Below are 57,671 nucleotides of genomic sequence, written 5' to 3'. Positions count from 1 at the left end.
GGTCCCCATCGATAAACGGACATCCAAGACACATAAAGCCGATAGCTACACCCTAAGCGAACCTTATATCCTTGAAGGATTAGAATTTGGTTGGAATGCGTTTTCCCAAAACCTTGCTTGCAGTGTCTACAAAGTGCAAGAAGAACGATTTAAGAAAACCAAAATTTATACCGCCGTCACCGAAGATAACGTAGATGCAGGGCCCAAATTCGTCTACAATGCTGTCGTTATCAATGGACACCCCTGGGTTACCCTTACGCCGAAAGGTGAAAATGCGAACGACTATAGAAGTCTCAGCACAAAAGCAGCTATTGGGTGGTTTATTTTGTTTGAAACACCTTATACCAATGACATGGTGAATCATTTGATTGGTCAGGTTATAAATCCTGAAGAAGGTTGGTTCGCAGGAATTTACGAAAAAGACCAAAAGATAAACACAGCGCTTTCCTTGAACACCAATTGCGTTATCTTAGAAGCCCTGTATGTCAAATGTTTTGGCCCCTTAATTACATCAGCCTATCAAAAATAAGAAATCCTTTTACTTTTTCGAAGTCTTGGTGGCCGGTATAGTTGGTGGGGCTGTTTTTGTCTTTGGGGATATTTCAGCTTTCTTTGGTTCTTCTTTTTTCGGCTCTTCTTTTTTAGCTGGTGCAGGGGCAGGAGGCGGGGCAGCACAGGAAGGTTGTTGGGGAGGAGAAACCACACAAAGACATTCCGCCTTATTTGGATATCCTGGCCAACATTTCTTGTTGTCATCAATATCCAATTTTTTCATTCCTTTTATGGTGTGTTCCCATTTTGTGGGTAAAAGGGGTTTAATGCCTAATAGCGGGCCCTTAACGCGGAATAAAAGTGACTCTAATATGATTCCATTTGTGTTACATGTACAAATCTTAACTGGCCCCGTTCCATTTTCGTACCATCCCTCATAAAATCCTTTCTTGGGGTCAACAAGTGTCGTTGCTTTTTGCCACATCAGATCACTGTAAGAATCATCCCAAAGTGCCCACAACCCTACCCCGGCTTTTGTGCAAAAAGAAGCCATCTCTGGAACAAACTTACCTTTAGAGGTAATCACATTCCAGTTGTAGCCGTCAGAATATATCGTGTCATATACGAAATAAGGATCTTTGTCTAATTGGTGTTCTGATCGTGCCGTTATAATACCTGTTTTCAAATAGCGCCTTTTTTGAACCTCAAAAATATTTGAGGCTGCAGAAAGATTCCAAAGATTGATAGGACCTAGGTTTTCATCTTCGATGCTGTGCCAGCCCATCTCGATGCCATCTAAGAAAAAGCTTTCAGAAACAACATAGTTGTGTGCGTTTAGAACTCTTGGATCTCGCATATCATAGGGTATGGGAATATTGTAGATAACTGAGTAATGAACATTATCTTCTTTAAGCGCTTTTTTTACATTAAACCCCCATAGCTCAAAGCCTTTTGCGGCATATTCCTCATATCCTAAACGCCCTTCTTGCAGGTATCGCAATTCATATTTATCATTAAGGGCTGCTCCATAAAGCTCACCAAGACCGTCTACAATATGGCAAAAATCCCATTGCTCAACGATTTGATCAATATCTGCGCTGTATTCCGGATACAAGCTTTTTATAATTTTAAACCATATAAGCAGACGGCCCACATCAAGGGGTGAGAACCCGATTTCCCCAGGTTCATTTTTGTAATTAACCGGCTCTTTTGTGATGGTGTTGTAAACTTTATTGGGTAACATCCCGCGAAATAATTTAATATTTCTGAAGGTTTCAATGAACTTGGTAAGTTTTTGGTCAAATTCAAGCCTTTCGATAATTTCAAGTTGGTGTGCTGAAACAAGCCCTGCAAGATAAGAGGCACTATCCCATAGAGTTGTTGAGGGATAGTTATCTACAGCATTGACCAGTCCAGTGTTTTCCTTATAATTGTTTTTAAAATATACCCACGCTGTTTCAGCTGCTTTTCTTTCGGCGTCTGTAAGCCTGAGTTCTTTCGATTTTTGTTTAATACGCAATGAGTTGTTTAGGTTTGAGAAAAAGGGGAAATGAGATAATTTTGGGACCATATTGATGGGCAGGAAGATTTGTAAGATTAGAATTCCACCTAGGAATAGGACAATTGCGTAAGTCGTTTGTTGGGCTGTTTTAGGGAAAACTTCAGCGGTTCCCCGTCTGCCCCATAGTGACTCGCGCAGTAAATTTAGTATGCGTTTTGCCCAATTTGCCATTTATTAAAATCCAAAAAATCAATTTATGCCAATTTCCCTTTGTCATGGAATGCCCCTGAAAAAGGTTCTATCCCGAACATACCCTCCCATAATTATGGTAATTGTAAAAAATTAAGAAATATTTAAGATTGAAAAAGAGAAAAAGAGAATCTGTTTAAATTGAGAATGTTGATATATAACGTTTGTTGAATTTGGTTGGTATTCAACGGCTATAGAAAAATGTGTCAAAAATTCAAAATGGGTGTAGAATATACAGATAGGATATAAAATTTTAGATTATATTATGAATCTTTTGTCGAAAAATGCTGTACGTTTTTTTAAGATTGCTTCAATTGCTATTTCCTTGTTGGCCTTGTTTTTTGCCAGCCAGTATTTTTTTCAAAATAAAAAAACTATGACCACCCTTTTTGGTTTCGACAAAACCCAGACTGAGATTTTTAAAAGGTTATCTCAAGAACTTGGTAAAACAGCAAATTCCAAAGACAATACAAAATTAATACAATCGTTTATAGAAAAAGACAAAGCCGACCCTTACAAATTATGCATGATATGGTTCTCTGGGTATTATAAGGCGTTGGATAAACCAATTGTCATAGGCGGTAGCAGAATCAATGCGGCATTTTACTATAACCTTCTGACAGCCTTGGAAGGAATGAAAAATCTTACCCCCCATTCTTTCATTTCTTTTTTCATAGATAAGCCAACATATAACGACAATATGGCTCAACTAACCTGGATAAAAGAAAATTATCCCCAGTTCAAACTTTATTTCTTAGAAGATCAAATTGATATATTAGATGCTGCAAATCAGGGAAAATCCCTACAATACAATTCAAAAAAGCATGATCAAGCCATTATTAATTATGTAAACTATTTGCTGGATAACAACAGAAGGGAAGACGTCAACGTCATAAAACTGCTACTCGAACATGGTATTAATGGAAATCCGGCCATAGCAAGCGATGTGTTAAGGATGCTGCAATTAGTCCCGCAACAATTTTCTTTTTATATGGATGTAGATGAGCTTTGTCTTTGGGATACAAAAGAAGCTTCATCCCTTTGGGAAACGATTTCAAGAATTTCTGAAAAGGGTATGAACGATGACAATTTCTTTGATTCTATAAAAAACCTTAGCCATTTATTCACGGTTATCAATCGTGTACGTACATACGAGAAAAAAGTTTTTACATTTCCGTTTCATGAACAAAATCAGGAAACGACAAACAATAAAGTTATCGCCTACCACTTAAATGAAAATCAGCTTTTAGATATTAAAGATACTTATATAGATCATGTAAAAAAACACATAACAGACTTGGAATTTTATAAGAATTTTTCTAAAGACTATAATGACACGCATGCCGATATGGAAAAAATCACCTTAACACCTATGTTTGCTGTCATGTATTCAACAGGACCTAGTTTTTTTTGCACGCCACATACGTGGTGCAAAACGTTGACAGCAAGCCGATTCCCTTATGCGAAGGCAGACCCCTTCCTGACAATAGATCCAGATATTCCAGGCACCCAAGCGTGGGGCAGCAAGCCGATTTATTTTTTGTCGAAACATGTAGAAGATTATGCCGGAAAATTTAAATTCAAGCCTTTTAAGAAAATTGTGTATTTGTTAAGTGTTTATGATTTTCAAAAATTGAACAAACCCAGGTTTTCTGAAAGTTTAGAAAATCTAAAAAAAGCCTTGGTCCACTGGCTTGGCGTGTATCAAAAATCAAACCCGACGGAGACAAAGATTTTTATGGATTGGATAAAATCATCTTATAAAAACTCTTATTATGATGAGTTGGAACCTGTTTTGGGTTCTATTTCACCTATTGAAGATACGCACTAAAACAGTCGTTTTCCTAGGAGTAAGGTCACGGCTATAGCTTAGAAATGAAGTACGCTGCCCAAGGAACAGGGTATCAGCGATAGAAAGAATATGTTTTCTAAAATTGAATAGGAAATAAGGTTGGATTTGTATAAAATTAGACTAAATTTCAACATCACCTAAAAGGATAATTCGTGGGCAATAATACAGGCAATCGGTTGGTTTTTGCAGATTTATGCCGAGTCTTAGCTTGTTTCGGGGTGATTGTTGGCCATTGTAGCGACGGCTTTGTTAGGAACTATATTGATTTGCCATTGAATGATTGGTTGTGCTCTCATTTTTGGGGTTCGGTGTCACGCATTTCGTCGCCTTTATGCATTTTGCTTTCTGGATCATTACTGCTTAAGCCCAATGGAACCATCACTTTTCAAGATATGAAGCGACGTGTGCTGCGTATTTTAATTCCCTTAGGTGTATGGAGCTGCGTGTATCTTTGCCTTGTGGCTTGGAGAGAAAAAGTGTCCCCTTTTGGTTTAAATTTTAACCAACCTGAAATGGGGCATCTTTGGTTTATTTATATGATGATGGGTTTGTATCTTTTTCTACCTATCTTCAAAGCTCTTTTTGATGGATTTTCGAACCAACGCACGTTTATATATTATTTTTGTTTTATCTGGATGGCGATTACCTGTATCCCCATCCATTACCCTATAGAAATTTTTGGATGGATTAAGCAACCTTACTTTCTTGGGTATGGCGGGTACTTTCTTATTGGTGCTTTTATTGCACACGTTGTGAAAGATTTTGGATCTTCTAGGGTTTGGACAGCGCTGTACATCATCGGTCTGTCTTTTACTTTTTTCTCTGTTTGGTACGCGTCGTTTAAAGCCCACACCACAGTCCATGACAATTATTCATTATTCAGTTTAAGTACGACTATTGCTGCGATTTCCGCCTTTGTATTACTTTCGCGTGTGCGCTCTGTTCCTAAGATTTTAGCGAACCTTTTAGCATTCATCAGTGATAAGGCGTTTATTATTTACTTCCTTCATGGCTTCGTTTTAAGTTTTCTCCATCCTATTATTATCGGGAACAGAACATCTATTATTCTTTTATTACCCTGTTGGATTTTGGCAACGTTTGTGACGTGTTTAGGATGCGGAACTATTCTTCGCTACTTCCCTAAAAGTAAGCTTTTATTTGGGTGATGATTGTTTGGTGCTTTTAAAAAGCTCGTTGATTTTACAGGACCAAGACAGCGTAATGCTTCCGTCTTCAGGAACAAGCAGCGTTTTCCCCTCCCGTGGATTCCAAGGGTATCGTGTCGGCCCATAATTTGCATAGCTTATATTCAATTGGCCCCGAGGTACGGGAATATTATAGCTCAGTTGGTAGGTAAAATCAGAATCCCAAGGTTGTTTACAATGCCCAAGATACATTCCAAACCCTATTCCAAAACTTAAAGGAGGCGTGATTTGATAGGAAAAAGAGAAACTAATTTTTTGTTTAAATTCTTTATTTTTATTTGATTCTGAATCAAAGTATTTTTTTACGATAGACCCGCCGATTGAAAAACCCAAAGGGTTATCAGCTTTAAATTTTAAGGCTTTTTGAAGGCCGTCTGGAATCCTCACATGATAATTAAGAGACCATCCCCCTGCATCCAAATCGGAAACTTTTTCTGTTGGCTTGGGATTAAAGCGATTGCCACCGTCATTGCGATATTCAAAACATATGCCACCAGGTCCCCAATCGTAATACCCAAACGAATAAGAGAAATCAGGATTCCAAGGGTATCGATACTGATAACCGCTGACGTTGAAACATGCCCCAAACCACTCATAGCCATATCCCAACCCCACTGACTCGGAATGGTTATAAAAAACCCTGTCCTTTTTGCTTGTTTCATCTGTTCTAACGGAATTTTTAAGAGGGAAGTTTTTTGCAACCGAAATAGTCCAATTATGTTTTGAAGGTTGCTCTGAACTGTCTTTTTCTTTGGAAGTTTGATCCTTTTTAAAACTAGCCTCTTTCAATGTGCGTAAAAAAACGTCTACAGATTTCTTCGTGTTTGACTGATCTTGGGTAGATGCAAAACTGGGAAAAACAAAACAACAGGCCAACAAAATACGAAAACAAAACATTATAATGCTAAAAATAAAAAAATTTAAAATATATTAACATAAAAATATCATAAAATGAGCTTCTTAATAGGCTTGTTAGGTGATTTTTCTGTGAATATACGGACAACCCCTCATTTTGGTTAACAACAATGTGGCTCCCGTCATCAGGATTTATAGATTTCATAGGGGCAGGAACCCAGTTGGTCTTACTTTTAAAAAGATTTTTTAATCGAAGCCCCTTTGATTCTTTCCGTTTTAATTGCGACATCAATCCCTTCCCAACGACCTCTTACATTCTCGATTCCAAAAAAGTCAGTGGCTAAGCGCTTCAATTATAAAATTTGAGGGAATACCAATAAATTTTGGAACAAATATTTTGTATCGATTATTTGGATTCTGTTGATTGAATTGTTCACACTCGCTTCTTAGCGCTTCAAGCTTAACGGTTTTTCATCCAAGTCCCCCAAACTTTTATTCAGCAATCGGTTTTTCCATCATTTGGATTGCCAACCAGGCGATATTTTAGAATTTAAGGAAGATGCGGAATAGCTTTTAGGGATGGAGCATGCTACAGCTTCACTAATTTAGCTGTTTTGGTCATATTCAAATGATAAATAAAAAATCCTTGTCCTTCTTTGGCGTTTTTGTCTTTCTATTTCTTGCGATCGGCGGATGTCTTGACAAAGGGTGTCACGCTTCAAGCCAGGCCCCTTTACAAGAGCTCGTTCCGGTTTTTGACAAAGCCTTCCCGTCCCTGCCTGAAAATTGGGACACCGATGGGATCTGCATTTTCCCCGATGCACAACGCAAACCTTGGCTTGACGCTATGGCTAATGCAAAAAACACAATCAGATTGGCGGCTTATCGCTTGGCGGATCCAGAGATTTTAAAGGCCCTATGCGATGCAGCTGACCGCGGCATTCACATCAAACTTTTCGTTGATCCGCAGCCTATTGGGCATGAAAAAACTGAAAACACATCTTTTAGTATGGACCATGTGAAAGGTCGAAAGACCATTTCGGCTTATTATCCTGTTGCGCCCTTAAAGCAGACTCATCACAAATTAATCATCGTTGATGACAGATGGGCCATGGTGAGCACGGGCAACCTTGATAAGGAATCGTTCGACGGCATTATCGACGCTGAAGGAAAAATCCAAGAAGTGGCCCCCAGAGATTTTGCAATTACCATCACAAATCCCGATATGGTGAAAGAGCTGATCACGGTTTTTGATGCTGACATAGAAGGCAAGCCAGCGACACCCCAGCACCCTCAGCTTATATGGGGACCGTCACCAACTCAAAAGCAATTCTTTTTGGATATGATTGCAAGTGCTAAACAATCCATTCACGTTTATCAACAAAGTATCCAGGATGAAGACGTTGCCAAAGCGCTGGCCGCGGCAGCCAAAAAAGGGACTAAAGTTGAAATCATGATGGTGCCCTTTCCGTTTAGTAAAAAGAATGATCCGAATATCCCTAATCAAGACTTAATACGAAAAGCAGGCGGAATCATTCACCTGAAGGCCCTGTATATTCACGCTAAGATTGTTGTGATTGATGCAAATGATAAAAATCACAGAGTAATGTATCTGGGATCGCTGAATTTTTACGAACCGTCTTTCAAAGAGAGTCGGGAACTTGGGGTCATCACAAATGACCCGGCTCAAATTGAAAAGATTATGTCTGTATTTAAAAAAGATGTTAAAGGACCTTCCCATGATTGATCCCATTTCCCTTTGTCAGGAACTGATTCGGTGTGAAAGCGTTACACCGAAAGACGCTGGCTGTCTTGATATCATCGAAGGGTATTTGAAGCCCCTGGGCTTTGTCTGCCATCGTTTGCCTTTCGGTCAAAATGATCCTTTGGCCACCGATAATCTTTATGCACGATGGGGGAACAGCGGCCCCAATTTCTGTTTTGCCGGTCATACGGATGTTGTCCCCGTTGGGGATCTTGCTCGCTGGACGGTGGATCCGTTTGGGGCTGACATAAAAGACGGGCGGCTTTATGGGCGCGGTACCGTTGATATGAAGGGTGCGATTGCGGCCTTTATTTCAGCCGTCGCCGATGTCATTCAAAATCACCAGCCCGGTTGTTCATTCAGTCTGTTGTTAACCAGCGATGAAGAAGGGCCAGCCACCTTTGGTACCAAAAAGGTGATTGAATGGTTAAAAGGCCGAGGCGAGATTATCGATGCCTGTTTGGTTGGCGAGCCCACCAACCCACAAATTTTCGGCGAGATGGTCAAAATCGGCCGTCGGGGCAGTTTGAACACAAAAGTCACCGTGACGGGGAAACAAGGTCACGTCGCCTACCCGCACTTTGCCGTGAACCCCATTCCCGCTTTACTAGGGTATTTAATGCAATTGTTGCAGAAGCCATTGGATGAAGGAACGGACCATTTCATGGCGTCTAATTTAGAGGTGACCAGCGTTGATGTGGGCAATCCTGTCACGAATGTTATCCCTAATCAAGCCAGCGCCCGTTTCAATATTCGATTCAATTCATTGCACACGGGGCAGAGGCTGGTCGATTATTTGCAGGCTGTTAAAGAAATGGTCAGCAAAACCTTTTCGCCCCAGCTGCAATGGACGTTGGAACCCGTTATCAGTGGTGAATCTTTCATGAGCAACCACCAGGGCCTTCAACAGGCGGTCGTTAAGGCCATAGAAACGGTTACTGGTTTAACGCCCAAGCTTGATACCTCGGGCGGCACATCTGATGCGCGGTTCTTGAAAGATATTTGCCCAGTGATCGAATTTGGACTGATTAGTGATCAGGCCCACCAGATAGACGAGTATCTGGTGATTGAAGATTTGACGTCCCTAACGGGGGTTTATAAGAACATCTTGTGCCAAAGTTTTCTGGAGCCTGAGGATTCTAATTTACGAGAAATAATTGCAGAATAACTTGACTTTTTAATTACAATAATATATTATACATGAAATAAAAACTCTGCAAAATTAGATCATGAATATTGTATATAATGGAAAAGTTAGTAGTCACCTTGGAATAAGCTTTAAAAATTTGGTGCTAACGATACTAACACTTGGAATCTATCGTTTTTGGGGAAAAACGAACCTGCGATCATATATATGGTCGCATTTTGAAATATTTAACTACCCCCTTATTTATCACGGTACTGCAAGTGAACTTTTAAAAGCTTTTCTGCGGGTGATACCGTTTTATGTTCTTTTTATTATTGTCCAGAATTTAGTGGGTTGGCTCATTACGTATTTGGGGGCAGAACAAAAAATTGTGATTGATGTTCTGTTTGGATTTTTCTATTTTCTACAATTTCTTGGACTGATTTGGATCATTGAATTTGCGATCTACTCTAAACATCAATATTTGTATTCACGCACAACTTGGCAGGGTATTCGTTTTTCGTTAAAAGGGGCACGCACAGCCTATGCCAATCTGGCTTTCAGCCTTTTTATTAAGTCCATAATAACCCTTGGTTTTAAGGACCACATCTATTTTATCAAGAAAAGTCAATTTATGTATGAGAATACTTCTTGGGGGGATGTTCCTTTAAATTTTACCGGAAATTCGCAAGATTTAAAAAGGATGAACTATTTAACATTGCTTCTTGCTATACCAACTTTTTTTATGTCGCGACTATATTTCGCGATTTACTGTATCCGGTATGCTGCGAACCATTTGTCTATGCAAAATGTAAGGCTTAAAGCAAATTATACAGTGTTTCAACTTTTAAGATATATGTTGGCTAATTTATTAATCACTATTTTCAGCCTTGGCATGGCATTGCCTTATGTTTCCTATCGCAATTTAAAGTTTATGCAGAAATATTATGATCTCGAAGGTGATCAAGCTGATTTGTCAGCTAAGCAGTCGACTGATGAAACAAGTGGGCGGGATGGCTTAGCAGCATTATTCGATATTGCTGACTTTTAAAGAGAAGCCAGGAGTTGGTAAATGTATTTTAAAGTAGAATTTTTTGATGGAGAATGCTCGGTAAGTCAGAATTGTACTCTGCTATGTGATGAAAATTCGAAATTTTGCATTAAATACAATGATAAACATATCAATCTTGAAAAAATTGCTTGGAGAAAAACTAAAACCAAGCTTTTTCTAACCAGCGAATCCCTTCAAAAGCACGCTTACATTGCCGTTGAAGCCGCTGACGATCAGCGCCTGATACTCAAGGTATTAACAAATCTAAAAAAAGTAAAATCGGCCTGGGTCTCGCGTTCTTTTTTTATATATTATGGAATAATTGGTCTTTTTGCAGCCTTATGGCTGTTTATGGATTCGTTGGTCTTTTTGCTTCCAAACAGTATTGAACCATGGTTGGAGAAAGAAGCTAGACTTATCCATTTTCGTAATCTTACATCTATAGCCAACGATTCTAACGAGCCAACTTTAAAGAAAATTAAAGACGCTTTCACGGCAATTGACCCAGATTTGCAAGGGATAGAAATTGAAATTTTGCAAAACGAACAGATAAATGCCGTAACTCTGCCGAACAAAAAAGTTATCATCTATTCCAAGCTTATTGAGAATGCTGATTCTATTGAAGAACTTATCGGAATTTTAGCCCATGAGATGACTCATGTGAAATATCGCCACTGTATAGCATCGTACATAAAACTATCATTTTTAAGTCTGTTGGATACAATCGTTGCTGGGGGAACTTTATCGGAATCAGGTATTGTTCTTTATTTTCTGCAGTTCTCAAGAGCCAACGAAATGGAGGCAGATGAAGGTGCAATAAAATATTTAGAACAACTTCGGCTTTCTACAAAAGGTATGGAAAAGTTCTTTAAAAAAATTACCGAGCAAAAAACATCAAAGTCTTGGGTGCCTGAATTTTTTAATACTCATCCAGGTTCGCCTGATCGAAGAAAATTATTTACTGCCCACAGGAAAACATATAAAGAATCTGTTTTTAGTGACAATGATCTAAAGAACCTTAAGAAAATTGTTGATACTAAATCTGGCGGGTAAGTCTGTGTTCTTAATTGACCCCGTTGCCTCAATCTAACGGATGGCACCACCAACCAAGTGTTTCTCGATTAAATTGGCAGCTGCTTTATTTTCCCAAGTGACCATGCCTGTGATTCTGCCAATTTCTTGACCTTGGGCATTAATAAAAATGCTTGTTGGTAGGGCTTTGGCGCCGAATCGATTGGCCAAGATGCTATTTTGATCAACGGCAACCTTCAAATTATCAATCCCCTTAGACTTGCAAAATAGACGCACCTGGGATGGGGGTGTTTTATCAACACAAACAGCAATATTCACAATATTAGACGTTTTGCCAAATTGATTGTAGCTGGGCAGTTCAGCCACACAGGGGCCGCACCATGTGGCCCAGAAATGAAGGATAACGGGCTGACCCTTGAAGCTTGAAAACTTTGTGGTCACCGGCTGTTCATTGTCGTCCCCCTGCACTTTAATAAGTAACAAATCAAAGTCTTCTAACGGGATGATTGGCTTGGTGGGGACATAATTCAAATCCCACAGGGTTAAATTTTCTTGTGGCGAAATTTCTGCCGGCTTCTTATTGAATTGCGTTACCTTATAAAGCACCATCACTGCCAGCGCAATCACAATGCCAACCCAAAAGTTCTTATTTTTAAACATGAATGTGATGATACCAAACGAGTTTTTTGTATCTTAAAGGGAAACGCGAAAAAAAATCAATAAAAGCCGATAGAGGGATCAACCTCTTTCCCCCAGGCATCAATTCCCCCCGTCAGATTAAAAACCTCTTTGAAGCCAGCCTTTATCAACTGTAAGGCCCCTTGTTGACTTCGAATGCCGTGATGGCAAATAACCACAATTGTATGTGATGGTGGAATTTCTTCAAGACGATCATCCAATTCCATAAGGGGGATGTGCAAGCTGTCGGGAAGGGCGCAAAGTTTATATTCCCAATCTTGCCTTACATCCACAACGCAAATATTCTTGAGATCGGTAATCTTTTCTTGCAACTGTTTGGGAGTTAGAGAGCGAATCATATTAAAAACAAAACGAAGGTTTATCGGTGAATTCTTGATTCAAAGGTGCCCAGGCGTCAAATAAAATCGATGCTGGCCCTGTATGAGGGACCAGCATTCCATAACACAAACACAATTCGTTTGTAGTTGATGGGTGTTTTGACTGCAAAGCCAATAAAAATCCACTGGGTCTAAGCCGAACGATCAAGAATTGCGGGATAGTTTGAACCGCTCCCCCATCAATAAAAATTATATCGAAAAGCTGCTCGTCCAAAAGCTCATTGATCAAATGCGAGGGAGAAGATTCTACGATAACCCTTGTGTAGGATTGCAGGTTTTCTCTGGCCTGATCTGCCAAGTCATTGTTCGTTTCAACCATAAGACAATCAGCTTCCATTTGACCAAACAAGGCAGCGCTGTAACCTGTCCCTCCAGATAAAATTAACACCTTCTTATGGGCAATCATTTCCAGGTCCGCGTGGACAAGCAATTTACTAAGCAAAAGGGGGGACAGCAAGAAACGTTGATGGGGTCCTTTCTCTGTTAAAGGGATATGATCATCGTGATAACAGCATTCCTGGTGAGACGGTGGCACAAAGAGGGGCCTCGGTACTTTTGCAAAAGCATGCTTTAAGGGTTTGGGCAAAATAATATGGGGACGCAGTTGACCCCAAATCATTTTTTCCGGTGCAGTGTTTGAAGATTCAAAGCGATTTTTTTGTTCGGGTGCCGAGAAAACGGGCAAAATTTACCTTTAAAACCAACAAGAGACTTGACCAACAGTTTATATCTTTATACCGTCAAAATGAAGTTCTAAAAATCGAGCTTCTAGGGACGCCCCTAGAAAATCTGGCCGGGTGGCAGAGTGGTCATGCAGAGGATTGCAAATCCTTGTACGTCGGTTCGACTCCGGTCCCGGCCTCCAGACGATTTAGAATTCTTAATTTTATTGAGGTTCCCTTTACCATGAAGCGTATTTTGTGTCTGTTTTTATGCGGTTTTCTTTTGACTGCTTGTGGAGAAGAAAAACCTGCTAGTCAGCTTGTGGTGGGAACATCAGCAGACTATCCTCCGTTTGAATTTTATCAAGATGGTCAAATTGTTGGGTTAGAAGTGGACTTGATTCGCGAAATTGCAAAAGAACTTGATAAGGAATGTGTTTTTAAGGATTTGCCTTTTGAAAGTTTAATTGGTGCTTTGCAAACAAAAAACATTGACCTTGCTATTTCCAATATAACGGCCACACCAGAACGATTGGAAAAATCTGACTTTAGTATTCCTTATTACCGTTCTTACGCCGTTATGATTGCGGCCAAAGATTCGGCCATAAATTCAGTGGCTGATTTGACTGGGAAAACGATTGGTGTTCAATCAGGAACGATCTATGAAGCAACAGTTAAAAAAGACTGGGCTTTAAAAACAAAGGATCTGAAAGTGATGTCTTTGGCGAAGGTGCCAGATTTACTTCAAGCCTTTAAGGCAGGACGCATCGATGTCCTTGTTATGGGAATTAGCGAGGCGGATAGAATCGTCAAAACGGTCTTAGATTTAAAAATTATTCCTCTTAAAGAAACAGAAGTCGTATTTGTCATCGCTTTCCCTAAAGGGTCGCCTTTAGTAGAGCCCGTTAATAAAATATTGAAAAAGTGGACGGATAACGGAATATTGAAAAAATGGCAAGATAAATCCTTGTCAGAATAGCGTTACTGAGAATGTTTGATAAATTCTATGTTGCATTTTGAGACTATTTACACCTCTTTTCCTTATATAGCCGGTGGCATAACCGTTACCTTGAAGTTTGCGGTTGTTTCGCTATTATGTGGGTTGCCTTTAGGTGTTATTTTGGCGATTGGGAAACTTTCTAATATATTGGTTCTTGAAAAATTATCAGCCGCCTATACAGCTGTTTTTCGGGGAACCCCTTTGTTGGTACAGTTGGGGATTATATTTCATGCAATGCCTCAGGTGATTGGATGCTCCATTTCGGCGTTTCAAGCTGGTATTTTGGCCTTTTCCTTAAACTCAGCCGCCTACAGTTCTGAAATTATTCGCGCAGGCATTCAAGGTATTGATCCCGGCCAATGGGATGCGGCAAAAGTTTTAGGCATTTCAACTTTGCAGACCTGGATCAAAGTCATTCTCCCCCAAGCTGTTCGCAATATTCTGCCGGCCCTTGTGAATGAAATGGTTAACTTGCTAAAAGAGTCGGCTCTTGTTGCCACCATCGGTGAAGCTGATTTATTAAAACGAGCACAAAATGTTGCGGGTGAAAAATTCTCATATTTTGAACCCCTTATGATCGCAGCAAGTTGTTATTTTGTCATGGTGATGATCATCAGTTTTATGGCCAACAGACTAGAAAAGCGTTGGGCCCATGCTTAAGTGTTGCAATCTTATCAAAACCTCGGGCGAGCTTACGGTTTTAAATAACTTAAGTTTTTCCTCGAAACTAGGCAAAATCACGGCGGTTATTGGCCCCTCTGGCAGTGGCAAGACCACGTTGTTGCGGTGTTTGGCTCAACTGGATAAACCCGATTCTGGCAGCGTTGACTTCGCTGGGCGGGATTTATCTCATTTGGCTGCAGGAGAAATTGGTTTTGTTTTTCAAGCTTTTCATTTGTTTCCCCACATAACTGTCTTAGAAAATTTGACGCTGGCCCCTTTAAGCCAGGGATTTGATCGCGCTGGGGTCGAGCAACAAGCGTATGCCTTGTTGCAACAGTTTGGTTTGCAAACAAAGGATAAGGCCTATCCGGTTAACCTTTCAGGAGGGCAGAAACAGCGTGTTGCTATTGCCCGGGCCCTGATGAAAGATCCGGCCATTATGTTGTTTGATGAACCAACAAGTGCGCTTGATCCCGAAATGGTGAAAGATGTGGGTGACATTATTTTGTCGGTGAGGAATCCAAAACGCGTTATCGTCCTGGTTACCCACGAAATGCGGTTGGCCCAGGCAGTGGCGGATCATATTTTATTCTTGGATCACGGGGTCATACTGGATGATTTGCCAGCCAGCCAATTTTTCGCTAAAGATGGTGGTGATTTACTATCAAAACGCGCCCAAAAATTCTTATCGAACTTAACTTAAAGGATAAAAAATATGCATTGTTTCCTTGCTTTTGTGGCTTTTTTTGCCAGTTCGTCGGTCTTGTATGCGACCGAGCAATCGGCCCCTTTACCGACCTCAACGGAAATAAATGCTGATGGCGGGCCCCAATTGCCAGAAGATATCGAACGTCATAATGTATTGCTTGAAAAATTACATGAATTGAATGAACGCGTCAAAATTCTGGAGTCGGCTTTAAGGAATGCAACACCTGCTGCCATCTCTTCGACCTTAGAGGGGGCTCGAACTCAGGCTGAAGCTGATGCCACCAAAAAGGCTTCTGAGAATGCACCCACCCTAATTAACTCGCCTGCAACAGCCCAATATAATCAGGCATCTGGTTTGTTAAACAAAGGCGAATTTGGTAAAGCAAAAGAAGCGTTCTTATGTATTACAAGGGAGTACCCTGAAGATATTTATGCCTATAAAGCTTGGTTGCACATTGGCGATATTAACCTGAAGATGAAAAATTTTGGCGACGCTGAGGAGGCTTTCTCTCAGGCGTTGACAGGTAAATTAGAAACCCCTTTGATGATCGATGCAAGGCTAGGCTTGGCTGAAGCTAAGATGAAGAAAGAAGACATGAAGGGTTGTTGTGAACAGTTGGCTATTCTTCAAAAAGAACAATTAAGTAATGAGCAAAAAAAGCGTCTTGAAACAACCTTAAAGAATGCTTCTTGTCAATCAGCAGGGAAACCAAAATGACAAAGAAGTTTTGGTTTATATTTCTTGGATTGTTAGTTATTGGAGTGGGGATTTTTGGGGTTTTAAGAAAGCCTGCCCGGACCTCTCTTTCCCCTGAGCAACCATTAAAAGTGGGCGTTACGGCGGGGCCCCATGCACGTATTATGGAACACGTGAAAAGTGAAGCGAAAAAGCAAGGCCTAGACATCGAAATTATTGAATTTAATGACTTTATGTTGCCGAATGAAGCTTTGAACCAAGGTGAGATTGATGTTAACTGTTACCAACATCAGCCCTTTCTTGATGAACAAGTCAAAGCCCGTGGGTATAAAATTCACAGTATCGCTAAGACGGTTCTTATGCCTATGGGACTTTATTCTCAATCTGTGAAATCTGCTAAAGATCTGCCAGAGGGTTCTGTTATTGGAATCCCAAACGACCCCACCAATGCTGGGCGTGCGCTGCAGTTTTTAGAACAGATTGGATTAATCCGCTTGAATTCAGTTAAAAACCCAACGGTTCTGGATATTATGGCGAACCCCAAGCAGCTTAAGATTAAGGAACTTGACGCGCCTACCCTGGCGATGACATTGCCTGACGTAACTGCTGCAGTTATTAATACCGATTGGGTTGTCTCGGCTAGATTAGACCCGAAAAGCTCCTTAGCAATAGAGTCCCCCGATACGCCTTACACCAATGTTCTTACTGTTCGAATTGGACAAGAAAAAGACAGCCGCATTCAAAAACTTGTCGCTATTTATCAAAGCGATGAAACGAAAAGCTTTATCATAAAAACATTTCAAGGCGTCGTTATCCCCGGATGGGGTTGGTAGGATAGTTTATGCATACAACTTTTGAGATTGCTGTAACACCTTAACCAATTTTTAACGTCCCTCATGATAGCCTGGTTGTGGTTGGAGATCGAGTAGGAGGGGCCTCACGACCCCGTCCTCTCACACCACCGTACGTGCGATGTCGCATACGGCGGTTTCAGTTAAGCTTTTACCACAGCTTTCATGGATCTTAGATTTATAAGCCCTATTTCTTTGAACCAATTGTTATCCATAGCATGATGAACCGGGATACTCAGAGATAACCGCCACCATCCTTTCCCCGATTTTGCTACAGGCCATGCACTGCAAGCAGGCACACCCAAGCTCATGAGGAATTTAGCGATGGACAAGGGTCTCTTTCGCTGTTTAAGTCGATAACACCGTACTTTGTGATGTATCCACCCATCCAAGCTTTTCCTCTGTGAAGGCCATTCTGTTAGTCGAAAATAGTTTCCCCATCCTCTTAGGGCTTGATTTAGGTCAGATACTACTGTTTCTAAGCTAACCCCCCTATTTCGACGGGTAATCCACCGCACCTTGTCTTGAATACGACTCAAACTGTGCTCGGCAACTATAACCTTCCCTTCCTTCAGAAGTCGATACCCAAGAAACTGGCGCTCTTCAACAGAAGCACAAGCACTCTTGGTTTCGTTAACCTTCAGCTTCAGACGTTTTGCAAGAAAATCTTTCACCGATTGCAACACACGTTCCCCCGCTCGCAAACTCTTGACGTAAATATTACAGTCATCTGCGTATCGGCAAAATTTGTGTCCTCGGTGCTCTAACTCCTTGTCCAGCTCATCTAGCACAAGATTTGACATTAATGGTGAGAGAGGTCCCCCTTGGGCCAGCCCTTCTATCCGTTCAATGCAAATCCCCTGTCTCAGCATCTCCGCCTCTAAGAAGCGTCGGATGATCTTTAACAGTCTTTTGTCACCTACCCGCTTTGAAAGCCTAAACATGAGCTTATCGTGGTTAACCCGGTCGAAAAATTTTTCAACGTCAATATCAACCACGATGTCATATCCTGCCTGTACGTACTCTCGCGCCTTTAACAGCGCTTGATGCGCACTTCGGCCAGGTCTAAATCCGTAGCTTGACCCTGAAAATGTTGGATCAAACATGGGCTCTAATACCTGAAGAATAGCCTGTTGGACAAGCCTGTCAACCACACAAGGAATCCCTAACAACCGGGTTTCCTTGCTTTTCCCTGGCTTCGGAATTTCAACCCCCAATACAGGAGATGGTTGGTAGGTTCCTGTCCTTAACGATTCTATAAGTGACTCTTTGTGTTTCGCAATCCAGCCAAACAGATCATCAACTGTCATCCCGTCAACCCCTGCGGCTCCTTTGTTTGCTTTAACACGTTTGTACGCTCGGTTCAAATTTGATGGGTCACAAACCTTTTCCATCAAATACTCTGTCAGAGGCTCATCCATTGTTGACGCCTTCAAGATTTGCTGTACCTCGCTCCCTTCAGGTCTCATACGCTGAAATCTGTCCGGACGTTGGTGATGTTTCCTCATCTTCCTACCTCTCCATCTTAAAGAGTCTTCAACGACTTTCTCTGGCTTAACTGATTCAGGCCTTCAGCTGATTAACTCAGCCTAATACGCCTTCTGCTGACTTCTCTTATCCCCTCTTGATTAATCACTTAACCAATAGTTTGCGTTCAACAAACAGGATAAGAGATCTCCCAAGGTAAGATGCAGGTCTTTCCCAAGGTCAGTGCTGGATCTACTGCTATACGCTTGCGGTCAGTTATTGGGCATCTCCGTCTAAGGCCGTGTTACCCAGCTATAGCAGCCTTTTATCCAGTTCCTGTTCGTCACTTCCTTGTTGCGTCGTCGGCTTCCTTCAGATTCTCCCTCGCGGAAGACACCCTTGCCTAGACTCGCACTTCCGACTTCCACGGCGTGCAGTGGACTCTCACCACCTAAACTATAGCGTCCTTATTCTTCAATAAGGACCTCTGCACCATGCTTGGCGCACCAAAAAAAAACTCGGCCAAATGACCGAGTTCTAAAAACAATCTGAAAAACGACAGTATTAACGCTTCGAGAATTGGAAACGACGACGCGCTTTGGCTTGACCATATTTCTTACGTTCAACAATACGGCTGTCACGTGTTAAGAATCCACCCTGCTTTAAGGCTGGACGGAGATCCGGCTCGAAAAAGGTCAACGCCTTGCTGATACCGTGACGCACAGCGCCGGCCTGGCCTGATAATCCACCCCCAACAACGGTGCACCAAACATCGTACTGGGTGATCCGATTAGCCGCCTTGAAAGGCTGATTGATAATCATTTGCAAAACAGGGCGTGCAAAGTAATGTTCAAAGGTTTTGCCATTGACCAAAATCTTACCCATCCCCGGTTTAATCCACACACGGGCGATTGCATTTTTACGTTTTCCAGTGGCATAAGAACGCCCTTGAGCATCAATCTTAGGTGTCCGTACCTCTGCCGATGATTCACTAACCGTCGTGGTTTCTTTGTCAACAGAAGCTGCTTTTTTAACGGCAACTTTTAAATCTTCTAGACCAACTCTTTCAGTCGTCATGGTTAAATACTCCGTACGTTCTTGCGGTTCATCGCAGCTATGTCTAATAATGTTGGTTGTTGGGCAGCATGGGGGTGTTCAGAACCCTTGTAAACTTTTAGGTTACTCATAATTTTGCGTCCCAAAGGACCCCTAGGGACCATACGCTCAACAGCTTTAATTAAAACTCTTTCAGGATATTTCCCACCCAAAATTTGGCCAATTGCGCGTTCTTTAATTCCGCCAGCATAGCCTGTGTGCCAATAAAATTTCTTATCAGCCAATTTGTTGCCTGTCAGTTTAACTTTTTCGGCATTGATAATCACGACATAGTCGCCATCATCCGCATGGGGGGTGTAACTGGGTTTATGTTTGCCACGAAGGCGCATCGCGACCAAGCTTGCCAAACGACCCAAAATCAGGTCTTGTGCATCGATTAGCAGCCATTTCTTGTCCACATCTTGTGTGCGTGTAGAAGGTGTATACATTTTTCTTTAAAACGTTAAATTTCTCTGTGTCATTTATAGGTGGAAAAAATCTATTTGGCAACAAAAAAACCTCTGTAAGGCTTTGTTTATATGGAATTTCAGGATGTGGTATTATTATACCGCACTCTCGCTGGCAAAAATTTCCCGAATTAAAGGGATCGTGATTGACCGCCCTTTGGTCGCGGCCACCCTGTCCAATTCAAGGACCCACCGATTCGTTTGTGCAAACGATCGTTCAGACAGTTTCAACAAATAATCAACGACTTCGGGCTTCACGATCAGGCCGCGATCCCGAAATTGCTTAATCATGATGGCCTTTAAGGCGTGCTCGTCCGGGCGCAGAATTTCAACGCTGATTATGGTTTGAAGGCGCGAGGATAAATCTGGCAAAGTGACACCCCAACGACTGGGGGGGGTGGTGGCCAACAACAGTGCCGACCCCCCAGTATCTTGAATGAAGTTGTAAAAGTGAAATAACCATTCTTGATCGGCCACAGCCTCAACATCATCAAGGGCGATGGGTTGTTTGGTCGTAAAGGTCTCATAGGGGCTTTTTTCGGCTGCCTGGGTGGCGTCCATGTGTACGCCCTTAGCTTGATCTGCCCATAAGTGAGCCAGATGGGTCTTCCCACTCCCCTCCTCTCCATGCACGCAAACGATGCGGGGCGCGGGCCAGTCAGGCCACTGGTTGACCCAGGCGGCGGCCTGTTGGTTGCTGGCATCTTGAATCCACGCCTGGCGGCTGAAATTGGTGGACGGCGCCAAGGGCAGAATAAGCTGGTTGGTAGGTGTCATTAATCAAGTTTACAAGACGGCAAGATCGGCCGAGTGTACTATGGTTCGTTTCCTGAATCCATCCATAGAATTTTTGCTTTCTTGTCTAAACCTGTCCACTTTGTTTTTTGTGTCGAACTTAGGGTCCTTGAGAATTCAATCAGTCTTGTTGGTATGTTAGCCCCCTGCAGTGCTCCCAAAAGTTTTGTTCTATCTGGCGCAGAAGAGCTACTTGTGGCAGGAACCACAGTTCCAGATGAACTTGATGAGGAGAGATCAGAGGCAGATGGTGGCGGCCCAGGCGGGGGTGGTGGGGGTGGTGCATCAAAAGATGGTGCAGGTGGGGCTGCTGGTGGAGTTGTGGGTGGGCTATTTGACCTTGATGAAGTTAACGAGGATATAGGAGAAGGCGACGGTGACGGCCTTATTACTATTGTTGGAGCAACATAATTGGGGTCTCTCCTCTTTAAAAAGGCTGTAAAATTGGTTTTAAAACGCTCTCCATTCGCTTCAACCGCTGCTTTCAGATCCGAAAATTGTTGTGTCAGAACCTTTAGTTCGTCGTTGTTTATCCTACTAAGATCTAATATTGAAAATTGTTTTTGAAAACCAATGATTTGATCAATAAGAGCCCTTCTTATCTGTTGCTCAGCGGCTGTTTCTTCTATGGGGCCTTTTGCCCCTCTTTGAGAAAGAATCTCCAGTTTAAATTCCTCCAAGTCAGTCTGACGACAAGATCTAATGTAATCGCTCAATGGCAAATAAACTTCGCCAAACCTTCTTTGAATTGTATCCCGATATGTTTTTCCTGATACAAAATCCTCAGTTTTTTTCAGAAATGCCGATATGCTTTCTTTTTTGCTACTGGAAACTTTGTAGGGATCAGGTTGATATTTTCCCTCCTTCTCTGCTTGGTGAACTCTTGTCTTTACGATACTCAAAAGCTGTTGAATGTCAGGCTCTTTAACCTTGGTTGGTGTATGTGATCGTTGGGAAAAGATTTGCAGAACCCCTCCGAAGTCATCAGCTAACCCAAAAAGATAGGCAAATAAAGCCTTTAGCTGATCTACTGTAAGAGTTGGTAAATCTTCCTTTAAATCGTCAAGGCTAGGGTTGGTGTTAACCAAAAGAAATCCAGCGGGCTCGGAACAGGTTAACAAAACCACCAAGGGAATTTCGTTTAGTTTTCTTTCAGAAGGAAGTTTCTCAATTTTTTTCGCTTCACTGATTAATAAAGGATTGAATTGCTCATAGAGGGTTCTGTTGCGTTTTATAATCTCGTCTTGAATTCTCTTATTAGAATCGATAATCTTCTGAGATATAGGATTGACTAAATCCGGCTTATAGGCTCCCACATCAACTAAACCGGTAAGAAGCTGCTCGAATTTAGCATTAGCATCAAGAGACATTTGCAAACTATCTTTTCCATCAAGACGTTCCAATGCATCAAACATAGGCGTCAAAAGGGTAGTCGTCATATAATTGTCAAAGCTGTTGCTAGGGGGTTTTATTTGTCTTAAAGCAAGTTCCCTGAATTTTTCGAAAGATTCTGGCAATGTTTCCTTATATTGTCTAGCCGATTTATAAATTGTATTTATGGCTTCGATGGCGACCTCAACTTTTGTATCATCATCAAGCAAAATAGCAGTACCTGCAAATACTGCCCTTGAAGCGGTTCCGCAATCTTTTTTTATTTGTTCAGCCGCATTTTCATTTTTTTTAATCTCTTTCAACAACTCGATATACCATTTCATAAGATGAGGAAGCGAAGAAGACTTTTGTCCAACCCCCTTCAATTCTTCTTCTAAATCGTCAGTTGCAGGTAAAACAGCATCCAAAATCGAAGGATCAATTCCATATTCTTGTGCTTTTTTTACGAGTGCGTTGAACTTTTGCTCGCTTAACTTAACTTTTTCTTGAGTTTGACGATGAGCTTCTTGCTCTGCTTTGTGTTTAAGCTCTTCTTGCTTGCGCCTTACTTCAGCGGCCCTCGCATCTTCTTCAAATTTCTTTTGTTTTTCTATAGCTTGACGATGGGCTTCTTGTTCTGCCTTATGTTTAAGTTCTAACGCTTGTTTTTCCGCAGCTATTTCTCTTTCCCTTTTCTCATGTTCTGCTCGGGCTCTCTCTGCCTCTTGGCGTGCACTTTCTTCTACACTGTGTCTACGTTTTGCAGTTTCTAATTGTTGCAGAAGTTGAGCTTTTTCGGCTTCAGCTTGTTGGGTCGCAACTCTTGCAGCGGTATTATTTTGTAAAACTTGAGAGGAATAGCCTTTCAGAAAGTTTTGAACATCAAGAAGGCTGATTCCAGTGTAATTAATCGCACAAGAATCCCCTTCTTGGCGTTTAGAGTTAAGCCACGGAGTGAATGTATTCCGGAGCCATTGCACCTTGGTTCCAACTGGGGCGCTGTCAGGGAAAATAGGTTGGTCTGATCTATTGGACCCCTGTGAAGTTTCTATATTAAACAAACTCACAAGTAATACTAAATAAGAAATTTTTAGGAATTTTGGGAAAACCATTGTGTTCTTCTATCCAGACTTTTTAAAATGTTAATGAAAATTTAATATTGACACCTGTTATAAACGGTTTAACAGTGGCATTGTAAGTTGGCTCAGGTGCGAAATTTGGGTCATTCAATTGAAAATAAAATTGTTGAGATTTTATTTTTCTTATGTAACCTTCGATGCCAATTCTCCATTGGTTGATTTGGTACTGTACGCCAACCCCATAATCAAAGCCGTAAGCTAATTTTCTTTTGGTTTCCGTGACAAATCTTCCAGATCCAATACTACTTTGTTCAATCATGGAGGCTACGGTACTGTAGCGAAGTTGAGTAGCGCTTAGACCAAGAAGACCATAAACAAAGAAGCGATCTTTGACAATTCCTCCTACATTAACCCTAAATCCAAAACAACTTCTCTTTTCCAAAACAGCTGAATAATAACCTTTTGTATTCGTAACGGAGATAGTCTCAAACCAATCTCTTATGATTTTGTCTTCAGTTTTTCCCATCTCGAAGAAAGCTTCCCCTGCTACGGCAAAGTTATTGCAGCGATACAACCCCCCCCCAAAGACATTAACAAGAGGGCCATGCTTCTTCATGTCCTTGTTCTGAGTAAAAGTCTGAGAAGAATAAATGCTGGAGTCAGCCGAATCCATCCGCTCGCTCCGCTGGCCATTCATGCGTTCCATGCCCGCACCCATCCCAACATAAAACCCTGATGAGATTGTGGACGCGTTTGCAGAACCCCCAAGAGAAAGGGCAACGGTGAGTACGCTTAAATTTCTTAAGATCATCATAAACTAAACTAAAATTTTAAATACATTTGTTAATATAGTGTATTTTTTACAATAAAACTCTTTGTATCGCAAGGAATTATTGGTATTGACGGTATTGAGCAAAACGAATGCCATTAATATTCGTCTTACAGCACGAAAAACCTACTTGGCAAAAAACGTGTTTAGGGAAAAGCCTAACCATCACTTATTATAGAAAGAGAAAGATTAACAAAATATTAACTAAAGATTAATTAAACGTTCTAAATCTCACGCCTAATTCAACAACGCGGTTGTATGGGATTTTGAAATAACGTGTCGCACTCATGGCGTTGTTCATCAAGAAGATGAACAAATGTTCCCGCCAATGCTTTAAGTAGGATCCTTTGATAAACACCGGCACGTTACGGGTCAGGAAAAATGTGGTTTGTTCTATGTCAAACGTTGGGATTTGTTCGTAAACTTTGGCCAATATCTGCCTTAGATTGGGTGACTCAATAAACCCGTAAAATGCAATCACCTGATAGACACCGTCTGCCAAGGGGATGATTTTCAGTCGTTCGGCTGAATGCACCCTTGGGATTGTCCTGGTGACAATCGATAAAAAGAACACAGTTTGATGCAAAACAGGTGTGTGTTTGAAATGAACATGAAAAGCCATGGGGACTTTTTCGGGGTCATCCCCCATAAAAACAGCAACCCCTGGGGCCCGTGCTGGTGATGTGTTTCGAGCAAAATGAATAAATTCCGCCAAGGAAAGCTCGTGATGATGATCATACGCCAACATGTGGCGCCCCCTTCGCCAACTGTCAACGATCGTGTAAATAACTAGCGCAATCAAAATGGAGAACCATCCACCTTCTATAATTTTAAGTAAGTTAGCGCCCACTAAGATTGTGTCTGTAAGTAAAAGCCCCCCAAAGATGGCCGTTATCTTGATCCAAGACCATCCCCAATCGGTAAAGGCTAAACTAATCGTTAACAGCGTTGTAATCACCATAACGCCAGCCACTGACAATCCATAGGCCGTGGCTAAATGGGTTGATTCTTGAAAGAATAAAACCGCAGCCACTGTTAAAAATAACATGATGTAATTAGCGAACGGCACATAAACCCGCCCGCGTTGGTTTGTTGATGTGTGAATTACGCGCATTCGGGGCAAGTAACCCAACTGAATGGCTTGCCATGTAATGGAAAAAACACCCGATATAACCGATTGTGACGCGATAATGGTGGCAGAGGTTGCCAGCAGCACCATGGGATAAATCCCCCACGTTGGAACCAACAAATAGAAAGGATTGCTAATGGCAGCGGGGGTTTCCAATAGCAAGGCCCCTTGACCAAAATAATTCAAGACAAGACTTGGCCATACCAACGCAAACCAGCTGATGCGAATAGATTTTTTCGTAAAATGCCCAATGTCAGCATATAAAGCTTCAGCACCAGCAACGATCAAAACAATGAAGCCAAGGACAACCAAGCTAAATTTGAGATAAGAACCGAAAAATTTAAAGGCATACAGGGGGTTGAGGGCATAAAGAACTGAAGGTTCTTTCATGATTTGAACCAACCCTAACAGACCAATCACCAGGAACCAAACAATCATAAGGGGTCCAAACCATTCCCCAATACGACCAGTTCCCCATCGTTGTAATACAAACAACAGAACAAGAAGGATAACGGACATCGGGACAATCAAGTGGTTCAGATAAGGCGTAGCAACGTTAACACCCTCCAGGGCGTTTAAGACCGATATGGCGGGCGTAATAACACCGTCGCCATAGAATAAAGCCATCCCTAGAATCCCCAGGGCAACGATAAAAGCTTTATGTTTTGCTTTTGCTGTTCGATGGGCCAGGGTCGACAGGGCCAAAATCCCCCCCTCTCCATTATTGTCAGCGCGGAAAATAACCGACATATATTTCAGACAAACAACAACAATCAACAGCCAGAAAATTAACGACATAACCCCCAATATAGCTTGAGGTGCCGCTGGCAGACAACCAGGTTGGAAACATTCCTTAATGGTGAAAAGTGGGTTGGTTCCAATATCTCCATAAACAACGCCGATGGCGCCAATGACTAATGGAGTTAGTTTATGATCAGGAAAAAATTTCAACGCTATTTAAATAAAATAAATTGAGGATAATTTATGATAAAAGCAAATCACAGGCAAAGGGAAGCTTAAAAAGCTTGTTTAATATTCTGAATCTGCGTGAGATTTACCTCTGAAAACGTAATAGGAATAGGCTGTGTATCCCAACACACATGGCAAAAACAAAACAACCCCTACTAATAGCAAGGATAACGATTCAGGTGCGGCTGCAGCTTGTCGAAGGGATACTTGGTAAGGCACGACCCAGGGCCACAGGCTGACCGCCAAGCCTGCATAGCCTAGGGCGAACAAAAGAATTGACATTAAAAAAGGCTTCGCTTCATCTTGACGAGCCAAAGATTGAAAAAGGGTCGAAGCCGTCCAAATTGTTAAAAGGGGAATCGGCGCTAGGTACACCAAATTGGGCATTGAAAACCATCGATGGCAAATCTGGTGGTTTAAAGATGGCACCCACACACAAACCAATCCCATAAACCCTATTACATAAATCGCTACATACTTGGCGCAACTACGTGCCCATTTTTGGGTTTGGTCATCTGTTTTCATGACCAACCAAGTGGCTCCCAATAAGGCATAGCCAAAAACCAAAGCTGCCCCCGTCATTAAGGCAAAAGGGGAAAACCAATCAAAACCGGCGCCTGAAAAGACTCGCCCCTGGACAGACACCCCTTGAACGAAGGTTCCCAACATAACGCCTTGGCAAAAAGATGCAATTAAGGAGCCAAAATGAAAGGCATAATCCCATAATTTCCGTCCCCTGGCAGTTGCCTTAAAACGAAATTCGAAAGCAACGCCCCGAAATATAAGCCCTAGTAACATTACCATAATAGGCATGTAAAAAGCCGGCATTAAGATAGCATATGCCAAGGGAAATGCCGCAAACAGCCCCCCTCCCCCTAGAACTAACCAGGTTTCGTTGCCATCCCAAAAAGGTGCGATGGAGTTCATCAGTTTATTGCGACAGGCTTCGCTGGGGGCAAAAGGGAACAAGATCCCCACACCCAAATCAAACCCATCCAGCAAAACATATAAGAAAATGGCTGTGGCGATTAAACCACCCCAAATTAAAGGTAAATTTAAAAAAGACTCAAAACTAAACATTAATTTTCATCACGTTCACCATTAAGGCAAGCTTCTAGAAAACCCTGAAAAATCAACTTATCTGCTTCGCCAACATGAAATTCCGGGTGCCATTGCACGCCCAAACAAAATTTATAATCCAAACATTCTATCCCCTCAATAACGCCATCTGGCGCCACGGCATTAACACAAAAACCTTTTGCAACCTTCTTAATACTTTGATGGTGGACGCTATTAACAGAGAATGATGTTTCTTTGGTAAGATTAGCGAGTAACGTTTCAGATTCAACAATAACAGTGTGCTGTGGTAAATGCCTGTCGTGTGTTTGCGAATGATTAATGTCAGAACTAATTTCGGATGGCAAATCTTGATAAAGGGTTCCCTGGTGCAAAACATTCAGCACTTGCATCCCCCCACAAATGCCTAACACGGGTTTGTTTAGGTCCAGCATGCGACGGGCTATCGCCATTTCAAATTCAGTCCGTTTGGGTTTTAGTTTAACCGTTGGGTGAACGTTTTCATCCCCATATAATTTAGGATCAATGTCGAAGCCCCCCCCTGTCAAAACCAAACCATCCAAAATTTCAGCATATTCATTGATACAGTCCAGATAATATGGCAAAGCCAAAGGGACGCCCCCCGCTAACGCCACAGCTTCGCTATAACGATACCGCAGCGCATACCATGGGAATTCCGAATACCACAGGGCTGCTTTGTTATCCGCTGGATCAAAATGGTCTAAAGTAATGCCGATCAATGGTTTTTTATGTTTCATGACAAAGCCTTATCGGTTCAAAGGTTGACAAATAGTCAGCTGAGATAGCTTCTCGAATTAAATAGGGTCGTTTATTGTCAATTAACACCTCAGCGATCAAGGGGCGACTGTTATAGGTGGACGATAAAGATGCACCATAGGCACCCGTACAGGTGACAGCCAAATAATCCCCTTGCTTTAAATCCAAAGGCAAATCAATATCTTTGGCAAAATAGTCACTTGATTCACAAACTGGTCCTACAACGTCAACACGTTGCGTCTGGGAATCTTGGCTCGGATTCACCGGCACGATTGCATGTTGTACGCCATAAAGCGCTGTGCGCATCATATCATTCATACCAGCATCAACAATAATGAAAGTTTTTTCAGAGGTCTTTTTAATATACAAAATTTTGGTCAGCAAAACCCCAGCATTAGCAACCAAAAAACGACCAGGCTCAATGACCAGCTCGCCCTGAAAGTCACCCAGTTCTTCTAAAATAGCCTCAGCATAAGCCTTCCAATCAAAAGGTTTCTCATGATCATGATAAGGGACAAAAAAACCACCCCCTAGGTCAAGGCGTTTGACCTCCAGCCCGCCTGGCATATCCCTTAACAGTTTAGCCAGAATTTTAAAGGTTTCGCGAAAGGGTTCAGTGGATTGAATTTGCGAGCCAATATGGACGGAAAAGCCCAGAAAATTAAGCTGGGGATTGGCTTTAAGGACGGAATAAGCATCTGGCAGTTGATCAAGGGCGATTCCAAATTTATCGCAAGATCGACCAGTTGTAATTTTGTCGTGGGTGAGTGCTGTTATATTTGGACATAGCCGTAAGCACAAGTTGGCCTTTTTTGATAAACTAGCCAAAAGAGTCAATTCTTCTATTGATTCAACGCTGATTTGTTCTATTTGCTCATTGGTTGCAAACTCAAGTTCCTCCCTTGTTTTTCCAACACCAGAGAAAACTATACGATTAGTTGGTATGGATGCCCGCAGGGCGCGTCGAAGTTCACCACCCGATACAACCTCCACCCCTGCCCCATGCTGAGCGACCAATTTCAAAATACTGTTGTTGCTGTTAGCCTTAACAGCGTATCTAATGAGGAGTTTTTGTTTAATAAGGGAAGATAAAGTGGCGGTTAAAAAATTTAGATTATTAATTACCGCGTGAGCATTATAGACGTATACAGGTGTTTCAATTGATTGGATGACTTTGGCCAGTCGGAAGGAGTCGATATTAAAAAAATCTTCTAGCACCACTGATAACCTAGGGATAAGAACGTGGGTATGTGTCTGGCTCTAAGGCTTCGAGGGCTGACTTTTTGCCACATCCTGAGACTATCAGACAAAGAAGAAGAATCCCCACTATGACAAATATCTTGGAATGCATTTGATACCTTAATGGTGGGCAGTGACGGGATTGAACCGCCGACCCTCTCGGTGTAAACGAGACGCTCTACCGCTGAGCTAACTGCCCTAAAGAACTTGCTACTACTGGCAAATTCTTAAAGTATATAAATTAGACGGCTTCTTTCAGTTCTTTACCTGGACGGAACTTAGGCAAGCGCTTTGCTGCAATCTGCAGTTTTTCGCCTGTTCTTGGATTGCGGCCTTCAGTAGCAGGTCTTTCAGTTACGACAAAAGTTCCAAACCCTATCAAACGGACCTCTTCATTATTTTTCAATGCTCCCGTAATAGAATCAAAGACCGCATCTATCGCTCGTTTCGCCTCTGCTTGTTTGATGCCAGCCATATTTGCAACGCTAACAATAAGGTCACTTTTATTCACGAGGTTTGCCTTTCATAATTGTGAAAACTTGTATCCCATACTAAGCGGGCTTTTCCCTTAGGGTCAATATGGTTTATCAAACTTTCTTGGTTTAAATCAATGTTTTTTTTCTTGACAGCAAAAAGTGTGTCCCAAAATCAATTATTCAAGTTATTTTAAAGGGCGAAATTTCTTTTAACACTTGAAAAACGTCCTGAATTTCCACCTGTCCTCCCAATTTAGCCATGGATATGACACCAAACTCAGCTAATCCACAAGGAACAATCCCACCGAAATGAGACAAATTTGGCGAAACATTGATGGCCATTCCATGCCAGGTTATCCCTTTTGTTACCCTGACACCAATAGCAGCTATTTTTTCGTCTTGACCTCTTGGGTTTTGAACCCAAATACCAATCCTGCCCTCTCGACGCTCCGCATGAATATCAAGATGTTTCAGGCAATCAATAATCCAATTTTCTAAAGTCGCCACATATTGACGGATATCAAGGCCGTGTTTGTTTAAATCAATCATCACATAAACAACCAACTGGCCAGGGCCGTGGTATGTAAACTTCCCCCCCCTGCCCGTTTGATAAACAGGAAAACCAAAAGTATCTAATAAATCACTCTCATGAGAACTGGTTCCGGCCGTAAATAACGGGGGGTGCTGCAATCCCCAAATCAATTCCCGGCGGTCTTGAATTTGAATCGATACAACTCGATCTTGCATGACCTTTTCAGCGACCTCGTACGTCACAAGGTCCTTTGAATAAAGCCATTCCATCAGCTGGGCTTTGTATCTTTAACCCGAAGAGCACGCGCCTTGCTGAGGATGATATTTTCCAAATCGGTTGCGACTTGCATGGACGTGTTGGACTGAACCCACTGACCATTGACTCCACGCACCTGCTTGTGAACAATAACCTTTAAGGCATCGGCCCGAAGAACCGACCCATGAATATATACGGACACCTTGAATCGTTCGTTAGGGGCAGCTGCTGTGCTGTGCCAATCTGTCAAAATGACTCCACCCACAGAATCGGCCGAGACAAGTGGCATAAATTCCAAAGTTTCCAGGCTAGCTTTCCACAAATACTGATTGACGTTGAGAGTCGGCCCAGAGCCTGTATTTTTTTTTGGGCCGCCAAAGGTTAATAAGTCCTCACCAGCAATTGACCCGAAGCCCAACTTACGTTTGTCTGCCTTATCTTCAGGGGGTTTGCTTTGTGGATTCATATCCGAGCATGCCGTTACCAGAAAAGACATCGCCATAGCTGGCCAAATTCTTTGCCAAATGTTTCGATAGTGTTTAGTCAAGATTATCTCTCTTTATTCACAAAGTGAAGTTGCCTCTTTTTATACACCGCACGGCTTTAAACAGCAATAAATAACAAAAAAGCAGGCCGATTAAATCGCCTGCTTTTAATATTTAATTTTAGAGAAGTTTTGTTAAAAACTAACTTTACTTCCAACCAAAAAGACGGTTGCTGAGTTATTGCCAACAGCCTTCTGGTCCTTCTTTGCAGTGTTAAGGTAATTCTGTTGAACGGTAACGGCATTATTATTGGTGCGTGTTTTGACGAAGTCAACTTCACCAAAAAACTTCAACCCCTGTAAGGCGCTCAAATCAACAGTCGTTACAAGAATATCGCTTGTGGCGCTATTGGTGGCGTCTGTTTTGCGGTCCGTCCTGTGATAGGCAGCTGCGAATTGGTATGCACCAACTGTATAGCTAGCACCCGCGTTCCAAGCCTTACCTGCATTTCCTAGGTATGTATCAGCAAGATATGCGCCAGGACCCGTTTTTGAGTTGTTATTTTTGACGATTCTAGATTTACCATTATCAATCCAACCGGCAGCAACTCTCCACTTGTCATAGCCGACTGCGGCTGTTAATTGATAAGACCGCGCGTTGTTAACAGGAATCTGACCTTGTGAGCCTGTATAGACCAAATGGCTTTGTTCCGTCACACCAACTACGGCCATATCCCATGACCAAAGATCCGCTGACCCAGTATAACTTAAACCCAAAACGATATTTCGTGTTCCATAGGGGCTGTTAGCCTTGTCTGGATAGATGGCCGAAGACGTTCCCACACCTGGGGCTATGCTATTAGCCGCATTGTTTCGTCCTTCCTTACCCATGTGCGACGTATTCGGTGTATAGGCAAATCCAAGTTGGAAACCCATAACCGTCGGGCTGTAAAAGACAAACTTTGTTGTCTTATTGGTGTATCCAGCAAAGTAAACCCCATCAATAACACCGGCAGAGTTGTTGTAAACAGAACCCAAGGTTCCATCAATACCGCCAGCGCCCCCAACTAAATTCATACCACTTTCAGGCATAGCATCTTCAGGACCCTTTAAGTTACCGGCTTGAATGGTTCCGAAGTTACCATTAAATTCTATATAATTTCGGGCCACATAAGAGCTGGACCCGGAATAGGTTTCGAAGTTAATTCGATACTTATACTCCAAGCTATTACTGGATTTCCCCACAATCGTAAAGTACAAGTCTGACGGACCAACCGCCATGAAAGGATCGCTTCCACCCTTACCATTATCGGTTCGTTGTTGGTTGGCCATGGCTGCCGTGACGATTGTATAACCATTTATTTTAAAGGTAGGTGCCTGTGCCCCCGACGCAGGAGCAGGGTCCGCCTGAACGGAAGTCAAAAACACACCTGAGAGAAGCAAAGTTGTTGATAGCGTTTTAAATTTTTTTGTCATTTTAAGACAGAACTCCATCATGATATTTTAAGATGAAAGTGCCTCATTCACGCCTTCAAATCAACCCCACAATCTACGTTATATTTTGTTAAAATTTTTCATGTGATTGTTTTATCACAATTTGCTTTTCAAAATATCATTGACCAATCCGGGGTTGGCCTTTCCCTTTAAAGCCTTCATGATCAACCCTATAAAAAAACCAAACAGCTGGACTTTTCCAGATTTATAGTCATCAACTTTGTCAGCGTTATCTTTCAACACCTGATCAATCGCTGCTTCAATTACAGACGTATCTGATATTTGTTGTAATCCCAAGTCAGCAACCAGGTCAGCCGGGGACTTAGCAGTTGTCCACATTTTTACAAAAACATCTTTGGCGATCTTTCCAGAAATTGTTCCATCCATAATCAAATCCACCAATTCAGCCAAATGACTTGATGGGAAAGGAAGTTGATGGATCGACAGCGATTCGCGATTCATAGCGCCGAAAACCTCGCCAATTAACCAGTTGGCAATCAATTTGGCAGCTTGCTTCGTGTCTTGACTTTTTGCCGCCTTAACAACCGTCTCGTAATAATCGGCGATCTCTTTCTCTGCCACCAAAACATTGGCGTCATAGTCACTCAGGCCATAGTCAATTTGAAATCGATTCCTTTTATCATCAGGAAGCTCTGTCATGGTGGCACGTATGGCTTCAATGCGTTCTTGCGTCACGACCAGCGGTTTTAAATCAGGATCGGGGAAATAACGATAATCATGGGCATTTTCTTTGCCCCGCATGGATCGTGTTTCGCCCTTGACTGGGTCAAATAAGCGTGTTTCTTGAACAACCGCCCCACCCTCTTCCAAAATTTCCAATTGTCGATAAATTTCATAATCAAGGGCTTGTCCCAAAAAGCGAATTGAATTCACGTTTTTGATCTCAGCACGGGTTCCAAAAGGCTCACCAGGGCGGCAAAGGGAAATATTGGCATCAACGCGCATGCTCCCCTGCTCCATGTTACCATCGCATGTTCCCAAATAGCGCACTAAGGAGCGCAGCTTTTTCACATATGCCATTGCCTGGGCTGGGGAACGCATTTCGGGCTCTGACACTATTTCCATCAGGGCCATACCCGCCCGGTTCAAATCGATGTAGGAAAAATCAGGATGCAGGTCATGAATGCTTTTGCCGGCGTCTTGTTCCAAATGCAAACGGGTTATCGCAATACGTTTACTCGGCTTTCCCTCAAGCTCAATGTCAATATAGCCCCCTGTAACGATGGGATAATGAAACTGCGAAATTTGATATCCCGTCGGCAAATCAGCATAAAAATAGTTCTTACGGTCAAAAACCGAAATTTCATTGATATGCCCGTGAAAACCTAAGCCCGTTTTAATGGCCTGATCAACACAGACTTTATTGATAATGGGCAGCATGCCTGGCATGCCAGCGTCTAGAAAACTGACTTGAGTGTTGGGGTCAGATCCAAAGTCGGTCGAGCTACCGCTAAAGAGTTTTGCCTTTGCGGCAATTTGGGCATGTATTTCTAACCCTATAATAACTTCCCATTGACCGGTTCGCCCTTGAACCAAATTTTCATTTTCAACCATTCTGTCCATCTTAGAATTTATCCTTATGAGATTTAGAAAGAGTGTTTTTAGATACTGTGAACACAATCACCACCGTATTAAAGCGGAGCCCCAGGTTAGCCCACCGCCCATGGCTTCAATCAGCACAAGGTGGCCCTTTTGGATGCGACCATCACTGACAGCCTTTTCAAGGGCTAGTGGTATAGAAGCCGCGGATGTATTTGCGTGTTCTGCAATGGTCACAACCATCTTTTCTTGCGGGATAGAAAATCGTTCACAAACACCCTTGATGATGCGGACATTGGCTTGGTGGGGGACAAACCAATCGATATCAGATGCCTTCAGGTTGTTATGATCCAAGGCTTTTTCCACAGCCTGGCCAATTTTATCAACGGCACTTTTAAAAATTTCACGCCCCTGCATGTGAATGGTCCCTCGGGTTTGAGGGCCACCAAAAGAATGATCGGTGTATAGCCAATCATAATGACGCCCATCTGAAAACAAATGAGTCGACAAAATCCCTTGTTTGTCACCTGAATCAGGTTGAGCTTGCAGTACGACAGCTCCGGCCCCATCACCAAAAAGAAAACAAGTTCCGCGGTCTTGCCAGTCCAAAAGCCGTGACATGGTTTCAGCCCCAATCACCAAAGCATTTTTTACCTGTCCCAATCGGATGAAATTATCAGCCACAGTCAAGGCATAAACAAACCCCGAACACACTGCCTGGACATCAAACGCAAAGGCCTTAGTGGCGCCAAGGTTTGCTTGAACACGGGTCGCTGTGGCGGGAAAAGAATTATCAGGGGTGGTGGTGGCAACAACAATGCAATCAAGTTGATCACCTGTTAAGCCGGCCCGCTCCAAAGCTTGACGCGCCGCCTGGGTGGCCAGATCAGAGGTTTTCTCATCGTCAGCTGCAATATGGCGCTGTGAAATTCCAGACCGTTCCCGAATCCATTCATCAGTCGTATCAAGGCGCGCCGCCAACTCATGATTGGTCACAATTCGCTTTGGCAAGCAAGATCCGGTGCCGATAATTGTAGAGATATTAAGCATTCTCGGGGCCAACAGATTGTAAACTTGCCCCTAAGTTAAGGCGCTGCTCAATTTTGTCAACAAGATTACTTTGTACCATCTGAATCGCAACACCAATCGCGTTTGCAAAACCAATAGTGTCGGTTCCACCATGACTTTTGACCGCAATATGCCTGAGTCCGAGGAAGACTGCCCCATTATAAAGGCGCGGGTCAATGCGGCCTTTAAATTGTTTAAAGGAAGACCTGGCAATAAGGTACCCCAATTTTCCAAGCCATGACGAAGACAAGGCTTGTTCTAAAAGGTGTTTAATAAGATGGGCAGCCCCTTCAATGGATTTCAAAGCGACATTGCCAGAGAAACCATCAGTGACAACAACATCCGTTGTGCCGGCCGTAATGTCATTTCCCTCTACAAAACCGGAAAAATTAAAATCTTCGATATCTTTTAAAAGCTGCGCGGCCTTTTGAACCGTTGCATTTCCTTTTAAATCTTCTGAACCTATGTTTAAAAGCCCAACTGTGGGGTGAGCAAGCTTTAGAATTTCTCTTGAAAATGCTTCGCCCATTAAAGCAAATTGAACCAAACTCTCGGCACTGCAGTCAATATTGGCGCCCAGGTCAAGAACAACTGTCTTCCCCTTTATCGTGGGCAGAACGGCTGGGATGGCGGGTCGGTCAATGCCCTTTAATGTCTTTAATAAAATTTTCGACAGTGCCATGTAGGCACCTGTGTTGCCCGCTGATACGACAGCATGAGCTTGTCCTTTGGCAACGGCATCAACTGCCATGCCTAAGTTTGACTTACGCCCCATGCGAACAGCAGTAGATGGCTTTGTATCATTGGTAATCAAAACATCTGTATGTACAATGGTCGAGTATTTGCGCAAACCAGGGAACTTATCAAGCTGCGCCTCAATTAGAGGCCCATCACCAAACAACAAAAAAGAAAGAGGACCCTGCGATTGAGAGAGAGCTATTGCTGCACCCTCTACAACCACCTTTGGCCCAACATCCCCCCCCATAGCATCAAGGGCTAGAATAGTTGTCATTTATGTCAATCAGTAGGAGCTTCTTTTTTTGTCTTCAACACCTGACGGCCATTATAATGACCGCAAGACTGACAGATATGGTGAGGAAGCTTTGGAAGCCCACAGTTTGAACACTCTGCGGTACCAATGGATGCTAAATGATCATGAGAACGACGCATGTTACGACGTGATTTCGAAGTTTTTTTCTTTGGAACGGCCATTTTAGAACCTGACTTTAATATAAGAATCTACACACAGTTTTTTACTAAAAACGGCAAAAAAACATAATATTTTTTACATGAAAATGATCTGATTAGCAACTGTTTTGTTGACGGCCCCTTGGTTTTGTTAAACAGCAGCCAGATATAAAAAATATTTGATAATTTTTATATATGTCCTACAATTGTCCTAGCAGAAACTTAAATTTGGCTTCACATCATGGCAAAACTGACGGCTTTGTTGACCTTGATTGCTCTGATGGCTTCATGCCCGCCAGAAACTGCAGCCGAGCCTGCTAACAACTCCATGATGCAGAAAACTCAAAATGATACCCGGCAGTCAAATTCCTATTTCAGTAAGCTGTTTGAGGTTGGCAATTATATTGCCAGTTCTTTTCAAGCTGTGAAGGTTTTTGTGGAATCTGCTGGACCCTTTAAACCAGATGTCTCCCAACACTCTCCCAAAGAATCTTTGGTTGTCCCCCTTGCACCTCAAATTGCAAAAAAACCTCAAGGTGCCCAGATTTTGGAAATGGGAATGAACGTGCCTGTAGGACAAAAATTTTCTTTAGGAGCAGAAATTGGCATCAGTAAGTACAAAAACAACATAGCCCAAGAGGTTCCTCAAAAACGACCTTCTGCAGGTTTGCGCTTAAAACCTGATCTTTACACGGTAAAAGTTGGTTTAAAATACAAGATTTGATTCTTAACTGCTTTGTTGTTAGATTGAGTCATGGCTGTTTTGGTTTGGTTTCGATGCGACTTACGATTGGATGATCACCCTGCTTTATTGCAGGCGGTGGCAATGGGTTTGCCTATCATTCCCCTGTATATATATGACCCTGAAAATCCGCGTCCTTTGGGTGGAGCGTCCCGGTGGTGGTTACACAACAGTTTAAAAAACCTTGACCAAAATCTGCAAAAGCTTGGAGGCAAGCTGATTTTGAAAAAAGGTAATGCCGTCAACGTCTTGGGTCAGCTTGTTCAAGATCTGCCCATTACCCATGTTTTTTGGAATCGACGGTATGACCAAACCAGTATTGACCAAGATACAACCATGAAAGCTCAGCTAAAAGACCAAGGCCTGATTTGTCAGTCGTTTAAGGGGTCCATTCTGTTTGAGCCTCACACCATTAAAAATAATCAGGGCGAACCTTTCAAGGTTTTCACACCCTTTTGGAAACATTGCTTGAAACATACGCAGATTGAGGAACCAAATCCAGGGCCCACGACTCTGAACTTCTATCAACCCTCTGCAATCCAATCAGAATTCTTGGATGATTGGCAGCTGTTACCAACTCATCCTGATTGGGCTGGCGGACTTCGTCATTGTTGGCAACCTGGGGAACAAGGGGCCGAACATAGGCTGAAATCCTTCATAGACCAGGGATTGCCAAACTATAAAACCGGGCGCGATTACCCAGGCCAACCATCCACGTCTTCATTGTCCCCCCACCTTCGATTTGGGGAAATTAGCTTGCGAAGAATTTGGTGGACCCTTCAAAATCAACGCCTGATGAAACCTGAACTTGAAAATGATGTAGAGCATTTTTTACGAGAGATCGGTTGGCGTGAATTTTCATACTATTTACTGTATTATTTTCCTGATTTGCCCACTGTTGCCTGGCGGGAAAATTTTAGAAATTTTCCATGGGATCAGGACGAGACCCTTTTAAAGGCGTGGCAGCAGGGACAAACTGGTTATCCAATTGTGGATGCGGGCATGCGCCAACTTTACCAAACGGGGTGGATGCACAACCGAGTACGCATGATTACGGCATCTTTTCTTATTAAACACCTGCTGCAACCCTGGCAAAGGGGCGAGGAATGGTTTTGGGATACTTTGGTGGATGCTGACCTTGCCAGTAACGCTAGTGGATGGCAGTGGGTTGCCGGATCAGGCGCTGATGCATCACCCTATTTTCGAATCTTTAATCCTATTATTCAGGGCGAAAAGTTTGATCTTCAGGGTGTCTATGTCAGGCAGTGGGTTCCTGAATTAAAAAATCTTGGAAATGAATTTCTCCATAAACCTTGGGAAGCTGATCAAAATACCCTAAAACAGGCGGGTATTAAGCTAGGGCAGACATACCCTTTTCCTGTTGTGAATCACGAAAAAGCCCGTCAACGTGCACTTCAAGCGTTAGAGTCGATAAAAGTTTGAGTAGATTAACCATTTATTAACCTTTCTTGATTATTTCACTTTTTACCACTTCATTTTTTGAGAGGTATTAAAAGTGAAAAGCATAACTTACCTATTTTTATTCGTTATTACTTTCATATGGTCCGCTGATTTAAAGGCCATTCAAGAAGAAGCTAGTCCCGAAAGTTATGTTGCCTGGACCATCAAACAGAACTTGGATAGCCTAAATGATCAAGCTGCCTACAATCTAGTTAAAGATCATTTCATACAACTGAAGCTTTTGAACTTTGATGGGAAGTGGGCAGCACCCCAGTTAGAGGCAATTGGTGATGAACTTTTGCCGCGGGGCATTAGCACAGCAGACTTTAACAATATGGTTGACTTGATGGCAACGAATGCTGAAAAAAATCCTTACTTACATCAGTTCATGTTAGAGGCAAATAAGGCTGATCTAACTGAATTTTATGATAAAGTGAAAAGGGATGGACCAAAAGTTTTCCCTGAGCTTATTGCTTATGCTATGACCTTGAATGCTTTAACAAAATCTATGCGTGATGATGTAACTGTTTTAAAAGCCACCATGCAGGTTTGGGGCAAGGCATCCGCTTCAATTAATATTTTTAATACGGGTGGTTTTATGTATTGGGTCAAATACCAATCCGTTAAATCACCTTTAAAGAAAGCTATTCAGGCCATCGAGACTGGTAAGGTCGATCCTGACTATTGTCGAAACTATCTTCCTCTTAATATTTTAGAAGCTACCTTAATAGATTGGCTTATGGGTAATAATGGAAATGCTAAGGCCGGGTGGGTTTTAGCCAATAGTCGACCAGGCGGGCCGGAAAATAAAGTGATTGGTTCAGGTCCCGCCTCTCTTTCACCAGATGGTCAAGCGGTACTCCTGCACATGCCTTTTCCTAAAGAATGGGCCGACCTTTATAGCGTATGGAATTTAGGATTTGTTTCGCACTTAGAAGACTTCCCGTACTGGATGGTAAAACTTTTGATTCCTCAGGTAAGTGGGTATCAAAGTGTCCCCGAGGAATACATGCACAACAGGGTATTAGCTCTTTATTCACAATTGCAATTTGAATTGTTTAGACGTTCAGAAGGGGATACGGTGATCGCTGATTGGAAGCATGAAAATCTAACTAAATGTTTTAACGATTCAAATGCAAAAAGTGCCAAGCAGTACAAAGATTTATTAACATCTGCCCGCACCATCTGATGTTGCTTTCTGAAAGGTTTATCGAAGCAAGCCAGATAACACTTCTTTAATGATTTTTTCAGGCTTGATTGCTTTATCAGAACTGCCCTGGGCAGACTCTTTTCCTTTGGCTAAGGCTCCTTGAGCTTTCTTTCTAACCTGATCCATCACCGCATCGACTCCTTTTTGGGTCAGGTTTTTTGCAATCACAGAACTCATCTGTTCTTGGTCAATTCCATAGGTGGGGGCATTCCAATTCCCTGTGATCCTAAAGGGGATAACCATTTTACCCAAATCTTTGGCGTAAACGTTCAACGCCAAGTTAAGCAGGCTTTGCGGGATATCAATACTCCCCTGCCCCTTAACGTCAACCATATTAGCTGTCATCTGCATGTTTTGGGTTGTTGCAATGCCATTGCTGATATTAAAGTCCGCCCTCAGTGTCTTAATGTCTAAAATCTTTTTCTGTTGCCCAGTTTCAAAGCTTTGGACGAGACTTTGAATGTCTTTTATTTTCTTAACTTGCTGCGTCAGCGCCTCTATATCAATGGTTTCAATGGCACATCCTGTTATATTCATGGTCAAGGTGCCTGACAATGTTTCAAGCCATTTCTCAAAATTATTTAAATCCAGGGACAGTTTCGTGAACGCCTCCAGGCGTCCTTTTTTAACAGGCGAGTCGTGCAGCTTTGGAATTTTCGTTAAATTCAACTGATGCAGATGACCTTGTACAGTTAGTTTCTTATTGGCTTGAAAATGACCACTGATATCCAGTTTGCCCTCAAAGATCTCCCCTGCAATTTTTTTAAATACCAGGTCGTCGCTTTTAATCGTAAGTAGCGCCTGCAGATTCAGTAGGTGGTGATTTTGATAATCGATCTTTTTACTGGTGATAGCGATTTCTGTCTGATCTTTCTCAAAATCTGTCGAACTGTCCAAAATCAATGTATTCCCTTCATAAGTAATCGTCATATGATTTTTCAAAACTTTTTTATCTTGCATATCTATAAAGCCATCAAATGATAGGGGACCATAGGTTTGACCTTTATGCCCAAAAGAAACAGAACCTTGAACAGGTATGGTTTCGCTAGATTTCAATACAAATATATGAAGGTCTAATTTGACATCGTTATATGTCAAGCTTCCCGTGACTTCGGCTGGCCCATTTATTCCTTCGATAAAACCTGACGCTGCAATGTTATCAATGCGCTTTTGTTTGGGGGTGTCGGCATCAATTACAATTTTTCCTGATTTAGTAACAAAACGATGCAATGAAAAAGTTGAAGGTTTAGAGGGTGTTTTTGAAGGCGACGAGGACTGTATGGTCTGCGCCTTAGGCCCAGCCTTCACGCTCTTCAAAATGACAACGGGTGTATCAAGCTCAAAATGTTGAATATCTAGTTTACCTCGTAACAAAGGGGCCCAAGACCAACCCAACCGAATTTCCTTGGCCCTGGCTGATACAAGCTGCAAAGAGTCGGTGCCAATCTTCTTATTTGTTGGCCGTAACGAAGCGTCGTTCAAAACAATTTTTGGTATGGGGAAAAATTGAATTTTAACAGGGCCTTTTATATCAATTTCATATCCTGTTATCGATTGTAACTGGTTGAGAATGGGTTGTTTCAGACTTTGCCAGTCAATAAAGGGAATGCTGACAAGAGCCAAAGCTATAAAAATCAAGAAACCGTAAAAAATCTTTCGCATATTTCTCTCCTTTCCAATTTCAAAGTACGTTCTTTCGTACATTATTAACTATTTTATGACAATAATAGTAGAAAGATAGAAGAAGGTTAAGGATTTAAGATTGTGGGACACAAAATCAAAACCTTGATTATTGCCTTTGGTGTTATTTTGGCGGTGATATGGCATCACCAGGCTACCATTTTCCAAAGACAAGTGCGTGAAAATTTAAGTTACTGGCGCTCCTATGCAGGGCCCACACTGCAGCTGGGTGACGTCATCATTTCTAAATACCTGTTCAAGGTCGAATTTAAAAAACCTCAACTGGACATCAGTAACCAAACCCTTGAAAAAATAAAGGAGAATTTACAAAAAAATGACGGATCTATTTCCAAATTCATCCACAATCAATTGGATACCCTCTCGCCCATTTTCCGCCTGACCTATCGTTTAGCGGACCGGTTGGTTGCCAGTTATAACCCTTTTTGGCATGAATTGACTTTAACATCCGTCGGAGATGCAGAGTTAAATCTTCAAACAGCAACTGAAAATACCGTTTTTATTGCACCTGACCAAAATGGTCTTAACCAAGGGAAAATTAAAATAACTCTTCCAGCACCTGGGTGGCTTCAGAAAATAAGACGGGGGATTTTTAAAGATCCTGTCGTCATGAGTTTCAATTCCAGTTGCAGAAATCTAAAAATTGTCACGGCCAACGATCACGAAGCCATTTACACACAAGATTATAACCTCACTAAATTTAGCCTCAATGAGGATTGGGTTGAAAATAAAAAATATTATACCGCTTCAGTTGATTTGCAGGTTGATAATGCGTATCTAAGTCCAACCTTGGCTAAAATCTGGACTTTGTTGGAATGCTATGTTGTAGCTAATAAAACAAACAAACATGATATTTATAAAATTCACTTTGAAGCAGATGAAGGCATAGCTTTTGTGAATACCCTTATTGGGCAATTTAAACCGAATCAGGATACCGATTGGAGCGCTGTCGTAAAAACAATACCCACCTTTAAGGTCGAGGGAAAAAGCAATCATCAAAATCATGCCCTTGCATTTTCTACTGATTGTCAGCTGGACTACCAGCCTAGTAAAAACTATTTAAAAGCAACTTATGATTCAACTTTTCAGGCCCACACAATTTGGCCCGACTATCTTCAAAAGCTTTGCGATTTTTATGACGAAGTCATATGTGCGTTCGGCCAAATAAATACAGCCTTCAAACCAGATTCTAGACCTTTTTGGTATTCATTACTGGCGAATTTAAAAGATAAAGGAGAGATAAATACTGGTTTCGTCCTTGAACTTCAAGACATTCATTCTAATACCTGTCAAGGGCAGGGTTCTTTGAAAATAGGCTTGAAAAACTCTGGTATTATGATCAAGGGGAACTACACGCCCCCCTCCTTGCTAAATGTTGAAGTCGACTTTGAAGACCCAGAGTTATTTTTGAATAAAGGTTACTCGCACCTTCTTAACAGTTTGGAAGGAGCAAGTCATAAAGTTGCGGAAATTATACTTCTTGGTGTTAAAAATAATTTAATCGAAAATATTCACAAATTGGGAGTAGTCAAAAACGAGGACAAACCCCACGTACGCACCGTACCGATTCAGTTCAACGGAGACACACAATCGTTAGAGATTGCCAACCAACCGGTTCATCACGAATTTTTGGATGTTATCAAGATGGCGATTAGTTTGCTGGGACACCATGATATCTTCCAAGATCTTAAAAAATTACTTCCCATCAACCCCAAAATGAAACCCGCAGGCATTCCTCCTCAATAATACATTTTCCCTTTGTAATTGTTTGAGGCATTAACTATAAGAAGCTGTTGTCGTGAAACTTTTTGTACGGAGGAATGTAATTTTTATGAAGCAAGCGTTTATTTTGGCTTCTTTTATCACGGTTCTACTGACCGCTAACCCAGATTTTGGAATAGCCCACACGGATATAACATCTTGCAGGGAATGCCTAGAGAAGGAATATGATGAAAAAACTTGGTATATTAAAAAGACAGTCCAAAATAGACAAAGAAGTGACTCGTTGACACAAGCCGTGGAGTTAGAGAGCCAAGGACGCCCATTTTCCTTATGGGCGGTTAAATCAGCACCCAATGAAAGATCAACAATTTTAAAAGCAAACGAAACCCTTAAACTGTTCTGCAAATGCTCCCACGTGTACGATGAACCGGCCATTAGAGACCTGTTCTTTTGGGCAACCGATGCAAACCTAAAAATACAGGGAACCATTGGCGCGTTTTTAGAAATAGAGTGTGATAAGTCAGTTGTTATTTCCTACAACATGCATTTTCCCCAAAATTTGAAAGAAAGTGCGCGCCAGTTGCTCGTTGATTATGTAAACGAAGCTTACAAGATTCAAACTAAAGATTAATCTGACATAAGGCTTGTTTATTACAAATAAAATATCCTGTTAGAAAAAGAAGGAAATATTTTTGAAACTTGCGCGTGATGTAAAAAATCATATGGTATGTCCTTATGATTTTTGCTAAAATCCCTCATCGATGCTAAACCAAAGATAGCAAACCTCAGTGATACTTATAAAAAATTGCTTAACGTGCGGTTAATTTTATTCAATGAGCTGCAAGACCGAGTCGGGATTGCTGTTAATTTAAAGGTGTTAACGTGGAATATTTAGCAGACGATTTAAAAGAGTTGGATGTGTTCATAGGAAGGCGTTTGCGAGAAAAACGACACAAGCTGGGTTTCACCCTGGCCCAGGTTGGGGAAAATCTGGGCATATCACATCAGCAAATTCAAAAGTATGAACAAGCACAAAGTCGTGTGTCGGCAGGCGTGTTGTATCAGATAAGTCAATTTTATGGGGTTTCTCCTCACTATTTCTATCAGGGATTTACCCCCCCTAATCAGCGGAACGAAAAGAAAAAAAGTGACGTTGTCTTCCATAACCCTTCCAAGGAATTGCATATTTTGTTGGTTGAGGATGATCCTGCGGACGAGTTGATCATGAGGAGGGCATTGGATGCTACTAATCACAAAATCAATCTTTTTTGTGTTCATGATGGCGCTCAAACGATTGATTTTCTGCGATATAAACAAGATCTGAACGTCGACTTTCCTCGTCCTGACCTTATTTTATTGGATATCAATATACCAAAGCGTGATGGATTTAATGTTTTAAAAGAAATCAAGCGAGACCGTCTACTCCAAGATATTCCCGTAATTGTTTTGACTAATGGTATAAGCGTGGAAGAGATGCTGAGCGTCTATCAAAACTATGCAGCTGGATATATTTGCAAAACGTTCGACTATGCAAATTTCGCAGCCAACATTGCAACGCTGATCAATTATTGGTCCTCAGTCGTTGTACTACCTGGCACATCCCAAGATCAAGATGAGAATATCGAAACGGAGGATGATTTATGCTCAGGCATAAATGACTCTTCACAGAATTTATTTATTCCAGCCTTACCAGGCTACCAAAGGGTTTAATTGGGGGTCGAATCGCATCTTGACCGTCCGACTTTAGGTTTTATAGCACTATTGTTAAAATCTATGTTAAATTTCTTTTTTTTGTTTATAATTTTTCAACTTTCAAAAACAAGGGAAGAATAAATGCCAGATCCTGTAATTAGCTTATTGAGCGAAGAAAATTTACCAGAATGGAACTTAAACAGTCTCTACAGTTCGTTAAATGACCCAAAAATTCAAATTGCCATAGCTGCCTGTAATCAAAATACAAAACAATTTGTAGAGACCTATAAAGGTTTGTTTGTAAGTTCTGGTTGGAACAGCGAGCAGCTGCTTTCAGCGATTCATGATTTTGACGCTATACAAGAAGACATAGGACGATTAGTTAGCTTTTCCAGTTTGCTTTATTATAAAAATCTTAATGACACAGAAGTTGGCCAGTTCTACCAACATATTCAAGAAGAGGTGACAGCTTTAAGTGGGCACTTAATTTTCTTTACCTTGGAACTAAATCAGATCGAAGATGACCTTTTGGAAATCGCCTTCAACAAAACACCAAGTTTGCGTCGTTACAGGCCATGGTTAGAAAAAGTTCGTTTGTTCCGGCCTCATCAACTGTCAGGCGACTTGGAAAAACTATTCCTTGAGAAGTCACTGACATCAAGCCAGGCTTGGAGCCGCCTTTATGAAGAAACACTGGCTAGCATGACCTTCTCGATGAACGGAGATGACCTTAATCTGTCCCAGGTGACTGATTTGACCAATCATCCTGATCGTCAAATACGCCAGCACGCTGCCTTGGCTTTATCCAAAGGTTTAAATGCGCACCTTCCCCTTTTCACTTTTATCACCAACACCTTGGCAAAAGATAAAGAAACAGAAGACACATGGCGTCACTATGCAAGCCCAGTTCACGAACGTCATCTCATTAACCAAATTGAACCGCAAGTTGTTGAAGCCCTGGTGGAGGCTGTTAAATCCCAATATGGTCGCCTTTCTCATCGGTATTATGCTCTAAAGGCTAAATTGCTAAAACTTGAGCATTTGGATTATTGGGATAGAAATGCCCCCCTTTCACAAGTCCCAGAACAGGCAATTTCTTGGTTGAAAGCGCGTGACATCGTCTTAAGCGCTTATGAACAATTTAGCCCCCTTATGGCACAGATTGGGCGCCAGTTTTTTGATAACAATTGGATCGATGTCCCTGTGAAAAAAGGAAAAACGTCGGGTGCATTTTCCCATGGAACGATCCCCTCAGCGAACCCCTTTATATTATTAAACTATCAAGGAAAAACGCGGGACGTTATGACTCTCGCGCATGAATTAGGTCACGGCATTCATCAGATACTAGCCAGCAAACAAGGGCTCTTATTGGCTTCCACCCCTTTAACGTTGGCAGAGACGGCTTCTGTTTTTGGAGAAATGCTGACGTTTCAATCCTTATTAAAAAGCCAAAACGATCCTGCAGTACGGCGACAACTGTTGGCCGGAAAAATTGACGATATGCTCAATACCGTTGTACGGCAAATTGCGTTTTACGACTTCGAACAACAGGTGCACACCCTCCGTCGATCAAAGGAATTATCGGCGGAAAATATTGGCAACCTTTGGTTGGAAACGCAAAGACAAGCCTTAGGCCCCGCTGTTCATGTTGATGATATATGTCGCCCATACTGGACGTATATTTCACATTTCATCCATTCTCCTTTTTACGTGTATGCTTATGCTTTTGGTGATTGTTTGGTTAATTCCTTGTATGCTGTTTATCAGAATCAACCAGAGGGATTTGCTGAGAAGTATATTGATTTACTGTCAGCGGGCGGCACCAAGAAATATGCAGATCTTCTTCAGTCTTTTGGTTTGAAAGCAGACGATCCTGAGTTTTGGAATCATGGTTTAAGCATGATTGCTGATTTTATTAACCAGTTGGAATTGTTGGTGGATTAATTTATACCCAATTCAGATGGTTACAAAAAAGTGTGGACGCTGGATAAGATGAAAAAGGTAAGATTATCAGACCATGATCTGAAAGCATTGGAAAATTTGTTCCTTAAGCATTTTTTGCTTGAGGATGAACTATGGCTTTTCGGTTCTAGAACAGACTTGACCAAAAAAGGTGGGGACATAGACTTATGCATCGAAACACATGCAAAAACTGTCGATGAGGCAATCAAAAGAAAAACTGATTTTGTGTAGGATTTGGAACAAGAAATTGGTGAACAAAAAATCGATATTGTTCTGAATCTGCTCAATTTTCCATATCCCCCGCCAATACACGAAATCGCAAAGACTGAAGGGGTTAGAATCGTATGAGTTTACATGATCTATTTAAAGAAGTTGACGTCATAAATTAAACTAACAATGAAGTGAATAGAAAATTGATAGACGATGCGACTCTATCCACAAAAATAAAGCGATACTTTGAAGTGGGCAGCGCTGTAGGTGGGTTGGCCGCGCGTTTGGTCGGCCAGGAATATTTAGGCCGGCCCATTGACGACGAAGCCTATGCAAAAAATTTAAAAGCCACATTAGGGTCCATGAAAGGACCGTTGATGAAGGTGGCTCAGTTTTTGGCAACTATTCCGGACGCTATTCCGGCCGACTATGCTCAGGAATTAAGAGAATTACAATCGTGTGCGCCTGCCATGGGTGTGCCTTTTGTTCGTCGCCGAATGGTGGCTGAATTGGGGGTCAACTGGCAACACCACTTTCAACATTTTGATTTAACAGCAAAGGCCGCAGCTTCTTTGGGGCAAATGCATCAGGCAAGCACGATCTCAGGCGAACTTGTCGCCTGCAAGCTACAATACCCGCAAATGCAAAGCCTTGTGGAAACTGATTTAGCCAACTTAAGGGCTTTACTGGGTGTTTATCATCTTTGGAATAAAGCCCTGGATACCAGTGAGGTTCAAGACGAGATTAAAACGCGTCTGTTGGAAGAGTTGGACTATCACCACGAAGCCAAGCAAATTCACCTTTATCAAACAATCTTTCAAGGGGCTGATTGGGTAAAGGTACCAACCGTTCATCCAGATCTTTCAACGGATCGTCTGTTAACGATGTCGTGGATGGATGGCAAGCCCATTTATGATTTTATCGAGGCTGATGAGGACTTTCGCAACCAATTGGCCGATCGTTTATTCCAAGCCTGGTATCACCCCCTTTATCATCACGGGGTCATTCATGGCGATCCTCACCCGGGTAACTATTTGGTTGGCGAGGGTGGGACGATCCAGCTGTTGGACTTTGGCTGCGTCAGACACTTCCCTGCCCAGTTCGTTCAAGGCATTCTTCACCTTTATGATGCCCTGTTGAATAATCGACCTGATGAGGCTGTTTATGCCTATGAATGTTTAGGGTTCAAAAATTTAAGTAAAGCCGTAATCGAGGTGATAGGCCAATGGGCCAGACTTTTGTATGACCCGTTATTGGATGATAGAGTTCGCCCCATTCAAGATGACTTCAGCGGAACCAAAGGGTGGCAAACAGCCACGCAGGTCCATGCCGAATTAAATAAATTGGGCGGTATTCGCCCCCCTCGCGAATTTGTCTTTATGGACAGAGCCGCCGTGGGCATGGGGGGTGTCTTCATGCGGCTAAGGGTGGAACGCAATTGGCACCAGTTATTTGAGGATGTAATTGAAAGAAGTCCATTCAGGGGATAAAACAATTTTTGTCTTGCCACCTTAAATTTAGACTCCTCACTATGAGCTTTCTTTTACATCTTGCTATCTACAGAATTCATCCTTTATTGCGTTATTTAAGGATGAATGTGTCCTCACGCAACTGCTCTAGTTTAGGGGATTCATTTTATAATAAATAACCATTGCACCCGCCTTGGTTTTCAGAGAATATGTGAATAATTCCTAAAATAGAGAGGCAAACCTTGAACCCAACAACGCGCAATTTATTCTTGTGGTCAGCCATAGCTGCTGTTTTGTTTGTGATTTTCCAAATGTTTCCAGGATCCTCTTCTCATCAAGGGAATCCTCCTGTTGCTTATTCTCAGTTTATTAATGATGTTAATGATAATAAAGTTGCCGAGGTAACATTAAGCGGTCAGCACGTTTTGGGAAAGACAAAGGATGGTAGAAATTTCATTACCTATGCCCCTGAAACCCAAACAATGGTGACTAAGTTGCTTGAGAAAGACGTGGTTATCAGAGCTCTGCCTGCTGATCATGACCTTTCTATTTTTCAACTTTTGTTACCCTGGCTGCCTATACTTTTGTTGGTTGGTTTAACCCTTTATTCTTTCCGTCAGATACAATCAGGGGGGAATCGTGCGATGGGTTTTGGGAAATCAAAGGCGCGTCTAAGGGATGATAAGGCAAAAAAAGTCACATTTGAAGATGTTGCCGGCATTGACGAGGCCAAACAAGAGCTGCAAGAAATTGTTGATTTTCTAAAAGATCCGCAAAAATTCCAACGCTTGGGCGGACGTATTCCCCGTGGCGTATTGCTGGTCGGCCCACCCGGCACTGGTAAAACATTATTGGCCAAAGCTATCGCTGGCGAGGCTGAAGTGCCCTTTTTCAGCATTTCAGGGTCCGACTTTGTGGAAATGTTTGTGGGTGTGGGTGCCAGCCGAGTTCGTGATATGTTTGAACAGGCCAAAAAAAATGCGCCTTGTATTATTTTCATGGACGAGATTGATGCCGTTGGCCGTCATCGTGGAGTTGGCCTGGGTGGAGGTAATGACGAACGCGAACAAACATTGAACCAATTACTGGTTGAAATGGATGGGTTTGAGGAAAACCAAAGCGTCATTTTGGTAGCAGCCACGAACAGGCCTGATATTCTAGACCCTGCTTTATTACGCCCAGGTCGTTTTGACAGACAAGTTGTTGTGCCCAACCCCGATGTAAGCGGTCGTGAACAGATTTTAAAAGTTCATATGAGAAAAGTTCCTTTATCGCCCAACGTTGATGCAAGAGTTATTGCACGAGGAACTCCCGGATTCTCAGGGGCTGATTTAGCCAATTTGGTTAATGAAGCGGCCTTGATGGCAGCACGCCGTGGAAAATTAATGGTTGGTATGCACGAATTTGAGCAAGCCAAAGATAAGGTGATGATGGGGGCGGAACGTCGTTCCATGGTCATGACAGAAGAAGAGAAAAAGCTTACGGCTTATCATGAAGGGGGGCATGCCATCATCGCATATTATACACCTGATTCAGACCCCATTCATAAAGCCACCATTATCCCCCGTGGCCGTGCCTTAGGAATGGTTATGCGTTTGCCAGAGGGTGACCGCATTTCCATGTCGCGCAGTCGTTTATATGCCGACCTTAAGGTGGCAATGGGGGGCAGATTAGCTGAAGAATTAATATTTGGCTATGATAAAGTTACAACGGGCGCATCCTCAGACATTAAAATGGCAACAAACATTGCCCGACGCATGATTACCGAATGGGGGATGAGCGATCGACTTGGATTCCAGTCCTATGGGGCCCAAGACGAGGGTTATATGGGCCATACGACGGCTCATGCGAAAATGTTTTCTGAGGCTACGTCTCAAGTTGTTGACGAAGAAGTTGCTAAAATATTAGATGGTTGCTACCAAGAGACAAAAAACCTCTTGCAAGAGCAAATAAACTCCCTACATCAATTAGCACAGGTCTTATTAGAGCGAGAGACACTGACGGGTGAAGAGATTAGAATTGTGTTAGAGGGAGGGATATTACCAGCTCCCATTGGCTTCAACGATACAAACTCACCACGCCCCAGTGTCCCTTTAAGTGGAAAACCAAAACCAGCTGAGTAAATGATGCAGACGACACAAATTTTATTTGGAACTGATGGTGTACGGGGTCCTGCCAACAGTGGGCCCATGGCACCTGATTGTATTTTAAAGTTGGCCACTGCAGCCGCTCATCATGGGATGAAAAAATATTTTGCCTCCCATGGTGATCACCGTTTCACGATTGTCATTGGAAAAGATACGCGTCTGTCGGGATATATGGTTGAGTCGTCCCTGGTGGCCGGGTTTGTGTCTATGGGGGCTGACGTTATTTTGTTGGGGCCTCTGCCCACCCCTGCGGTTGCTATGCTGACCCGTTCCCTTCGGGCACAAATGGGTGTTATGATATCCGCATCCCATAACCCATTTCAAGATAATGGCATCAAATTCTTTGGCCCCGACGGCTGCAAAATTAACCGTTCTGACGAAGAAACGATTGAACAGTTAACAACTGGCAAGATTCCCTTGGCAAACTGTCTAAAAATTGGCAGAGCCAAACGCCTTGATGATGCGGCTGGTCGTTATATTGAATTTGCGAAGGCAACATTTCCCCGCGGACAGCGTCTGGATGGTTTAAAAATTGTTGTTGATTGTGCCCATGGAGCGACCTATAAAGTCGCCCCTAAGGTTTTGTGGGAATTGGGTGCTGACGTGATTCCGGTTGGTATTGAACCCAATGGAGAAAACATTAATTTGGATTGCGGAGCGACCTCCCCTGCCCTTTTGCAACAAACTGTTCTCAGCCATCAGGCGGATTTAGGAATTGCCCTTGACGGTGATGGGGATCGGTTGCTTATGGTTGATGAACACGGTCACATTCTAGATGGAGACCAATTACTGGGTCTTATTGCAACCCTTTGGCTAGAAATAGGGTTGCTCCGGGGTAATGGCATTGTTGGAACCGTGATGTCAAACTTGGGCTTGGAAAGCTATTTGCATTCCAAAGGGCTTACTTTGCATCGGTCCTCAGTTGGGGATCGTTTTGTTTTGGAGAAAATGTGCACAGAAGATTGCAATGTCGGCGGGGAGCAATCGGGTCATATCATTTTGAAAGATTATGTAACCACGGGTGATGGCCTGATCGCTGCCTTGCAAGTTTTAAGCCTTTTGAAAAATACAGGCCAACGTATCAGCGAAATAGCCCATGTGTTTCAACCTGTGCCTCAAATTCTTAAAAACATCAGAACGACCTATCCTATAAATTTGCAGTCTAAATCCATTCAACAGGCGATTAGTTATGCAGAAAAACAATTACACCCTCATGGTCGGCTTTTGGTTCGTCCCTCAGGCACTGAGCCCTTATTGAGAATCATGGCCCAAGGGAATGACAAGCCTCTACTCGATAAGGTGATAGAAGACCTCATAGCAGCGATACAACCCGTTGAAAAAGTCGCCTAAGAGATTTTCAGAAATTCAATACTGGGCGACTTCTCAGGGAAGCAAGACAAAACGAAAAGCATTTTAACCATTACTGCCAAACTCTTTTTTCAGCCAGCTTCCTTTAAAAGCATGCCAACCAAAGGCAGAAGGTCCCTTACCTACGGATTTTTCTCTCACATCTCCAAAAAAGACTTCAGGTGGAAAAACAATATTACGATCCCTGTGACCGTCAGGCTGGTCTATTATGGGCAGGCCAAAGGCTATAGTTCCCTGATCCAGAATAACTTTTTTGACAGCAACCCCCAAGGTAATTGGTCCTGTGCTACAAAGGGTCTTCAATTCTTCCCCTCCCACTTTTAACGATTGTTCTATATAGGGCGGTGCTGTTTTTGGATCTAGATTTCTAGTTATAAGCTCTAACATTTTTCCTATAATGGGGTGAGTTGGACGACTAGCCATTAGCGCATTACAAGGGCAAGAATAGGGATACTCGATACCTGAAAAAAAATCATAAGCTAGGGCCAATCCTGTGAAGGGCCGTGTCATTTCAAAATCCACATCTCGATAAATTCCGCCCAGTCTATATAAAAGAACGCAACGAAGAATATCTGACGCTCGACCAAATTTTGCTTGAGCAATCTCTTGATCAATACAAGGTTTTAATCCATAAAAGTCTTTTTCGTCACTTAACTCACTATAGACTTCCTTGATTTCAACGCCTGCTCTTTCCATCTCTCTTACCGTTTTTGGTAGTTTCTTTTTATCTTGAACCCACAGATAGTGTTTCCAACCAACACTGGCCAAATGCACCTTGCAAGATTGCTTATACCATCTCAAAAAGTCATCCGTTAATTCCACTGGCTTATCCAAATTAGTGAGCCAAATACTGTGCGTAATAAAAGGGATTTTTGGTTCGTCAGCAACCATAATATTGTCAAAATGACACGCGACGTCAGGATGATTTTCCCGATAAAGTTTATCCAGTTGTTTATAGACTTTGTTGATGTCGACCCCTTCCTGTGGAAGAACAGTATTGCGGTAATAACTAGCTCCCGGTTGCCATAAATTTTGTCGGTTGTGAGAATCACCCACAAAATTAGCAATCGGAAAAATATTAATGCCAAAAATAGGTCCGAATTTTTTATGAATGAAACTTTGCCGACGTCCTACTTCATCATTGCCGAAAACATCAGTAGCTACTGAATTTTTGTCAGACATAATAATCATTAATATTAGGATATATATGCCATAGGATATTTTTCTTTTTATGCAATTTGCCATTTTCATAACCAAGATAAGTAGATATATAATTTATTTTAATAAAAATTAATTAATAAAAATTTAATTTAAATCATTTTTTTGCCTCTACAGGTAATCTGACCAGCACAGAGACCGGTCAGATTTTTACCTATAGGAAAAAGAGAGGAAGGGCGTTATCCCTTGCTTCCGTCTTTTAACCAAGTGGTCGCAAACGCATGCCAACCGAACGAAGCGTGGGACCTTCCATCCTTGATGTTAAAAAAGACTTCAGGCGGGAAAATGATATTTCTGTCTTTATGTCCATCAGGTTGTGCATATATGGGAAGCCCATGTTCTGTAGCACCATTCGCCAGAATAGTTGTTTTGACAGCTACCCCTAAAGCAACAGGGCCGGTGGCACAAATGGTGTGCAAAAGATCACCATGCTTTTGTAAAGAGTCTTGAACATAGGCAGGAGCTTTTGATGAATCGAGATTCCGCCTCATAATTTCCATCAATTTTGAGATAATAGGATGACCAGGTCGACAGCCCATCATCGCATTGCAAGGGTAAGAATACGCATGCTCAATACCAGCAAAAAAATCGTAAGCTAGTGCCAATCCTGTAAAAGGGCGGGTCATTTCAAAATCAATATCTCTATAAATACCGCCGTATTTGTACAAAACAATGGCACGGAAAACATCAGCAGCCCGACCAAATTTTGATTGGGAAAGTTCGTGGTCAACCTGAGGCCTGAGACCACAAAATTCTTCGTCTGTTAATTCTTTGTACATTTCCTTAATTTCAACACCCCTGTGTTCCAACCAACCCGTGGTGTGAGGCAACTTGTTTCTATCTTGAACCCAAAGAATGTGCCTCCACCCTTTATCCTTGCTATTCATTCTGCATGATTCCTGATACCAATGCAGAAATTGGTCCTTAAGTTCTCTTGGCTGAAATGGATTTGTGAACCATACACTGTGAGTAATAAGGGGGATTTTTGGTTCAGTTTTGGCCATCAACACTTCATATTTACAAGCAATGTCAGGATGATTTTCTCGATACAATTCATCCATGCGTTGGTACGCTTTATGTGTATCAATTCCTTCTTGAGGTAGAACACAATGACGATAATAAGGAGACCCAGGGTTCCACTGGTTTTGTTTGGCATCGGAGTCGTGGGCAAAATTGGAAAGTTTAAAGATATTAATTCCAAAGATTGGGCCAAATTTAGGATGCACGAAGCTTTGGTTGCGGCCCGTATGGTCGTTACCATACATATCCAAAGGATTGTCTGAAGCTTCTAAAGTACTGCCAACCAGCAGAGCCATCGAACATAAAAGATATAAAATTTTGACACGTTTTCTTTTTAGGCAATTTGTCATTTTCTTAACCAAATTAAATTAAGTCTATAACTAATTTTAACAACTAAAAGATTAATAAAATCTTAACAAAAAAAATGCTATTCATAGTATGTGAGGAAATTATTTAAAAAAACATATTTAGGGTGCCTAACCGGTACACACATGCCCGGTCAGGCTTTTTACGGGAACAAGTAAAAATCTTTATCCCTTGCTGCCACCTTGCAGCCAAGTTGTAGCAAATGCATGCCATCCAAATGAGGCTGGTGATCTTCCATCTTTCATATTAAAGAACACCTCGGGCGGGAAGATAATATTGCGATCTTTATGGCCATCTGGTTGATCATAGATAGTCAGACCATGTGACACAGGTCCTTGAGACAAAAGGACTTGCTTTATTGCCACGGTAAAAGCAATCGGGCCTGTTAAACAAAGGGTGTGCAATAAGGCTCTTTTGTCATCCCAGATCTCAGGATTAGTAAGACAACCTTCAACATATTCAGGACCTTTACGCTGAAAGTTGCGATCCATAATTTCCATATATTTTGATAGTATCGGGTGACCAGGCCTGAAACCCATGATTGCGTTGCAAATATAAGCATAGGGATGCTCAATGCCTGCGAAGAAATCATAGGCCAGTGTCAGACCGGTTAAAGGACGTGTGAAAACAAAGTCTATATCTCTGTAAATTCCGCCATACTTGTTCAAAGCAACAATCCGAAAAATATCAGCAGCCCGACCAAATTTACACTCTTTGATCTCATGATCAACGTACTTTTTCATGCCTACAAAGTCTTCTTCTTGTAATTCTTTGTATATCTCTTTGATTTCAATACCATGGTGTTCCAAAAAACCTGTGGTGTGAGGAAGCTTAGTCCTATCTTGAACCCACAGAATGTGTCTCCAACCTTTATCTTTTTCATGAAGGCTGCAGGAGTACCTATACCATTCCAGGAACTCATTGGATAATTCCTTTGGTTGGTAGGGATTGGTAAACCAAATGCTGTGCGTTATTAAAGGGATTTTTGGCGTGTCTTCTACCTTAAGCGTTTCATATTTACAAGCGATGTCAGGATGATTCTCCCGATATAAATCATCTAGCGTTTTATAAGCCCGATAGGTATCAATCCCTTCTTGAGGAAGAACCGCATGTCGGTAATAATTCGATCCAGGAACCCAATGCATCACTCTCTCTTGGGAATCTTTTACAAAATTAGCTACTGGGAAAACATTTATTCCAAACGTAATTCCGAATTTAGGATGTTCGAAGCTTTGATTGCGTGCTATGGGATCATGATCAAAAAGATGGGAAGCCTCTAAAGTTTTGCCACTCAGCAAAGCCAATAGGCAGAAAAAGTACAAACTTTTTGTACGTGATCCTTTTATAAAATTTGTCATTTTTAAAAACCAAATTAAATTGAGTATAATTTGATTTTAGATCCTAAAATATTAATAAAACTTTAATTTTAACCTGCTTTTTTAAAAACTTTTAGTTTAAAAAAAAACGCACAGAAAAGTATCCTGACCGCAACGGAAATTTTTTCCAAAGATCCGTTGGCTAGTCAGGTTTTATTCAGGGTTAATAAAACAAAAATGATTTATCCTTTGCTGCCAAATTCTGGCAGTTGCCAAGTTCCAGCAAAAGCATGAAACCCGTATGAACAACCATCTCTTCCTTGGGTTTGTCCAAAAAAGACCTCTGGCGGAAATATAATGTTGCGGTCCCGACGGCCGTCAGATTGTTCCTTGATAGGTACCCCAAAGGCCATTGGGCCCTGTTCGATAAGGGTCTTTTTTAAGGCTATACTCAAAGCGATAGGGCCTGTAAGACAAAGTGTTTGGTAAAAATCTCTGTCTTTTTGGTTATAACCCGTATTGAAGTAAGTGATGTATTTTGGTGTTGTCTGCGGATTAAAATTGCGATTCATGATTTCTAAATAATTTTCCATAACGGGGTGTGCGGGGCGAGCACCCATCATTGCATTACAAGGATATGAATAGTCATATTCAATCCCTGCAAAAAAATCATAGGCTAAGGCCAAGCCTGTGATGGGACGTGTCATCAAAAGGTCTATATCTCGATAAATTCCGCCCGTCTTATGTAAAATGACGCAGCGCAAAATATCTGCGGCACGACCAAATTTTGACTCTGCCAGTTCTTGGTCGAAAAAGGGTTTTACGCCACAAAAATCTTTTTCATCAGATAACTCTCTATAAACTTCTTTAATTTGAACGCCAACAGCCTCTAACTCTCTCACTGTTTTTGGCAATTTGTTTCTATCCTGAACCCACAGATAATGTTTCCAACCAACTTTGGTTGAGTTCATTTTGCAAGAATGCTTGTAATATCCCAAAAAATGATCAGTAAGCTCCGTTGGCTTATCCATGTTGGTTAGCCAAATACTGTGGGTAATTAAAGGTATGCTGGGTTCTTCTCTGGCCATCTGAGTATCGTATTGACACGCAATATCAGGATGGTTTTCACGCCATAGTTTGTCCAGCTTCGAATAAGCCTCATCCGGATTAATCCCTTCCTCTGGAAGGATTTTATTTCGGTAATATTTCGCACCTTCCCATGCTTTTTCTAACCTATTTTTAGAATCGCCAACAAAATTAGAAATGGAAAAAATACCAATTCCAAAAATATCGCCGAATTTGGGATGTTTGAAGCTTTGCTTTCGTCCCAAATGGTCATCACCGAAAACATCCGATGCGTTCAAATACTGAGTAAGGAGCAATTGTAAGAAAAAAAACAGCAAAAAACCGAAACGTTTTTTTTTAAAAAAATTTATCATTAAAAAGTTCTCCACAAAAAAAGGGCTTAATTTAATGATAAATTTTAAACACTTAACAAATGCTTAATATGGAGAAAAATTAACCGTGAGATGAGACCTTAATTCAACATAACGATTATTATATTCTCCTGACTGAAAAGGGAAATCCAGTCAGGTTTTTGTGAAAGCAGAAAAAATAAGTAAGAAGTTTACCCGTTACTGCCAAATTCATTTTTCAACCAACTTCCTGTAAATGCGTGCCATCCAAAGGAAAACGGATATCTTCCAGAATTTGCAGCCGAATAAAAGACCTCAGGTGGCATAATGATATTGCGATCCCTTCGACCATCCAACTGAGCCTTTACTGGCAAACCATAAGCTATGGTTCCCTGAGACAGAATGGTTTTTTTAACGGCCACCCCCAAAGCGATAGGGCCAGTGTGCCCTGCACCCCAAAAACTGGACACAAAGTTAAGAGAGTTTTTTAGCTCCTGAGTGTTGTATAAAAGACAGCAA

Annotated in this window: 52 protein-coding genes and 2 tRNA genes (1 of these 54 running past the window's edge); 24 read left to right on the top strand and 30 right to left on the bottom strand. The window is 41.9% G+C overall.

Annotated features, from left to right (window positions below; translation table 11 throughout):
- A protein-coding gene (locus tag EQU50_RS07545) for a DUF3131 domain-containing protein (RefSeq protein WP_130154512.1) crosses the window boundary here: on the top strand, window positions 1–529 show its end. The gene continues 773 nt to the left of window position 1, outside the view; the window shows 529 of its 1,302 coding nt (coding positions 774–1,302); its start codon lies beyond the left edge, outside the window; it ends in the stop codon at window positions 527–529.
- A 9-nt stretch (window positions 530–538) separates the two neighbouring features.
- Here EQU50_RS07545 and EQU50_RS07540 read toward each other — a convergent pair whose 3' ends face one another.
- Window positions 539–2,224 (bottom strand): DUF3131 domain-containing protein, encoded by a 1,686-nt coding sequence (locus EQU50_RS07540; protein ID WP_130154511.1) that lies wholly within the window; start codon window positions 2,222–2,224, stop codon window positions 539–541.
- A 352-nt stretch (window positions 2,225–2,576) separates the two neighbouring features.
- Here EQU50_RS07540 and EQU50_RS07535 point away from each other — a divergent pair, with 352 nt between their 5' ends.
- Window positions 2,577–4,073: a hypothetical protein gene (locus EQU50_RS07535; RefSeq protein ID WP_130154510.1), complete on the top strand. Its 1,497-nt coding sequence runs from the start codon at window positions 2,577–2,579 to the stop codon at window positions 4,071–4,073.
- Window positions 4,074–4,246: 173 nt separating this feature from the next.
- Window positions 4,247–5,260 (top strand): acyltransferase, encoded by a 1,014-nt coding sequence (locus EQU50_RS07530; protein WP_130154509.1) that lies wholly within the window; start codon window positions 4,247–4,249, stop codon window positions 5,258–5,260.
- On the opposite strand, the gene EQU50_RS07525 is transcribed toward EQU50_RS07530, so the two are convergent.
- On the bottom strand, window positions 5,249–6,196 hold the full coding sequence (locus EQU50_RS07525) for a hypothetical protein (RefSeq protein ID WP_130154508.1): 948 nt from the start codon (window positions 6,194–6,196) through the stop codon (window positions 5,249–5,251). The genes EQU50_RS07530 and EQU50_RS07525 overlap by 12 nt on opposite strands.
- A gap of 586 nt (window positions 6,197–6,782) precedes the next feature.
- Between EQU50_RS07525 and EQU50_RS07520 the strand changes: the two genes are divergently transcribed.
- The 4 genes from EQU50_RS07520 (at window position 6,783) to EQU50_RS07505 (ending at window position 11,149) form a co-directional block, all read left to right on the top strand.
- Window positions 6,783–7,901, top strand: coding sequence for a phospholipase D-like domain-containing protein (locus EQU50_RS07520; protein WP_130154507.1), 1,119 nt, complete (start codon window positions 6,783–6,785; stop codon window positions 7,899–7,901).
- Window positions 7,894–9,087, top strand: a complete 1,194-nt coding sequence (dapE, locus tag EQU50_RS07515; protein ID WP_130154506.1) for a succinyl-diaminopimelate desuccinylase — start codon at window positions 7,894–7,896, stop codon at window positions 9,085–9,087. Before EQU50_RS07520 ends, dapE begins: the two co-directional genes overlap by 8 nt.
- A 61-nt stretch (window positions 9,088–9,148) precedes the next feature.
- A complete protein-coding gene (locus tag EQU50_RS07510) occupies window positions 9,149–10,096 on the top strand; it encodes a DUF898 family protein (protein ID WP_130154505.1) in 948 nt (315 codons plus the stop codon).
- Window positions 10,097–10,117: 21 nt separating this feature from the next.
- Window positions 10,118–11,149 carry a M48 family metallopeptidase gene (locus EQU50_RS07505; protein ID WP_130154504.1) on the top strand — a complete coding sequence of 344 codons (1,032 nt, stop codon included), beginning with the start codon at window positions 10,118–10,120 and terminating at the stop codon, window positions 11,147–11,149.
- 33 nt (window positions 11,150–11,182) lie between these two features.
- On the opposite strand, the gene EQU50_RS07500 is transcribed toward EQU50_RS07505, so the two are convergent.
- Genes EQU50_RS07500 through EQU50_RS07490 form a run of 3 tightly spaced genes read right to left on the bottom strand, consistent with a single transcriptional unit; the run spans window position 11,183 to window position 12,889 of the window.
- On the bottom strand, window positions 11,183–11,788 hold the full coding sequence (locus EQU50_RS07500) for a TlpA family protein disulfide reductase (RefSeq protein WP_130154503.1): 606 nt from the start codon (window positions 11,786–11,788) through the stop codon (window positions 11,183–11,185).
- A gap of 56 nt (window positions 11,789–11,844) precedes the next feature.
- A complete protein-coding gene (locus EQU50_RS07495; RefSeq protein WP_130154502.1) occupies window positions 11,845–12,165 on the bottom strand; it encodes a rhodanese-like domain-containing protein in 321 nt (106 codons plus the stop codon).
- Window position 12,166: 1 nt separating this feature from the next.
- Window positions 12,167–12,889 carry a protein-L-isoaspartate O-methyltransferase family protein gene (locus EQU50_RS07490; RefSeq protein WP_130154501.1) on the bottom strand — a complete coding sequence of 241 codons (723 nt, stop codon included), beginning with the start codon at window positions 12,887–12,889 and terminating at the stop codon, window positions 12,167–12,169.
- A 106-nt stretch (window positions 12,890–12,995) separates the two neighbouring features.
- Here EQU50_RS07490 and EQU50_RS07485 point away from each other — a divergent pair.
- The 6 genes from EQU50_RS07485 to EQU50_RS07460 all read left to right on the top strand — a co-directional run bounded on the left by EQU50_RS07485 (window position 12,996) and on the right by EQU50_RS07460 (window position 16,767).
- Window positions 12,996–13,069, top strand: a tRNA-Cys gene (locus EQU50_RS07485).
- Window positions 13,036–13,845 (top strand): substrate-binding periplasmic protein, encoded by an 810-nt coding sequence (locus tag EQU50_RS07480; protein ID WP_130154500.1) that lies wholly within the window; start codon window positions 13,036–13,038, stop codon window positions 13,843–13,845. Before EQU50_RS07485 ends, EQU50_RS07480 begins: the two co-directional genes overlap by 34 nt.
- Before the next feature lie 27 nt (window positions 13,846–13,872).
- Complete coding sequence (locus tag EQU50_RS07475) at window positions 13,873–14,526, top strand: amino acid ABC transporter permease (protein WP_130154499.1); 654 nt, start codon at window positions 13,873–13,875, stop codon at window positions 14,524–14,526.
- Window positions 14,519–15,232 (top strand): amino acid ABC transporter ATP-binding protein, encoded by a 714-nt coding sequence (locus EQU50_RS07470; protein ID WP_130154498.1) that lies wholly within the window; start codon window positions 14,519–14,521, stop codon window positions 15,230–15,232. The genes EQU50_RS07475 and EQU50_RS07470 overlap by 8 nt, the downstream gene beginning before the upstream one ends.
- A 12-nt stretch (window positions 15,233–15,244) precedes the next feature.
- Window positions 15,245–15,955, top strand: a complete 711-nt coding sequence (locus EQU50_RS07465) for a tetratricopeptide repeat protein (RefSeq protein ID WP_130154497.1) — start codon at window positions 15,245–15,247, stop codon at window positions 15,953–15,955.
- The gene (locus EQU50_RS07460) at window positions 15,952–16,767 is read left to right on the top strand and encodes a MetQ/NlpA family ABC transporter substrate-binding protein (protein WP_130154496.1); all 816 of its coding nucleotides are present in this window, start codon (window positions 15,952–15,954) and stop codon (window positions 16,765–16,767) included. Before EQU50_RS07465 ends, EQU50_RS07460 begins: the two co-directional genes overlap by 4 nt.
- A gap of 161 nt (window positions 16,768–16,928) precedes the next feature.
- On the opposite strand, the gene ltrA is transcribed toward EQU50_RS07460, so the two are convergent.
- The 19 genes from ltrA to rpmF all read right to left on the bottom strand — a co-directional run bounded on the left by ltrA (window position 16,929) and on the right by rpmF (window position 36,160).
- On the bottom strand, window positions 16,929–18,293 hold the full coding sequence (ltrA, locus tag EQU50_RS07455; protein WP_207216274.1) for a group II intron reverse transcriptase/maturase: 1,365 nt from the start codon (window positions 18,291–18,293) through the stop codon (window positions 16,929–16,931).
- A 523-nt stretch (window positions 18,294–18,816) separates the two neighbouring features.
- Window positions 18,817–19,329 (bottom strand): 30S ribosomal protein S9, encoded by a 513-nt coding sequence (gene rpsI / locus EQU50_RS07450; protein WP_130154495.1) that lies wholly within the window; start codon window positions 19,327–19,329, stop codon window positions 18,817–18,819.
- 2 nt (window positions 19,330–19,331) lie between these two features.
- Window positions 19,332–19,796, bottom strand: a complete 465-nt coding sequence (gene rplM / locus EQU50_RS07445) for a 50S ribosomal protein L13 (RefSeq protein ID WP_130154494.1) — start codon at window positions 19,794–19,796, stop codon at window positions 19,332–19,334.
- Between the two features lie 114 nt (window positions 19,797–19,910).
- Entirely contained in the window at window positions 19,911–20,591 is a 681-nt protein-coding gene (locus EQU50_RS07440) for an HdaA/DnaA family protein (RefSeq protein ID WP_130154493.1), read from the bottom strand.
- Between the two features lie 38 nt (window positions 20,592–20,629).
- The gene (locus EQU50_RS07435) at window positions 20,630–22,960 is read right to left on the bottom strand and encodes a cell envelope integrity TolA family protein (RefSeq protein WP_130154492.1); all 2,331 of its coding nucleotides are present in this window, start codon (window positions 22,958–22,960) and stop codon (window positions 20,630–20,632) included.
- A 154-nt stretch (window positions 22,961–23,114) separates the two neighbouring features.
- Window positions 23,115–23,870: an outer membrane protein gene (locus EQU50_RS07430; protein ID WP_242508845.1), complete on the bottom strand. Its 756-nt coding sequence runs from the start codon at window positions 23,868–23,870 to the stop codon at window positions 23,115–23,117.
- 229 nt (window positions 23,871–24,099) lie between these two features.
- A complete protein-coding gene (locus EQU50_RS07425) occupies window positions 24,100–25,968 on the bottom strand; it encodes a potassium transporter Kup (protein ID WP_165380392.1) in 1,869 nt (622 codons plus the stop codon).
- Between the two features lie 78 nt (window positions 25,969–26,046).
- On the bottom strand, window positions 26,047–27,066 hold the full coding sequence (gene cydB, locus EQU50_RS07420) for a cytochrome d ubiquinol oxidase subunit II (RefSeq protein ID WP_130154489.1): 1,020 nt from the start codon (window positions 27,064–27,066) through the stop codon (window positions 26,047–26,049).
- Complete coding sequence (locus tag EQU50_RS07415) at window positions 27,066–27,821, bottom strand: gamma-glutamyl-gamma-aminobutyrate hydrolase family protein (RefSeq protein ID WP_130154488.1); 756 nt, start codon at window positions 27,819–27,821, stop codon at window positions 27,066–27,068. Before EQU50_RS07415 ends, cydB begins: the two co-directional genes overlap by 1 nt.
- On the bottom strand, window positions 27,811–29,058 hold the full coding sequence (gene lysA / locus EQU50_RS07410; protein WP_165380391.1) for a diaminopimelate decarboxylase: 1,248 nt from the start codon (window positions 29,056–29,058) through the stop codon (window positions 27,811–27,813). The genes EQU50_RS07415 and lysA overlap by 11 nt, the downstream gene beginning before the upstream one ends.
- Before the next feature lie 145 nt (window positions 29,059–29,203).
- Window positions 29,204–29,278, bottom strand: a tRNA-Val gene (locus EQU50_RS07405).
- Window positions 29,279–29,320: 42 nt separating this feature from the next.
- Window positions 29,321–29,590 (bottom strand): HU family DNA-binding protein, encoded by a 270-nt coding sequence (locus EQU50_RS07400; protein ID WP_130154486.1) that lies wholly within the window; start codon window positions 29,588–29,590, stop codon window positions 29,321–29,323.
- A 145-nt stretch (window positions 29,591–29,735) separates the two neighbouring features.
- Window positions 29,736–30,356, bottom strand: coding sequence for a lipoyl(octanoyl) transferase LipB (gene lipB / locus EQU50_RS07395; RefSeq protein WP_130154485.1), 621 nt, complete (start codon window positions 30,354–30,356; stop codon window positions 29,736–29,738).
- Window positions 30,356–30,889 carry a DUF3576 domain-containing protein gene (locus tag EQU50_RS07390; protein ID WP_207216337.1) on the bottom strand — a complete coding sequence of 178 codons (534 nt, stop codon included), beginning with the start codon at window positions 30,887–30,889 and terminating at the stop codon, window positions 30,356–30,358. Before EQU50_RS07390 ends, lipB begins: the two co-directional genes overlap by 1 nt.
- Window positions 30,890–31,021: 132 nt before the next feature.
- Window positions 31,022–32,302 carry a porin gene (locus EQU50_RS07385; RefSeq protein WP_165380390.1) on the bottom strand — a complete coding sequence of 427 codons (1,281 nt, stop codon included), beginning with the start codon at window positions 32,300–32,302 and terminating at the stop codon, window positions 31,022–31,024.
- 114 nt (window positions 32,303–32,416) lie between these two features.
- Window positions 32,417–33,895: an Asp-tRNA(Asn)/Glu-tRNA(Gln) amidotransferase subunit GatB gene (gene gatB, locus EQU50_RS07380; protein WP_130154517.1), complete on the bottom strand. Its 1,479-nt coding sequence runs from the start codon at window positions 33,893–33,895 to the stop codon at window positions 32,417–32,419.
- 66 nt (window positions 33,896–33,961) lie between these two features.
- Window positions 33,962–34,930, bottom strand: a complete 969-nt coding sequence (locus EQU50_RS07375) for a beta-ketoacyl-ACP synthase III (RefSeq protein WP_130154483.1) — start codon at window positions 34,928–34,930, stop codon at window positions 33,962–33,964.
- Window positions 34,923–35,960, bottom strand: coding sequence for a phosphate acyltransferase PlsX (plsX, locus tag EQU50_RS07370; protein WP_130154482.1), 1,038 nt, complete (start codon window positions 35,958–35,960; stop codon window positions 34,923–34,925). The genes EQU50_RS07375 and plsX overlap by 8 nt, the downstream gene beginning before the upstream one ends.
- A 5-nt stretch (window positions 35,961–35,965) precedes the next feature.
- Window positions 35,966–36,160: a 50S ribosomal protein L32 gene (rpmF, locus tag EQU50_RS07365; RefSeq protein WP_130154481.1), complete on the bottom strand. Its 195-nt coding sequence runs from the start codon at window positions 36,158–36,160 to the stop codon at window positions 35,966–35,968.
- 217 nt (window positions 36,161–36,377) lie between these two features.
- Between rpmF and EQU50_RS07360 the strand changes: the two genes are divergently transcribed.
- From EQU50_RS07360 to EQU50_RS07350, 3 genes are all read left to right on the top strand, one after another.
- Window positions 36,378–36,860: a hypothetical protein gene (locus EQU50_RS07360; protein ID WP_130154480.1), complete on the top strand. Its 483-nt coding sequence runs from the start codon at window positions 36,378–36,380 to the stop codon at window positions 36,858–36,860.
- A 30-nt stretch (window positions 36,861–36,890) separates the two neighbouring features.
- Window positions 36,891–38,321, top strand: coding sequence for a cryptochrome/photolyase family protein (locus EQU50_RS07355; protein WP_130154479.1), 1,431 nt, complete (start codon window positions 36,891–36,893; stop codon window positions 38,319–38,321).
- A 73-nt stretch (window positions 38,322–38,394) separates the two neighbouring features.
- Entirely contained in the window at window positions 38,395–39,528 is a 1,134-nt protein-coding gene (locus EQU50_RS07350) for a hypothetical protein (RefSeq protein WP_130154478.1), read from the top strand.
- Window positions 39,529–39,546: 18 nt separating this feature from the next.
- Here the strand turns inward: EQU50_RS07350 and EQU50_RS07345 are convergent, their stop codons facing one another.
- Window positions 39,547–41,211, bottom strand: a complete 1,665-nt coding sequence (locus EQU50_RS07345; RefSeq protein ID WP_165380389.1) for an AsmA family protein — start codon at window positions 41,209–41,211, stop codon at window positions 39,547–39,549.
- Window positions 41,212–41,313: 102 nt separating this feature from the next.
- Here EQU50_RS07345 and EQU50_RS07340 point away from each other — a divergent pair, with 102 nt between their 5' ends.
- From EQU50_RS07340 to glmM, 8 genes are all read left to right on the top strand, one after another.
- Entirely contained in the window at window positions 41,314–42,993 is a 1,680-nt protein-coding gene (locus tag EQU50_RS07340) for a hypothetical protein (RefSeq protein WP_130154476.1), read from the top strand.
- Window positions 42,994–43,045: 52 nt separating this feature from the next.
- Entirely contained in the window at window positions 43,046–43,600 is a 555-nt protein-coding gene (locus EQU50_RS07335) for a hypothetical protein (protein WP_130154475.1), read from the top strand.
- A gap of 251 nt (window positions 43,601–43,851) precedes the next feature.
- A complete protein-coding gene (locus EQU50_RS07330; protein WP_130154474.1) occupies window positions 43,852–44,679 on the top strand; it encodes a response regulator in 828 nt (275 codons plus the stop codon).
- 123 nt (window positions 44,680–44,802) lie between these two features.
- Entirely contained in the window at window positions 44,803–46,605 is a 1,803-nt protein-coding gene (locus tag EQU50_RS07325) for a M3 family oligoendopeptidase (RefSeq protein WP_130154473.1), read from the top strand.
- A 48-nt stretch (window positions 46,606–46,653) separates the two neighbouring features.
- The gene (locus tag EQU50_RS07320) at window positions 46,654–46,854 is read left to right on the top strand and encodes a nucleotidyltransferase domain-containing protein (RefSeq protein WP_130154472.1); all 201 of its coding nucleotides are present in this window, start codon (window positions 46,654–46,656) and stop codon (window positions 46,852–46,854) included.
- Between the two features lie 170 nt (window positions 46,855–47,024).
- Window positions 47,025–48,323 carry an ABC1 kinase family protein gene (locus EQU50_RS07315; RefSeq protein WP_242508843.1) on the top strand — a complete coding sequence of 433 codons (1,299 nt, stop codon included), beginning with the start codon at window positions 47,025–47,027 and terminating at the stop codon, window positions 48,321–48,323.
- Between the two features lie 221 nt (window positions 48,324–48,544).
- The gene (ftsH, locus tag EQU50_RS07310) at window positions 48,545–50,425 is read left to right on the top strand and encodes an ATP-dependent zinc metalloprotease FtsH (protein ID WP_130154471.1); all 1,881 of its coding nucleotides are present in this window, start codon (window positions 48,545–48,547) and stop codon (window positions 50,423–50,425) included.
- Entirely contained in the window at window positions 50,426–51,799 is a 1,374-nt protein-coding gene (gene glmM, locus EQU50_RS07305; protein ID WP_207216336.1) for a phosphoglucosamine mutase, read from the top strand.
- Window positions 51,800–51,862: 63 nt separating this feature from the next.
- Here glmM and EQU50_RS07300 read toward each other — a convergent pair whose 3' ends face one another.
- The 5 genes from EQU50_RS07300 to EQU50_RS07280 all read right to left on the bottom strand — a co-directional run.
- Window positions 51,863–52,999, bottom strand: a complete 1,137-nt coding sequence (locus tag EQU50_RS07300) for a glycosyltransferase family 32 protein (protein WP_165380388.1) — start codon at window positions 52,997–52,999, stop codon at window positions 51,863–51,865.
- A 215-nt stretch (window positions 53,000–53,214) separates the two neighbouring features.
- The gene (locus EQU50_RS07295; RefSeq protein ID WP_130154469.1) at window positions 53,215–54,405 is read right to left on the bottom strand and encodes a glycosyltransferase family 32 protein; all 1,191 of its coding nucleotides are present in this window, start codon (window positions 54,403–54,405) and stop codon (window positions 53,215–53,217) included.
- Between the two features lie 180 nt (window positions 54,406–54,585).
- A complete protein-coding gene (locus EQU50_RS07290; RefSeq protein WP_130154468.1) occupies window positions 54,586–55,779 on the bottom strand; it encodes a glycosyltransferase family 32 protein in 1,194 nt (397 codons plus the stop codon).
- A 200-nt stretch (window positions 55,780–55,979) separates the two neighbouring features.
- Window positions 55,980–57,176 carry a glycosyltransferase gene (locus tag EQU50_RS07285; RefSeq protein WP_130154467.1) on the bottom strand — a complete coding sequence of 399 codons (1,197 nt, stop codon included), beginning with the start codon at window positions 57,174–57,176 and terminating at the stop codon, window positions 55,980–55,982.
- A 188-nt stretch (window positions 57,177–57,364) separates the two neighbouring features.
- Window positions 57,365–57,671, bottom strand: a 307-nt coding sequence (locus EQU50_RS07280; protein ID WP_207216335.1) for a hypothetical protein, incomplete at its 5' end; no start/stop codon positions are given.

Origin of the sequence: Candidatus Finniella inopinata (genome assembly GCF_004210305.1) — a bacterium.
Lineage (GTDB): Bacteria > Pseudomonadota > Alphaproteobacteria > Paracaedibacterales > CAIULA01 > Finniella > Finniella inopinata_A.
Note: the sequence above shows the minus strand (reverse complement) of the source record. Positions and strands in the feature narration are given on the sequence as shown.

Excerpts from the sequence above, each read along its gene's own strand:
- EQU50_RS07385 (WP_165380390.1), bottom strand. The coding sequence starts at position 32,302 with ATGACAAAAAAATTTAAAACGCTATCAACAACTTTGCTTCTCTCAGGT.
- EQU50_RS07295 (WP_130154469.1), bottom strand. The coding sequence starts at position 54,405 with ATGACAAATTGCCTAAAAAGAAAACGTGTCAAAATTTTATATCTTTTA.
- ltrA (WP_207216274.1), bottom strand. The coding sequence starts at position 18,293 with ATGAGGAAACATCACCAACGTCCGGACAGATTTCAGCGTATGAGACCT.
- EQU50_RS07500 (WP_130154503.1), bottom strand. The coding sequence starts at position 11,788 with ATGTTTAAAAATAAGAACTTTTGGGTTGGCATTGTGATTGCGCTGGCA.
- EQU50_RS07290 (WP_130154468.1), bottom strand. The coding sequence starts at position 55,779 with ATGACAAATTTTATAAAAGGATCACGTACAAAAAGTTTGTACTTTTTC.
- EQU50_RS07520 (WP_130154507.1), top strand. The coding sequence starts at position 6,783 with ATGATAAATAAAAAATCCTTGTCCTTCTTTGGCGTTTTTGTCTTTCTA.
- EQU50_RS07510 (WP_130154505.1), top strand. The coding sequence starts at position 9,149 with ATGAATATTGTATATAATGGAAAAGTTAGTAGTCACCTTGGAATAAGC.
- gatB (WP_130154517.1), bottom strand. The coding sequence starts at position 33,895 with ATGGTTGAAAATGAAAATTTGGTTCAAGGGCGAACCGGTCAATGGGAA.
- EQU50_RS07300 (WP_165380388.1), bottom strand. The coding sequence starts at position 52,999 with ATGTCTGACAAAAATTCAGTAGCTACTGATGTTTTCGGCAATGATGAA.
- EQU50_RS07495 (WP_130154502.1), bottom strand. The coding sequence starts at position 12,165 with ATGATTCGCTCTCTAACTCCCAAACAGTTGCAAGAAAAGATTACCGAT.
- EQU50_RS07320 (WP_130154472.1), top strand. The coding sequence starts at position 46,654 with ATGAAAAAGGTAAGATTATCAGACCATGATCTGAAAGCATTGGAAAAT.
- EQU50_RS07465 (WP_130154497.1), top strand. The coding sequence starts at position 15,245 with ATGCATTGTTTCCTTGCTTTTGTGGCTTTTTTTGCCAGTTCGTCGGTC.
- EQU50_RS07325 (WP_130154473.1), top strand. The coding sequence starts at position 44,803 with ATGCCAGATCCTGTAATTAGCTTATTGAGCGAAGAAAATTTACCAGAA.
- EQU50_RS07540 (WP_130154511.1), bottom strand. The coding sequence starts at position 2,224 with ATGGCAAATTGGGCAAAACGCATACTAAATTTACTGCGCGAGTCACTA.
- cydB (WP_130154489.1), bottom strand. The coding sequence starts at position 27,066 with ATGTTTAGTTTTGAGTCTTTTTTAAATTTACCTTTAATTTGGGGTGGT.
- rpmF (WP_130154481.1), bottom strand. The coding sequence starts at position 36,160 with ATGGCCGTTCCAAAGAAAAAAACTTCGAAATCACGTCGTAACATGCGT.
- EQU50_RS07355 (WP_130154479.1), top strand. The coding sequence starts at position 36,891 with ATGGCTGTTTTGGTTTGGTTTCGATGCGACTTACGATTGGATGATCAC.
- EQU50_RS07440 (WP_130154493.1), bottom strand. The coding sequence starts at position 20,591 with ATGACACCTACCAACCAGCTTATTCTGCCCTTGGCGCCGTCCACCAAT.
- dapE (WP_130154506.1), top strand. The coding sequence starts at position 7,894 with ATGATTGATCCCATTTCCCTTTGTCAGGAACTGATTCGGTGTGAAAGC.
- EQU50_RS07345 (WP_165380389.1), bottom strand. The coding sequence starts at position 41,211 with ATGCGAAAGATTTTTTACGGTTTCTTGATTTTTATAGCTTTGGCTCTT.
- EQU50_RS07360 (WP_130154480.1), top strand. The coding sequence starts at position 36,378 with ATGGCAAAACTGACGGCTTTGTTGACCTTGATTGCTCTGATGGCTTCA.
- EQU50_RS07470 (WP_130154498.1), top strand. The coding sequence starts at position 14,519 with ATGCTTAAGTGTTGCAATCTTATCAAAACCTCGGGCGAGCTTACGGTT.
- EQU50_RS07415 (WP_130154488.1), bottom strand. The coding sequence starts at position 27,821 with ATGAAACATAAAAAACCATTGATCGGCATTACTTTAGACCATTTTGAT.
- lipB (WP_130154485.1), bottom strand. The coding sequence starts at position 30,356 with ATGGAATGGCTTTATTCAAAGGACCTTGTGACGTACGAGGTCGCTGAA.
- EQU50_RS07375 (WP_130154483.1), bottom strand. The coding sequence starts at position 34,930 with ATGCTTAATATCTCTACAATTATCGGCACCGGATCTTGCTTGCCAAAG.
- EQU50_RS07475 (WP_130154499.1), top strand. The coding sequence starts at position 13,873 with ATGTTGCATTTTGAGACTATTTACACCTCTTTTCCTTATATAGCCGGT.
- rpsI (WP_130154495.1), bottom strand. The coding sequence starts at position 19,329 with ATGACGACTGAAAGAGTTGGTCTAGAAGATTTAAAAGTTGCCGTTAAA.
- EQU50_RS07430 (WP_242508845.1), bottom strand. The coding sequence starts at position 23,870 with ATGATCTTAAGAAATTTAAGCGTACTCACCGTTGCCCTTTCTCTTGGG.
- rplM (WP_130154494.1), bottom strand. The coding sequence starts at position 19,796 with ATGTATACACCTTCTACACGCACACAAGATGTGGACAAGAAATGGCTG.
- glmM (WP_207216336.1), top strand. The coding sequence starts at position 50,426 with ATGATGCAGACGACACAAATTTTATTTGGAACTGATGGTGTACGGGGT.
- plsX (WP_130154482.1), bottom strand. The coding sequence starts at position 35,960 with ATGACAACTATTCTAGCCCTTGATGCTATGGGGGGGGATGTTGGGCCA.
- EQU50_RS07505 (WP_130154504.1), top strand. The coding sequence starts at position 10,118 with ATGTATTTTAAAGTAGAATTTTTTGATGGAGAATGCTCGGTAAGTCAG.
- EQU50_RS07525 (WP_130154508.1), bottom strand. The coding sequence starts at position 6,196 with ATGTTTTGTTTTCGTATTTTGTTGGCCTGTTGTTTTGTTTTTCCCAGT.
- EQU50_RS07460 (WP_130154496.1), top strand. The coding sequence starts at position 15,952 with ATGACAAAGAAGTTTTGGTTTATATTTCTTGGATTGTTAGTTATTGGA.
- EQU50_RS07285 (WP_130154467.1), bottom strand. The coding sequence starts at position 57,176 with ATGATAAATTTTTTTAAAAAAAAACGTTTCGGTTTTTTGCTGTTTTTT.